Raw genomic sequence first — 56091 nt, 5'->3', positions numbered from 1 at the left:
ACCCGGACCGGCTGCGCGCCGTCGTCGCCGACCGCAGCCTGTGGGGGCAGAGCGGCGGCGTACCGATCCTCGCCTGCACGCTGGACCACAACAGCCTCGTAGGGGCGGCCGAATTGGCATGGCAGCCGGTGCTCGACGACCCGCCGGCGGCGCTGGCCGAGGTCTGAGGGGCTCAGGTACCGGTCAGACTCCACAGCGCCGCGACGAGCGGTCGGCGCGGATCGCCCCGGCGCACGCCGCGGGACATGATCGCCGAGATCTCCGACGAGGTCGCCGACGACACCGAGCTGCGCAGCCTGATTCTGGTCGAACGGCGGCTCGGCGCACGCCCGATGGAGATCTCGGTGGCCTAACGCCATGCGGCGGCGAAGGCGCGCCCGGGGTTCTCGATGAGGATGCGGTCCACCAGCTCCTTGCCCAGGGCGATTTCGAGCCGCGGGCGCACCCGGCGGAGCAGATACGGCATCCCGGGGCCGCCGTTGACCGAGCGGGCCGCGGCGGTCGTCGTGTCGCCACCGAGGAGCAGCCGGTGGCCGAAACCGGCATCGGCGAGGGCGCGTACGGCGTCGGGCATGCGCCAGTCGGTGGCATGGTGGGCGCGCGAGGAGCCGTCGAAGGCGAGATGGGCGCCCGCCTCGGCGGCATCGCGCTGCACCACGAAGTCGGGTGAGCGGTTGAGGTGGCCCAGGACCACCCGGTGCGGGGGCACACCCAACTCGCCGCACAGCAGGTCGAGTACGTCGAGGGCGCCGGTGCCCAGCTCCAGGTGGACGGCGATCGGCGCTCCGGTGGCATGGTGGGCCTCGGCGGCGGCGGTCATCGTCCAGCGGGCATGCGCGTCCAAGGCATGGAAGCCGCCGGCGACCTTGATCAGTCCGGCTCGCACCCCGGATGTGCCGATCCCCGCCGTCAGCTCGGACACGAACACCTCGGTCAGCTTCCCGCGCAGCTCGGTGAGCAACTCCGGGGCGTAGTGCGCCGCTTGGTGCAGTCCGGTCGCGGCGATCACGTGGACGCCGGTCTCGCGGGCGAGTGTCGGCAGGTCCGCGGCTCGCCTGCCCAGGCCGTACGGCGTCCACTGCACCACACTGGTGCCGCCCTGGCCGCGGAAAGAGGCCAGCTCGGCGCGCGCGGCGGAGGCGTCGCGCAATTCCTGACCGGGGAGTTGGGGGCTGGCGAAGAACAGGTGGTCGTGCGCGTCGCACACCCCCAGCTCCTCGGGTGGGATGTCCCGCAGGACTGTACGAACCGTGTTCACCACTGCCGGCCTCGCGGCAGCCGGTCGCGTTCGGGTGCCGACATGTGCAGCACCCGGAAGACCTCACCCGAAGCCTTGGGGGAGTCGTGGTCCCAGAGCGAGAAGTGCACCAGCTCCCAGTGTCGCGGATCGACGGCGGCGGCCGCGCAGACCGCGCCGTCCAGCGCGGCCAGCCGCCCGGCCTCGCGCCCGGCCTCCCCCATCACCTCGGACAGCTCCACTCCTTCGGGAACGGGCTGCCGTCGCCGCACCGCGACCTTGGCGGGCGAGCCGGCGGCGCCGCCCTCCTCGTACCCGAGACCGGTCCAGTGCTGCACCACGGGGCGTCCGAAGTCGTTGACGAGGCCCTGGAACGCGCCGCCCCACAGGAAGGCGTTCATGCCCTGCGCCGTGTTCCACAGGTAGAACGGCGCGTACTGGTTGACCGGCGAACCGTCCACCCCGCGCTCACGCATCAGGTACGTCTTGAATCCGAGCCCGCCCCAGTCGTCGAGCAGGTGCCCGATCCGGGAGACTCGCGCGCGGATGATGTCCATGTCGTAGTCGGCGGGGAGGCTGAGCTCGTACTGCATGGCGTGCATATGGGTCCTTCCTCGGGCCTCGTCAGACTTGCGCAGGCGGAACACGTGTCGACGTGAGCAGCGAGAGCAGTCCGCGAACTCCTGTGTCGAAGGCGGCGGGTGATCCGGACGCGCGGGCCAGTACATAGCCGCCCTGGACGGTCGCGAGGATGGTCGCGGCGATCTCCTCCGCGTCGAGCGTGGGTGCGAACTCGCCCCGCTCCTTGCCCTCTTCGACGATTCCGGCGAGCCGCTCGCGCAGCCAGTCGAGTGTCTCGTCGACGGGCGCGCGCAGTTCGTCGCTCGCGATGACCTCCGGGTCCATCGTCAGCCGCCCCACGGGGCAGCCGCGCAGCACGTCGCGCTCACGGCGCAGGTACGCCTCGATGCGCTCGTACGGCGATCCGGGCGCGCTCAGTACGCCCTCGGCAGTAGCGCGCATCTCCTCGGCGGTGCGGCGGATCGCGGCGAGGGCCAGATCGGGCTTGCCCTTGAAGTGGTGGTACATGCTGCCCTGCCCCGCGCCTGCGTGCTGCTGGATCGCCTTGGGGCTGGTGCCCACGTAACCGCGCTCCCACAACAGCTCGCGGGTGGACTCGATCAGTCGGTCCGGAGTGCTCATGGATTCACTGTACATACCAGTAGGTACAGAAGTCGAGACATACCAGTAGGTACAGAAGTTGAGGCCTTCAAGGGAGCAGCCCGGGACGCCCCGCGTACTTCCGCGGAGGTATGCGTACAGCCGCTGGCCGTACGACGACTGAGACCCCCTCCCGGAGCCAGTCTCGAAGCATCGCAACAGATTCCACCGAGGAGATGACTCACCATGCAGACCCTGGCGAACTGGGACGGCGGCCCCGGCCCGTGGATCCTGTTCTTCCCACTGATCTGGGCCGCCGTCGTGATCGGCGTCGTGACGGTCCTGCGTCGTACCGGCCGGATCGGCCGCCGCGGTCCGTGGCGCGCGATGGGCGGGTTCGGCCCCGCCGGCGGGTACGGTCCGACGGGTGACTCGCCGATCGCCGTACTCGGTCGCCGCTTCGCCTCCGGAGAGATCGACGAGGACGAGTACTGGCGTCGGCTCTCCGTCCTGGACGAGCAGTTCGGGCGTACGGGCAAGGGGGGCGCGGCATGACCACCGCGACCACGACGCGTCATGCCGCGGGTGTCATCGACGCCGTCAAGGTGTACGGCAGCGCAGACACCGCCGTGAGGGCCCTGGACGGGGTGAGCGTCGGCTTTCCGGCCGGTCGCTTCACCGCGATCATGGGGCCCTCGGGCTCCGGCAAGTCCACCCTGATGCACTGCGCGGCGGGCCTGGACACGCTCACCTCCGGTGCCGCGTACATCGGCGACACCGAACTGGGCACGCTCGACGACCGCCGACTGACGCTGCTGCGCCGCGACCGCATCGGCTTCGTCTTCCAGGCGTTCAACCTGGTCCCGACGCTGACCGTCGCGGAGAACATCACGCTGCCGATGGACCTCGCCGGATCCAAGGGCTCACGCGTCTGGATCGACGCCCTGGTCGACGTCGTGGGCCTGCGCGACCGGCTCCACCACCGCCCCAGCGAGCTCTCCGGCGGACAGCAGCAACGCGTCGCCGTGGCACGGGCGTTCGCCGGACAGCCCGATGTCGTCTTCGCCGACGAACCCACCGGCAACCTCGACTCCCGCTCCGGCGAGGAGGTCCTGAACCTCCTCGGCCGGGCGGTGCGTCAGATGGACCGTACGGTCGTCATGCTCACCCACGACCCGGTGGCCGCAGCGCACGCCGACGAGGTCGTCTTCCTCGCAGACGGGCGCCTCGTGGACCGGATGGAATCCCCGACGGCCGACAAGGTCCTGGACCGGATGAAGGCCTTCGACGGCAAGGGGGCGCCGTCATGAACGCCTCGGTGCGCATCAGCGTCGCCTCCCTGCGCGCCCACAAACGACGCTTCGCCGGTACGTTCCTGGCGGTGCTCCTCGGCGTCTCCTTCCTGGCCGGAACGCTGGTCATGGGAGACACGCTGCGAGCCGGCTTCGACACGATGTTCGGCAATGCGACGGAGGGCACCGACGCCGTCGTCCGCAGCGCCGACACCATCACCACGCCCGGCGAGAGCCAGGGCGTGCGCCGGCCCGTCTCCACCGGCCTGCTGAGGACGATCGAGCAGACGCCCGGCGTCGCGGCGGCCGCGCCCGACATCCAGGGCGCGGGCCAGCTCGTCGGCTCCAACGGCAAGCCCATCGGCGGCCAGGGCCCGCCCACCCTCGCGGGCAACTGGATCGAGGATCCCCAGCTCAACGCCTACCGACTCGCCGAAGGGCGCGCCCCGTCGAAGTCCGGCGAGGTCGTCGTGAACAGGGGCGCCGCCAAGAAGGGCGACCTGAAGATCGGCGACACGACGACCCTGCGCACACCCGATCCCGTCAAGGTGACGATCGTGGGCCTCGCGACCTTCGGCGGCGAGGACGGCATGGCACAGGTGACGTTCACCGGAATGACGCAGGCCGACGCCGAGAAGTACCTCACCGCGAAGCCCGGCGAGGCCGCCGGCATCCGCGTGCGGGCCGGTCCCGGCGTCGGTCAGCAGCAGCTCGTCTCCGATCTGACTCCCGTCCTGCCCAAGGGAGTCGAGGCCATCACCGGTCAGGAGTCGGCGCAGGAGAACACCGACATGATCTCCAGTCAGTTCCTGACCGTCTTCACGACGTTCCTGCTCGTCTTCTCCGGCGTCGCGCTGCTCGTCGCGACCTTCTCCATCCACAACACCTTCGCGATCGTCGTCGCCCAACGCACCCGCGACAACGCCCTGTTGCGTGCCCTCGGCGCTTCCCGCCGCCAGCTCACCGTCTCGGCCCTCGTCGAGGCGAGCGTCGTCGCCGTGACCGCCTCGGCAGCGGGCCTCGCAGGCGGCATCGGTGTCGCGGCAGGACTGCAGGCGCTCTTCCCGGCCATCGGATTCCCGTTCCCCGAGGGCAACCTGGTGATCAGCGGCCTGTCCATGCTGCTGCCGCTCGCGGTCGGCGTCGTGGTCTGTCTCGGCTCCGCGCTGCTGCCCGCTGTGCGCGCCGGACGCACGGCACCGCTGGCCGCGCTCCGCGAGACGGCCGTCGACCAGTCCGGGGCCTCGCGCGAGCGTGCGATCATCGGCGGCGGCCTGGCCGCACTGGCGGTCGGCAGCACCCTGACCGGCGTACTGGCGAATCCGTCGCTGTGGCTCGCCGGGCTCGGCGCGGTACTCGCCCTCGCCGCCTTCGTGGTTCTCGGCCCCGTCGCGTCCTCGACAGTCGTACGCGTCCTGGGCGGCCCTCTCGACAGGCTGCGCGGTGTCACGGGCGGGCTCGCCCGGCGCAACGCGCTGCGCAGCCCGAAGCGGACCGCCGCCACCGCGAGCGCCCTGATGATCGGAGTGGCCGTCGTCTCGCTGTTCACGGTGTTCGGCGCCTCGCTCAAAGCCACCATGGACCAGACGGTCTCCCGGTCCTTCGCGGGCGACGTCGCCGTCAGCACCCCGTCGTTCGGCGCGGGCGGCAGCGGGCTCAGCCCGAAACTGGCCCCCGCGATCGCGCGGCAGCCGTCCGTCGAGAACGCCGTCGGCCTGGGCCGCGGCGTCGCCGAAGTCGACGGCGAGGGACGCGCGTTGACCGTCACCGACCCGGTGGCCCTCGGCAGGGTCTTCGATCTCGGCGACGTACAGGGCTCGCTGAACAACCTCGGTACCAACGGCATCGCCATCACCGAGAAGGAGGCCGACAAGCAGCACCTCAGGACCGGCGACACGACCCAACTCGCCTTCACCGACGGCAAGAAGCAGAACTTCATCGTCCGCGCGGTCTACGGCCAGTCGGAACTCGTCGGTGACTACGTCATCACCCGGGCCGCGTGGGACCCGCACCGCACCCAGGACTCCGACACGCTCGTCGCCGTCTCCTTCAAGGACGGTGTGAGCACGGCCGATGGCAAGGCCGCGGTACAGACGGTCGCGGAACAGTACGGCAACCCGCAGGTGCAGACCCGCGACGCATACGCGCAGTCCTCGGCCGACGGCATCGACATGATGCTGACCCTGGTCTACGCGCTGCTCGCCCTCGCCGTGCTCATCGCCCTGCTGGGCATCGCCAACACGCTCACGCTCGCGATCCACGAACGCACCCGTGAACTCGGTCTGTTGCGGGCCGTCGGACAGACCCGGGCGCAGCTGCGCGCCATGGTCCGCTGGGAGTCGGTCCTCGTGGCCGCCTTCGGTACGGCGGGCGGGCTCGCCCTGGGCGCCTTCCTCGGCTGGGTGCTCGTCAAGGCCTCCGACGGCGCGTCGGACAGCGCCTTCGCCTTCGCGGTGCCGCCCGCGCAGCTGGTCGTGGTGGCGCTGGTGGGCCTCGCGGCCGGGGCCCTCGCGGGACTGCGCCCGGCCCGGCGGGCGGCACGCCTGGATGTGCTGCGCGCCATCGCCACCGAGTGAGCCTCCGAGGGACGTACGCCCTTCGCCCTTGAGTGGCGTACGAGGTGGGGGTCACCGCCCGGTCAGCCGGCAACGGCGGACCGGGCGGGAGCGTGTTCGGGCCTCAGGCCATCGACGGTGTGTGTGCGGGGGGTCTCGTGGGCCGTGTCGTACGGCGGGAGGGCGGGCGTCGTCACCACGGGGGTCGTGGCCGGGAGCGTGAACCACACGACCTTGCCCGACTCGCCGTCGGGACGCACGCCCCAGCTCTCGCTCACCGCGGCGACCATCGCGAGGCCGCGTCCGCCGGTGGAGCCGGGGTCCGCTTCCCGGACCTCGGGAAGGCGGGGGTCGTGGTCGTGCACCGAGACCGTGAGCCGGTCGAGCAGCAGCTCGATCTCCACGGTGCACGTCTTGTCGGGCTGGGCGTGCCGGTGGACGTTGCTCAAAAGCTCGGTCACGCCGAGCGCGGCCCGGTCTATCAAGGGGTCCAGATGCCAGTAGCGCAACTGCGCAGAGACGATTCTGCGGACCTGGCCGATCCGCGACGGCAGGGCTTGGAGCTCCACCGTGCAATGCCTGCTTGGCTGGCTGATCACGGCTGCGACTCCCCGAATTGAGGTCCGGAAGAAGACGGAGATCGGATCCAGCAGAGTGGCTGAGTGGAACGGCCGCCTGCTGTCATGGCCGGCGGGCTGGTTCGCAGCGTTATCGCCGGTAAACCCAGAGTGACGTGAGACCAGCGTGACGCAGGGGGTGCGGTCCTGCAACTCGCGGCTCTTTCGCCGCTGCGACCGCGCTTTCGCCGTTCCGCCCCGCCGGCGTGGCGTACGGCTTCGCCGCTTGCGCCCCGCCGCCCGCCGTGCGGGCGTCAGCTGCTGTGTCCCGCCGCCTTGCGTACCGCCTCGATGAACCGGCGCGCCGAGGGTGGCCCCGGTTTACCGGGCGCGGGGTCGTGTTCGCCAAGAGTGAGGGAGTAGCGGGTGCCGTTGACATCCGCCAACGCCCGGTCCTCGTGGGCGAACCAGGGCTTCGACGCGCGCACCGCCTGCACCGGCGCGCTGTCGATCTCGCTGCCGTAACTGGTGAGCAACTGCAGCCTGCCGTCGCTGATCCGGACCTGGCCGGCCCGGGTGAGCGAGCGCAGCCTCTTTCCGATCCGCACGCCCGTGGCCGTGAACTCCGGCTCCGCCATGATGCCCCGCCCCCTTGTGCGCTTCGGCTGTGCTCCGTCTTGATCCCGCGTCGGGCCGTGAGCCAGTGTGCACCCGTTGCGACCACCCTCCCGCGTGATCGCGATGCGGTCGGCCCACGGGACATGTCCCGTGCGGTGCAGTCTGCCCGCAGGCAGCGAGGAACACCAGTGCGCATGACGAGGTGGCGGTCCCGGTGGGAGCACACTCCCGGATGCGCCCCCGGCGCCTCGCCGAGCCGTTCCCCAGGGCTGCCTTTGGGCCGCTCAAAGGAGTGTTTATGCAGGTGAGAAGCGTGTGGAAGGTGTTTATGATCGAAGCGTCCGACCAAGTGAACCGGCGTCGGCGTGATGCGTAAGGAGCCCCGCCGTGAGCACTCCCCAACAGACCCGGACCGGCGAAACCCTCGACGTCGACCACAGCGACGCGGACTACCGGAGCTGGCTCAAGGAAGCCGTCCGCAAGGTCCAGGCCGACGCCAACCGCTCGGCCGACACGCATCTGCTGCGTTTCCCGCTGCCCGAGAAGTGGGGCATCGACCTGTACCTGAAGGACGAGTCGACCCACCCCACCGGCAGCCTCAAGCACCGCCTTGCCCGCTCCCTCTTCCTGTACGGGCTGTGCAATGGCTGGATCCGGCCGGGCCGCCCCGTCATCGAGGCGTCCAGCGGCTCGACGGCCGTCTCCGAGGCCTACTTCGCGGGGCTCATCGGGGTGCCCTTCATCGCGGTCATGCCGCGCACGACGAGCGCCGAGAAGTGCCGCCTGATCGAGTTCCACGGCGGGCAGTGCCACTTCGTGGACGACTCGCGCAAGATGTACGAGGAGTCCGCCGCCCTCGCGGTGGAGACCGGCGGCCACTACATGGACCAGTTCACCTACGCGGAACGGGCCACGGACTGGCGCGGAAACAACAACATCGCCGAATCCATCTTCCGCCAGCTGGAGTTGGAGCGTTTCCCGGAGCCCGCGTGGATCGTCGCCACGGCCGGCACCGGCGGCACCTCGGCGACCCTCGCGCGCTACGTCCACTACATGCAGTACGACACCCGGATCTGCGTCGCCGACCCGGACAACTCCTGTTTCTTCGAGGGCTGGACCACCGGCGATCCGGACGTCACGTGCGACTGCGGCTCGCGCATCGAGGGCATCGGCCGACCGCGCATGGAGCCGAGCTTCGTGCCCGGTGCCATCGACCGGATGATGAAGGTGCCGGACGCGGCGAGTGTCGCCGCCGTACGCGCCCTGGAACAGGCCATCGGCCGCAAGGCGGGCGGCTCCACCGGCACCGGCCTGTGGAGCGCGTTGAAGATCGTCGCCGAGATGGTGGCCCAGGGGCGCACGGGAAGCGTGGTGACGCTGCTCTGCGACCCCGGGGACCGCTATCTCGACAAGTACTACTCGGACACGTGGCTGGCCGAACAGGGCCTGGACATCACGCCGTACACGGGGGCGATCACCTCGCTGCTGGAGACCGGGGTGTGGCCGGACTAGGGTCCTGCCTGTGCCCGGTGCCGGGCGAGCTCATGGCGCCGAAGTCCCGGCCGGGCTTCAGGCCGGGGTCGACGCCAGTCGTCGGTCCAGCGCCGTCACCGCGTCGCGGAAGGCGCGGCCCAGACCTGCCCGACCGAGTGTGAGGGCCGCCCGGAAGAGGGCGGTCCCGTCGGCGGCGAAGGTCCACTGCACCCGCGCGCCCGTCCCGTCGGGCGTGAGCCGCCACTCCTCGACCAGGGCCCGGGCTCCGGGCGCGTTCGTGACGTCCACCCGGTACGCGTACACCTCAAAAGCCCTGGCCACCAGGACTGTTTCCTCGAAACGCGTGCCGCCCCTGAGCCGGACCTCGCGCCCGGCGCCGTCCTGGGTCGGCCGGGCGAGCGCCACGGCTGAGAACCACTCGCTCCAGCCGGACACGTCCTCGGCGAGCGAGCGGAAGACCGCCTCGGGAGGGGCGGTCACCACCCGCGCGAAGACCAGACGCAGCGGAGCGCTCTCGACGAACTCGGCTCCCACCGGACGCAGACGGCGTGCCATGAACGAAACCCCCTTGCGGGAACGGAGTCCCGGGCGGCAGCGGGCGATGACCAGGGCGTGCCCGCGCCACGGGCGGCGCGAGGGGCGTCACCGGCGGCGCGAAGCAGCGTCACCATAGCTGGCGCGCCGTCAGATGTCTGTACCGTCTCCGGGCTCGCCGGCCACCACCAGGCGCCTGAGGTGTTCCGAGATCTCCACGCGTGCCTCGGCCGGCAGTCCGGCGTCAGTGACCAGCGTGTCGACCTGTTCGAGGGTGGCGAACGAACTCAGGCCCACCGTGCCCCACTTGGTGTGGTCCGCGACCACGACGACACGGCGCGCGGACTGCACGAGCCGCCGGTTGGTCTCGGCCTCCGCCAGGTTCGGCGTCGACAGGCCCGCCTCCACCGATATCCCGTGCACGCCGAGGAAGAGCACATCGAAGTGGAGCGCCGCGATGGCCTGATCGGCGACGGGCCCGACGAGGGAGTCGGACGGCGTGCGCACCCCACCGGTCAGGACGACCGTGGCGGCGCCCTGGCGCTGGCCCGAGGTGCGCTGCGCGGAGTGGAACACATCCGCCACGCGCACCGAGTTGGTGACCACGGTCAGGTCCGGGACGTCCAGCAGCTGATGGGCCAGCGCGTACGTCGTCGTACCGCCGGAGAGCGCGATCGCCGAGCCCGGAGCGACCAACTCGGCGGCGGCGCGCGCGATGTCCTCCTTGGCGGTCAGCTCCAGACCCGACTTGGCCTCGAAGCCCGGCTCGTGCGTACTAGCCTCGACCACCGGCACCGCGCCGCCGTGCACCTTCTCCACGGCACCCTGACGGGCGAGGGCGTCGAGGTCGCGGCGGACCGTCATGTCGGAGACGCCGAGCTTCCGGGTCAGTTCGTTCACGCGGACGCCACCGCGGCGGCGCACCTCGTCCAGGATCAGTGCGCGGCGCTGCTCCGCGAGGAGGTTCTGATTCTCACTCACGTCCGCTCCGGTCCCTTCGCCACTGGCTGCCCGACACTCCGTCCGAACCCACTCCCACGTGGACATTCTCCTTGTCCGAGGTCCTGAGGACCCCCCATCCTTGCACGGGTCACCGAGAGTCGTGTCACCGCACCGCACAGACACCGGGCCGCTCCCGCGCCGTCACTGCCACACGTATCGGGGAGATTCCGTGACTACGGGTGTGCACGTCCCTAGGAGTGGAGATCCTTGTGCCTGCACATGACACACGCCACACACGGCACGGGGGAAGTGCAGAAACAGTGGAACATGCCTCGACGGGGGAGCTCGGCAACTCCGCACAGCGGCCCGAAGGGGCCGAGACCGCCCTTGAACTCCTGGTCCACGGGGTCGGCGGGACCACACCGGAGGAGATGCTCAACGATCCACGGACGGTCCGGATCACCGGCGATGCGACGGCGGCCGTCTTCCGGCGCGCCGACGACGCCGACGCCGAGCAGCGTCCCGACGACTACCGGGGCAAACCGGTGCGTGAGGCCTACGTGTGGTGCAACCTCACCTCCGGCAACGGCGCCCGCGCCCTGTGGCTGTTACTCCTGCCCTTCATGGTGGTCAACCTCGCGCACTGGATGCGCCCCACCACCCGCGGCCGGAAACAGACGGTCCGCCTGTACGGCCTGCTCGTCCGCCTCGCCGGACTCACCCTGACCGTGCTGCTCGTCGCTGCCGCCTGTGAGGTCGCCCTCGACCTGACCGCCTGGCAGTGCGCGGGCACGCGCGCGTGCGCCCGGGAGCACTCATGGCTGGGGTTCCTCTCGCCGGAGGTGTCCGGCGGCGGCTGGTGGAGTCAGCCGGGCCGGCGCCTCGCCCTGGCCTGCCTGGTGCCCGCCGCGCTGACCGGCCTCCTGTGGTACCTGTCCCATCGCACCTGGAGCGCGTACGAGTCGCAGCAGCCGATGTCCCGCAGGGCCGAGCCCGACGAGGAGACCGGCCGCACCGGGCTCGGCCGGCCCGGGTTCTGGTACGGGCGCCGCCTGGTGGCCCGGCTGCGGGCGGCGCACACTGCCGCGGGCTTCCTGACGGTCGCCGCGGCGGTCGGCACCTCCGCGGCCCGCTACGACCGTGTGTCCGGCGGCCCCGCCGTACTCGGCACGCTGGGACGGCTCCTGGACGCAACCCTTGTCGTGGGCACAGCCGTTGTGCTGTGGGTGGTGAGCCGCCGTGGCCGTAGCGAGAACCGGCTGGACCAGGAACTGGACCAGACCCTCGTGCGCTGGCTGCCCGTGGGCTCGATCGCCGTGCTCGCCCTGACCCTGGTGTACGCCGGGTGGTCGCGCCCGGACTGGCACTCGACGGGGCGACTGCCCGGCGACATGACGTTCGGCGGCATCGCCCTCGTCCAGGGCCTGCTTGTCATCGTGCTCGGCGTGGTGGCCCGCATCCTGTACCGCACCCGTCCCGACACGCGCACCGCGATGCGCGGCCTCGCCGGTCCCGCCGTCGCAATGCTCGCCTGTGCGCTGGGCGGCGTGATGTCCGGCGGGGTGTCCCAGCGCGTCGCCGACTGGCTGGACGGCACCCGGGACTCGCTCCCGGGCCCGCCCGTCCTGCTGACCTGGCAGGCCTCCGTGATCCCCCCGCTGCTTGTCGTGCTGGCGGCCCTCGTCGGCTGGCTGGCCCGGCGCTCCTGGCAGCTGCGCAACCGGGAGATGCACAACGTGGAGCTCGACTACAAGGGAGAGCCCAAGGACACCGCCCGTACGCGCCGGATCGCGAGCACGCGAGCGATGGCGGCCCTCACCGACCGGGCACCTCGCATGGTCGGCGTCATTTCCTCCGTCACGCTGCTCCTGGGCGCCGGAGCCCTGGCGGGCTCCCTGGCGACCGAGGACCCCCCTGGCGAGGCCGCGCAGGGGGCGTACGCCGTCGTGCAGGGCGCCGCCGAGACCGCGCAGGCGCTCGGGTCCTGGCTGATCGGCTTCGGCTTCATACTGTTCGTCACCTGGGGCCGCCGCGCGTACAAGGACCCCGCCGCCCGTCGCACCATCGGCATCCTCTGGGACGTGGGCACGTTCTGGCCGCGCGCCGCCCACCCCTTCGCGCCTCCCTGCTACGCCGAGCGCGCCGTGCCCGACCTGACCTGGCGCATGGCCACCTGGATCCGTGCCACCGGCGGACGGCTCGTGCTGTCCGGGCACTCCCAGGGCAGTGTCCTCGCGGCCGCCGCGGCCTGGCAGTTGAAGCCGTCGGTACGCAAACGGATCGCACTGCTCACCTATGGCTCACCCCTGGAGCGCCTTTACGGGCGCTGGTTCCCTGCCCACTTCGGCCCGGCCGCTCTCACCTCGCTGCACCGCGAGGTCGCCTGCTGGCGCAATCTGTACCGCCCGACCGACCCCATCGGCGGACCCGTACGGCTGCCCGGCGACTGCGGCCCCCAGGTGGACCGCGAGCCCCTCAAGGATCCGCTCGCCTACGGCCGCACCGAGCGGCAGCCGCTGCCCGCGCCGATCCTCGGCCACTCCGACTACCAGGCGGACCCGGCCTTCGCGGACGAACGGGAACTGCTGCTGGCACGACTGAGGCCGGACGTCCCGGCCCCGCGCGCACAGGACGACGCCGGCGGTGTGCTCGAGAGCAGCTGACCCCTTGTGCGTGCGCCAGGTGGGCTGTCCCGGGGTGCGCCTCGGGACAGCTGCCCGGCGGCGCGTCTCAGGGCAGCTCCGGCAGGTCCTCCGCATAGAGCAGCGTGAGGTCGTCCGTGCTCGGCTCGGGCAGCTGAGCGACCCGTCCCGCGTGCCGCTCGACCATCGCCTCGAAGGTCTGCCGCGCGGTGCGGCCGTTGCCGAACGCGGGCCCCTTCGGGATCGCCGTGAAGTACTTCAGCAGCGCCTCGGCCGCGCCCTGGGCCAGCCGGTACTCGTGCTCCTCGGCCTGCTGCTCCACGATCCGCAGCAGCTCCTCGGGGGCGTAGTCGCTGAAGGTGATGGTCCGTGAGAAACGGGACGCCACACCGGGGTTCACCGAAAGGAACCGCTCCATCTCTGCCGTGTAGCCCGCGACGATGACGACCACCGCCTCCCGGTGGTCCTCCATCAGCTTCACCAGCGTGTCGATGGCCTCGCGCCCGAAATCGCGTCCCGAGTCCTCCGGCGACAACGCGTACGCCTCGTCGATGAACAGCACACCGCCACGCGCCCGGTCGAAGGCCTCCTGCGTGCGGATCGCGGTGGAACCGATGTGCTCGCCGACCAGGTCCACCCGGGACACCTCGACGAGATGGCCTTTCTCGAGGACGCCGAGCGAGGCGAGGATCTCGCCGTACAGCCGGGCGACCGTCGTCTTACCGGTGCCGGGGGAGCCCGTGAAGACCAGATGGCGCCGGACGGAAGCCGCCTTGAGGCCCGCCTGCTGGCGGCGGCGGCCCACCTCGATCATGTCGGTGAGGGCTCGCACCTCGCGTTTGACGCTCTCCAGGCCCACCAACGCGTCGAGTTCCCCGAGGACGGCCTTCGACGTGCGCGTCGGCTGCACCGGCTCCGTGGCGGCGACGAGGGGCTCCTGCTCGGTGGTGCGCTGACCCGGGATCGCACCCAGCAGGCTGGGCGACGGGCTCGACGTCTGCACGGCGGTCTCGTGCGCAGGGGAACGCAGTCCGGCGCTCTCGTCGCTCGTGCAGTCCTCGACGACCGGACCGCCGCTCGAGCCCTGCGCGCCGCCGTCGGCGAACTCGTAACCCCCGCGCGCACACCGCTCCGTACGGCACTTCTTCAGCGTCGCTCGACAGCCGTCGATCACATGGAAGCCGTAGCCCCCGCTGTCGTTCACCCGGCAGTTGAGAAAGCTGCCGCGGCCACCGGCCGACACGTAGAAGCCCGCCTCGGCCGGTGAAGTGACCGTGCAGCGCTCGATGGTGGGATCGGCGCCCTTGGTGACGATCACGCCGGTCTGCGTGCCGTCCACGGTGCAACCGGACAGGGTGCCGCCGCTGCCGTGGTCACGGAACCAGGCGCCGGTCGCGGCGTCCCGGATGCGACAGTCGTCCAGCTGCGCGGTCGCCCCGTCGCTCACCGAGACGGCCGTGTTGCGCACCTGGGAGAGATCGCTGTCGACGACGTCCGCGCGTGAACCGCGGTCGAGGACGAACAGGGCGTCCGGGACGTCGTGCACGCGGCAGGAATCGAGTACCGCGGTCGCCCCGTCGCTGACCCACACCGCGGGGTAGTCGCCGGTGCTGTCGAAGATCTCGCACTGGTTGGCGTCCACGCGCGTGCCGGGGTCCCAGACCGACAGACCGTTGCGCCCGAACTGCCTTACGCTCGTGCGCGTCAGCGTGAGCACCGAGCGCGAGCGCAGATCGACCGCGTTCTCCGGGATGTCGTGGATACGGCAGTCGGCGAGCGTGAGCACCGCGTCGGTGTCGAGCGTGACGCCGTCGGCCGTCGTACGGTGCACATCGCAGTCGGTGAGATGAGCCGTGGCCCGACCGGTGATCTGCACCCCGGAGCCCTTGACCTCGTACACCTCGCAGCCGACCGCCTCCAGCGACGAACCCTCCCCGGTCGCCGAGAGCCCCGCGCCGGAGGTGTGGTGCACCCGGCAGCGCTCCAGGCGCGGATGGGCGCCCCCGCGGACCGCGACGCCGGACTGACCGGCCGCGACGACCTCGCAGTCCTCGAACACCCCACCGCCGCCATCGAGTACGGCGATGCCGATGCCGGCCGGGTTGTCGACGGTGCAACGGCGCACGGTCGGCCGGGCGCCGCCGCGCACCTCGATCCCGGCCGCGGACCGCGTGACGATCCGCACGTCCAGCAGCTCCGCAGTGCCCTCCTCGATGAGCAGCGCTGGCGCCGCCGAGTCCTGGCCCTCCACGTGCAGGTCCTGGACCACGACCGAGGCGCGCACGGTCAGCGGCACCCCGTCCACCGGCGCGATACGCACGGAGCCGGGGGACCCCTCGGGGCCGCGCAGCGTCACCGCGCGCTGTACCACCAGGTTCTCCCGGTAGGTGCCGGGGGCGACGGTGAGCACATCGCCGTCTGCTGCGGCCTCCAGGGCGGCGGCCAGCGATGCGTACTCTCCCGTGCGGCGCCGCCACCGCGAGGTGCCGGTGTGCGTCACCTGGACCGTGCCCTGTGCCATGGCGCTGTTGTGCCCCCACCTCGTCGTACGCGGGTCTTGCGAGGCCGTACTGAAAGCCCGTCGGGATCAAGGACAGCCTCTCACGGCGGTGCCGAACACTTCGGCCGGTCCACCGTAGCGTGCGCGGGGACGCCGGGTTGACCGGAGCGGGAAGGCCGTCAACTGCCGGTGCCGGTCCTGCCCCAGTCGGGACCCGCCCTGTCCCAGGCCTGGTCCCAACGGGCGTACCGACGACGGATCATGCGCCAGACGATCAGCCGCCTGCCGCCCTCGACGAGCCCCGCGGACATCAGGGCTGCGCCGAATCCGGCCAGCACGGCGTGGGTCGTCGCGGTGGCGCTGTCCAGCGGGCGGCCGACTATTCGGCCGTGCAGGTCGGTCCAGATCGTGAAGTGATCCCCGTGGTGCGGTGACTTGAGGGCGGCTATCACCGTGCCGTGCCGCGCGGCGCCGTCCGGTGCCCTCCAGTCGGCGAGCACGCGGCTCTGGGCGTCCCGTGCGGAGGAGGTCTCGGGGTCCGGATCCAGCGGTCCGCGGGACAGCTTCCTGACGACGGTGGCCGCCACCTCGTGGCGGCTTTGCCGCTGGTCCCGCACGGACTGCTGCAACGCGTCCTGGGCCGCGGACCCGACGAGGGAGCCGATGACGGGAGCGGCGACGAGGACGAGCAGCACGGCCGCCAGGGCCAGCCAGGCCTCGACCAGATCGGTCGTGCGGCGCAGCGGATTGTGCCGCCAGCGCCAGAGTCCGCTGATAGCTCGCACCGTCCCGCACCCCCTTCCGCGTCCGTGATAACCCGCAGCGGAGCCGTTCACGCGAGAGGCCGGGGAAGAGAGAGCGAAATCACCCTTCCCCTGGACCTCTCATGAACTTCTCACGAAGTGTCAACGCTCGTGCCCGGGGCCCGGGTTCCCTCTCGGCGCGCACATTCACACATCTCGATCGCGCGGGCTATTCGAGGACGGTGACCGGGTCGCCGACGCGCACTGTGCCGGGTGACTCGGGCACCAGATTCTGCCCGAAGACCAACTGGCCGCCGAAGCGGCGGTGGCGCCCGAGGGTGCGCAGGGGCTCCTTGCCGCGCTCGGCGGTTGTCTGGTCGGTGGTGGTCACGACGCAGCGGCCGCACATCTTGGTGACGCGGAAGACGACCTCGCCGATGGCGATCCGGGACCAGTCGTCCTCGGCCCACGGGGCCGTGCCGGACACGACCGCGTTCGGCCGGAAACGGTTCATCGGGAGCGGACCCTCATGGGGATGGTCGCCCTGCGCGATCAAGGAGTTGAGGGCCCGCAGCGAGGCGAGTGTGGTGACGAGCAGCGGATAGCCGTCGGCGAAGCTGACGGTCTCGCCCGGACGCGCGAAGTCCGGGTCGACGGGCCGACGCGTGGCGGGATCGTCCATGTGGACGAGGCGTACCTCGGCGCCCAGATAGTCGCTGCACCAGTCGTGCGCGACGGTGCCGGCGAGGACGGCTTCCACCTTTTCCCCGAAGATGTCGAGCGTCGTCGTGCCGATCGGCTCGGGCACGGGCACGCTCAGCGGCTCACGGCCCGGTGCGGACAGCCGTATGCCGCCGCCGGGCAGCAGCTCGGCGGCGGCCACGGCCAGACGTGGCTGCTGGCGTTGCGTGACGACCTTTCCCCCGTCGTCGATCAGTACCCAGCGTCGGTCTCCGGCCAGCCCCCAGGGCTCCACGACGGCCTCCCGGGGCGACTGGCCCCGGAACGCCTTGACCGGATAAACATGGATCGAGTCCAGCTCCGCGTTCCCCATGACCGCCATGGTGCCAGCAGGCACCGACAATCCGGCGCGAATTACTCAGTAGCCGCGGTACTGCTGGCTGTTGTACGGGTCCTGGTACGGAGCCGGAGCCGGAGCGGGACGGGGCGCCGCGGGGCGCATCGCCTCGTAGCCCGTGCCGGCCCCCATCGGACGCTGCTGCTGCGGCTGTGCGCCCGGATATCCGCGCGGTCCCGCAGCCTGTTGAGGGATGTACGGCGCGGGGGCCTGCTGCAGCGGCGCGGGCTGCTGGGCCTGCGGGTAGCCGTACGAGGGAGCCTGGTGTGAGGGCCCGGCCGGGAGGGCCGGAAGTGCCGACGGGAGCGCGGGCAGATGGCTGCCCGTGTCGTAGGCGGCGGGAACCCGGATCGGAGCGATCTGGGGAGTGCCCCGTTCGGCGACGAGAGAGTCGTAGATCGGGGTGTCAGGAAAGAAGGACGGCGCGGAGTAGTAACCGCCGCCATAGGTGGAGCGGGGGGAGGTCATGGCACATAAGTTAAGCCCACGATGTGCTGGTTGGGGAGACCGATAAGAGGGTTGTTTTCCGTGTCGGCAGTGACGCGGGATCCCCAATGCGAGCGAACTCGGCAAAAAAGGACGCCAAACAGCGCTCGGATCGTGTAAAGGCCGAGTTCATGGTGGGTTACCGGCGGTTGACCACGGGTCTTCCTGTCCGGGTCATGGGAGTTCGGCGGGCCGAAGGATTAGGTTTGGCGGCAACGGAGCCGGCGGTCCGCCCGAGGTGCGGCCAGGCGCGGAGACACGTGATGGGGGCGTACATGTCAATGCCTAAGGGATCGAATGTTCCCGTGCCGACGACCGCACTGCGCGTCGAATTGGGCTGGCGTTCGGGACCGGGGGTGCCCGACGCGGATGCCTCGGCGCTGCTGCTGGTGTCCAGAAAGGTTCGCTCGGACGGCGACTTCGTCTTCTACAACCAGCCGGCGCACTCCTCCGGTGCCGTGCGGCACGAGGGCAAGCGGGACGCGGGCGGTCAGGTGACCGACGCGCTGCTCGTCGACCTCGCGCGCGTGGAGCCCGCCATCGAGACCGTGGTGCTGGCCGCCTCCGCGGACGGCGGCACCTTCGGGCGGGTTCCTGGGCTGTACATCCGGGTGCTCGACGCGCAGAAGGGCACGGAGGTCGCTCGCTTCGACAGCGCCGACGCGACCGTAGAGACCGCCTTCGTGCTCGGCGAGTTCTACCGGCGCCAGGGCGCCTGGAAGTTCCGCGCCGTCGGGCAGGGCTACAGCAGCGGACTCGAAGGGCTGGCCACGGACTACGGGATAACGGTGGACGAACCGCAGCACGCGGCGCCGCCCGCCGCCGTACCACCCGCGCCCGGCAGCCGTGTGCAGGGTCCGCCCCCGCCCGTCGCGCCGCCCGTGACCATGCCGCCCCCGGTCGCGCCGCCCGTGACCATGCCGCCGCCCCCGATGGCTCCGCCGCCCGCGGCTCCTACCGCTCCGGTCCGCCTCTCCAAGGTGACGCTCACCAAGGAGGCTCCCTCGGTCTCGCTCACCAAACAGGGCGGCACCTCGGGCACGATGCGTGTGAATCTCAACTGGCAGGTGCGCAAGCAGTTCTCCGGCTGGGGCAGCAAGCGGGGCCGGGCCGTCGCGATGCACGCGGACCTCGACCTCGATCTGTGCGCCCTGTACGAGCTGTCCGACGGCCGCAAGGGGGTCGTCCAGGCACTCGGCAACGCTTTCGGGGCGCTGCACCAGCCGCCGTACATCCATCTCGACGGTGACGACCGCACCGGCGCCGTGGCCAGTGGCGAGAACCTGTCCATCAACCTCGACCACAAACAGAGCTTCCGGCGCATTCTCATCTTTGTGACCATCTACGAAGGAGCGCGTTCCTTCGCCGACCTGCACGCGACGGTCACCCTCCAGCCACTGGGCGGCGCGCCGGTCGACTTCTCTCTCGACGAGTGCACGGTGCCCTCGACCGTCTGTGCCCTCGCCCTCATCACCAACAACGGCGGCGACCTGGTCGTCCAGCGCGAGGCCCGCTACCTCGTCCCCGAGCGCCGCGTGAGCCCGCAGCGCACCGTCGACTACGCCTACGGGTGGGGCATGAACTGGACCCCCGGCAGGAAGTGAGCGATCAGCTCTCGTCGAGGGCGGTGTCGGGGCGCGCGTAGGTGCGGCCCTTCCAGGCCGCGCCGCGCCCCCTGTAGTGCTGCACCGCCGAATCGACTGTCATGAGGAGGTACAAGAACGCGGTGACCGGCAGCAGCGGGGCCGGCCACAGTGGCTGCCGGTAGTAGCGGAGCATCGGCAGATACGTGGCCGTCATCAGCACCCACGCGAGCCCTCCGGCGGTCGCCGCCCAGACGTTCCCCGCGGCAAGGCCCACCGCGAGAGCGACCGGCGGAGCCAGGTACACCACGGTCAGGCCGGCGACCGTGCCGGCGAGCAGCAGCGGGTTGTGCCGCAGCTGGGCGTACGCGCTGCGCGAGACCATCCGCCACAGATCGTGGAGCCGTGGATACGGCCGCACGCTGTCCACCCGCTCGGCGAGCCCCAGCCAGATGTGGCCGCCGCCGCGCTTGACCGCCCGGGCGAGCGCCACGTCGTCGATCACGGCATGCCGGATCGCGTCCGGGATCCGCGCCCGCTCGGCGGCGTCGGTACGGAGCAGGACGCAGCCGCCCGCCGCGGCCGCCGTCCGCGAGCCCTGCACCGCGATCCACCGGAAGGGATAGAGCTGTGCGAAGAAGTAGACGAAGGCCGGCACGACGAGCCGCTCCCACACGCTCTCCACGCGCAGCCGGGCCATCTGGGAGACGAGGTCGAAGCCACCGGTGCGCGCGGCCGCCACCAACTCCCGCAGGCTGTCGGCGTCATGGGCGATGTCCGCGTCCGTCAGCAGCAGATATTCGGGTCCACGCGCGCGTGCCAGCCCGATTCCGTGGCGTACGGCCCAGAGCTTGCCCGTCCAGCCCGCGGGCGGCTCCCCGGGCGAGTCGACGGTGAGCGGCAGGCCGCCGTGGGTGCGAGCGAGCTCACGGGCCAGTTCCCCGGTGCCGTCCGAACTTCCGTCGTCGACGAGGAAGACCTCGGCCCGCCCCGGATAGTCCTGTGCCAGGAGCGACGGCAGGCTCGCGGGCAGAACGGCGGCCTCGTCCCGTGCCGGTACGACGACGCAGACGGACGGCCAGTCGTCCGGATCCCGACGCGGTGGCAGCCGCACATCCGTACGCCAGAAGAAGCCCTGGCCGAGCAGCAGCCACAGCCAAGCGGCCAGTGATCCCACAGCGGTCCACACAATGGCGCTCACCCGCCGCAGTCTGCCCCACCCCGGCCGACCGTTGGGGCGGATCGTCTATGGTGACCGGGTGAAGATCGCGCTCATGGACTCCGGAATCGGACTGCTCGCTGCTGCTGCCGCGGTACGTCGACTGCGGCCCGACGCCGATCTCGTGCTCTCCTCGGACCCCGGCAGCATGCCTTGGGGGCCGCGTACGCCGGAGGACGTCACCGCACGCGCCCTCGCCGTCGCCGAGGCCGCCGCGCAGCATCGGCCGGACGCGCTGATCGTCGCCTGCAACACCGCCTCCGTGCGCGCCCTGCCCGCGCTGCGCGCCCGTCTGGAGCCGGAGGTGCCCGTCATCGGCACCGTCCCGGCGATCAAGCCGGCCGCGGCGGGCGGCGGACCCGTGGCGATCTGGGCCACACCCGCCACCACCGGCAGCCCCTATCAGCGAGGACTCATCCGCGAGTTCGCGGACGGAGTGAGCGTCACCGAGGTGGCGTGCCCCGGGCTCGCCGACGCCGTGGAACACGCGGATCAGGCAGCCATCGACGCCGCGATCGCCGCGGCCGCCGAGCACACCCCGAAGGACGTAAGGGCCGTCGTCCTGGGCTGCACCCATTACGAACTGGTCGCCGAGCGTATCCGCGCGGCCGTGCAGCAGCCCGGCCTTCCGCCGCTCGTCCTGCACGGGTCCGCCGGCGCCGTGGCCGCCCAGGCGCTGCGCAGGATCGGCGAGCTCCCGGACGCCGAGGCTCCCGCCGACTCCGCCGTCACGGTGCTCCTCAGCGGCCGCGAGGGCGCGCTGCCCGCGACCGCGCTGCAGTACGAGGAAGGCCGCCTCCTGTCGGCGGTCAGCCCCGCCCGCTGACCGACGGTCACCGCTGGTCAGCACACGGACGCCCTCCGTACAGCCGTCGACCACCCGGGGGAGTAACGCTCCGCGACCCGGTGCCCGCGGTGCGGAACCTGAGTAGTCTCATTGATATGAGGGACCACCCCCACGGCGAAAGCACGCCCCCGGAGATCTGGACCGGGCGTGCGACCAACCGCGTCCAATGGCTGCCCGCACTCGGCGGTGCCGCCTGCCTGGCGCTCGGTATCGAGCTGGCCGTCGACTCCGTGTGGACATCGGGCACGGCTCCGCTCGTCATGTCCGTGGTCGGCTGCATCGCGGCCGGACTGCTGATCCTGTTCGGCACGCTCGCGTTCGTGCACGTCGCCGTGAAGGTCGACAAGGACTGCGTCGAGGTGCGCTGCGGCCACATCGGTCTGCCGCGCCGCCGTATTCCGCTCTCCAGCGTCGTGGGCGCCGACTTCGAGCCACGCGTCACTCCCCGCCAGTGGGGCGGGTGGGGCTACCGCTGGCGGCCCGAGAAGGGGACCGCCGTCATCGTCCGGCGCGGCGAGGGCGTGGTGCTGCGTCTTGGCGACGGCCATACGTTCACGATCACGGTGGACAACGCCGAGGCGGCGGTACGCATCATCCGCGACCGTCTGCGCCCGGCCACTCCCGGCACCGTGATCTGACCCGGGCCGGCCCGCCCGGCCTGCCGTGCTTCACGGCTCCATGCGGTTGCCGCGGCGATGCTCCGCGGTGTCCATGACGTTCTCCGGCCCCTCGTCGGCCAGCGGCCGCGCCGTGGCGAGCCCGGCGAGCAGGCCCGCCCCGGCTGTCACCGTGGTGAAACTCAGCGCATTGCCGATCGACGCGATGGCGGCCAGCGCCGCCAGGGCCGCGCCCGCCGTCAGCGCGATCGGTGTGGGGCGCGGAGCGCGCCACAGCGCGTACAGGACCCAGCAGAACGCCGCCGCGAGCAGTGCCACGCCGATCAAGCCCTGCTCGGCCGCCTGCTGCAGGGGCGCGGAGTGGGGCTTGCCGTCGGGCAGCAGTGAGTGCGCGACCGTCGGGCTGAGTTCTCCGTAGCGTCCGGGACCGACACCCAGCGCCGGATCCTGGCGGGCCAGATGGAGTGCGTCGTGCCAGAGCAGGACCCGGTGCCGGGTCAGCTGTCCCTCCAAGGAGGTGGTCAGGCCGTCGGGCAGCGAGTCCTCGGCGATCGCCCAGGTCGTTCCTGCGACCAGCGCCGCGGTGAGCGCCAGTCCCGCGAGCCCCAGGGCGCGGTGACGCATACGGGCCGCGGCCGTCGAACACAGCAGGACCCCGGCGCAGGTGACGAACCCCGTGGTCGACCCCAGCACCGCCGCGGTCACCGTGACCCCGGTGGCGAGCAGCCGCAGCGTGAGGCGCAGCGCGGGTGGGTCGGCTGCCCAGGCCGCGCAGCACGCGGCGCCGGTGGAGAGTGTCAGCAGTGCTGCCGTGGCGCCCGTGTGACCGAGCTGCGAGGTGATCTGTGGTCCGGGAGTGGCGATCGCGAGGCCGAGTCCGGCAAGGGCCCCGGCGCAGGGTGCGGCGACCGGCAGGAGAGCCCCGAAGATCCGCCCCGAGGCGTAGCCGGCCGCCACCGCGAGCACCGCCAGCAGTACGCCCTCGGGCCTGCCGTCGTGTGCGGCCGCCGTGATCAAGGACCAGGTGGCGCAGGCCGCGAGCACGATCACGCCCGCGGCGTCCGAAGCGTTGCGTCTCTCGCCCGCGGCCGCCGTATCGGCCGTGGACGTCATCCCCGTGGACCCCACCCCGTCGCCCCCCGTGTATGACGGGCCCCGGTCGTCGTGGCCGCATCCGGCCGCACGTCAGAGGCTCGGGCACACCGTAACGGGTGATGCGCCGGTTTGTGGACAAGTTGCGCAGAAACGTTGCGGCAGACGCGCACGGGACGTCCTGCCCGCAGCCGTTCGCCCACCCGGGCCCACAAGACCGTGCTGTCGGCGCCGATGTCACGCGCCGTACACTCCCCGAGTGACCGCCACCGCAACCACCGTAGACGAGCCGGACCAGCTCGAACCCCAGGCCGCACCCGCCTCGCGCGCTGCCGGACTGGCTCGGCATCTCGTTCCGGCCGCCGCCGCGACGCTCTCCGGAGTGCTGCTGTACGTCAGCTTTCCGCCACGGACCGTGTCGTGGCTCGCCCTGCCGGCCTTCGCGGTCTTCGCCTGGGTCCTGCGTGACCGCACCTGGAAGGCGAGTCTCGGCCTCGGCTATCTGTTCGGCCTGGGATTCCTGCTCCCGCTGCTCGTGTGGACCGGTGTCGAGGTCGGCTCCGGGCCGTGGCTGGCTCTCGTCGCGGTGGAGGCGGTGTACATAGCGCTGGTCGGTGCGGGCATCACGCTCGTCTCCCGGCTACCCGCGTGGCCGCTGTGGGCGGCCGCGGTGTGGATCGCCGGTGAGGCGGCACGCGCGCGTGCGCCGTTCGGCGGCTTCCCCTGGGGAAAGATCGCCTTTGGACAGGCCGACGGCGTCTTCCTTCCGCTCGCCGCCGTGGGCGGCACCCCGGTGCTCGGCTTCGGGGTCGTGCTCTGCGGCTTCGGGCTGTACGAGATCGTGCGCCTGGTCGTCGAAGGCCGCCGTACGCGTGTCGTCCGGCGAGGCGCCGCCGCGGCGGCGCTGCTCAGCGTCGTCGTGCCCGTGGCGGGGGCGCTCGCCGCGCGGACGCTGGTGAGTGACAAGGCCGAGAACGGGACGGCGACCGTCGCGGTCATCCAGGGCAACGTGCCGCGTGCGGGGCTCGAGTTCAACGCCCAGCGGCGCGCGGTTCTCGACTACCACGCCCGGGAGACCGAGCGGCTGGCTGCCGAGGTCAAGGCGGGCAAGGTTGCTCAGCCCGACTTCGTGCTGTGGCCGGAGAACTCCTCCGACATCGACCCGTTCGCCAACGCCGACGCGCGCATCGTGATCGACACCGCGGCCAAGGCGATCGGCGCCCCCATCTCGGTGGGCGGTGTCGTCGAGCGGGACGGCAAGCTCTACAACGAGCAGATCCTGTGGGACCCGGTCAAGGGCGCGGTCGACACCTACGACAAGCGGCATGTCCAGCCCTTCGGCGAGTACCTTCCGATGCGTTCCCTCCTCGGGGCCATCAACAAGAACTGGACGACCATGGTGCGCCAGGACTTCAGCCGTGGCACCAAGGCGGGCGTGTTCACCATGGACGGCGCCAAGGTGGGTCTCGCCACCTGCTACGAGGCCGCCTTCGACTGGGCCGTGCGCAGCACCGTCACCGACGGGGCGCAGATGATCTCGGTGCCCAGCAACAACGCGACCTTCGACCGCAGCGAGATGACCTACCAGCAGCTCGCGATGTCCCGTGTCCGTGCCGTGGAGCACAGCCGCACCGTCACGGTGCCGGTGACGAGTGGCGTCAGCGCCGTGATCATGCCGGACGGGAAGATCACCCAGAAGACCGGGATGTTCGTGGCCGACTCGCTGGTCCAGAAGGTGCCGCTGCGCTCCTCGCAGACCCCTGCCACGAAGCTCGGGATCCTCCCCGAGATGGCCCTGCTGCTGGTCGCGGCGGGCGGCCTCGGCTGGGCGGTGGCGACGACGGTGCGTGGACGCCGGGACACCGGCAGGTAGGCGCGCAGGACGGGGCTGCCCGGACCGCCGGGGCGTTACCGGGCTGGGCCGTTAGGGTCGGGGCATGGCTATTCCTGACTTCATTCGCACGATCCGGGCCTCCGCGGGCCATCAGCTTCTCTGGCTCCCCGGCGTGAGCACGGTCGTCTTCGACGACGAGGGCAGAGTGCTGCTGGGCCAGCGCTCGGACAACGGTCGGTGGGCGCTGATCTCCGGTATCCCGGAACCCGGCGAGCAGCCCGCGGCCTGTGCCGTGCGCGAGGTGTACGAGGAGACCGCCGTACGCTGCGAAGTCGAGCGGGTCGTTCTGGTCGAAGCCGGCGAACAGGTCACCTTCGACAACGGTGACATCTGCCAGTTCATGGACACCACGTTCCGGTGCCGGGCCATCGGCGGCGAAGCCCGTGTCAACGACGACGAGTCGCTGCAGGTCGGCTGGTTCGACGTGGACGCCCTTCCCGAGCTGAGCGAGCACGCACTCTTCCGGATCAAGCAGGCGCTATCCGATGCACCCACATGGTTTGCACCCATGGCCAGAGGGTGAAGTGTGTGCGGCGACCACATCGGTTGGGACGTGGGCGCTGCTTAGGGTCGAGGCATGACCGCGCCCAGCGCCCTCCCGGGCCCCCACGCCTCCGCACTAGACCTCGGCGGCCGCACCGCCCTTGTCACCGGCGCCGCAGGCGGCATCGGCCGCGCCTGCGCGCTGCGGCTCGCCGCCGCCGGCGCCAAGGTGAGAGCGGTCGACCGGGACGCCACGGGCCTGCACGCGCTGGCCGAAGGAGCCCAGGGCCTGGCAGGCACGGTCGAGCCGTACGTCCTCGACCTCACCGACCTCGACGCGGCAGAGCAGGCAGCCGCGGGCACCGACGTCCTCGTGAACAATGCCGGGCTCCAAATGGTGCGCCCCATCGAGGAGTTTCCGCCCGATGTCTTCCACACCGTACTGACCGTGATGCTGGAGGCACCGTTCCGGCTCATCCGCGGAGCGCTGCCCCACATGTACGGGCAGGGCTGGGGCCGCATCGTCAATGTCTCATCGGTCCACGGGCTGCGAGCCTCGGCGTTCAAATCGGCGTATGTGGCCGCGAAACACGGCCTTGAGGGGCTCTCGAAAACCGCCGCCCTGGAAGGCGCACCCCATGGAGTCACCTCGAACTGTGTGAACCCCGCCTATGTGCGCACCCCACTGGTCGAGAAGCAGCTCGCGGACCAGGCGCAGGCGCACGGGATTCCCGAGGAGCGCGTCCTGGCCGAAGTGTTGCTGCAGGACAGCGCGGTCAAGCGGCTCATCGAGCCCACGGAGGTCGCGGAGGCGGTGGCCTATCTGTGCGGTCCGCAGGCGGCCTTCATCACCGGTACGTCCCTGGTGCTGGACGGGGGCTGGACCGCGCACTGAGCCGGAGCCGAACGGGAGCCCGGGCATGAGTTGTCCACAGGCCTTCCGGTGCCGGCCCGTCGATGCGTAATCCTGTGAGCATGTCCCGCGATCACGTGCAATCCGCCGAGCGCCCGGCCGACAGCGCCGAGGCGCCGTTTCTGGAACTCCTGGCCAGAGGCGCGTCCGCCGACGCCTACGAGCAGCCCGTGCTGCTCGCCCGCGCCGAGGGCCGGCCGCCCGAGCGCATCGCAGCGCTCGAACAGGCCAAGCTGCTCGCCCTGCGCGTGCGCTCGGAGATAGAGGGACGGCGCCGTCGTGAGGCCGAGCTCTCCGCGCTGTTCGAGACCGCGCACGACCTGGCAGGCCTGCGCGACCTCGACGCCGTACTCCAGGCGATCGTGCAGCGGGCCCGGTCACTGCTCGGCACGGACGTCGCATACCTGAGCCTGCACGACGAGGCCAGGGGCGACACCTATATGCGGGTCACTGAGGGCTCGGTCGCCGCGCGCTTCCAGCAGCTGCGGCTCGGCATGGGGGAGGGGCTGGGCGGACTCGTCGCACAGACCGCCCGCCCCTACGTCACCGACGACTACTTCAAGGACGAGCGCTTCCAGCACACCCGGACCATCGACTCGGGCGTCCGGGACGAAGGCCTCGTGGCGATTCTCGGGGTGCCGTTGATGATCGGGTCCCAGGTCATCGGGGTGCTGTTCGCGGCGGACCGCCGCGCGCGGGTCTTCGAGCGGGAGCAGATCGCCCTCCTCGGCTCGTTCGCGGCCCTGGCCGCGGCGGCCATCGACACGGCGAACTGGCTCACGGAGACCCGCTCGGCCCTCGACCGGCTGGGCCGTGCCAACGAGATCATCCGGGACCGCAGCGGGGTGATCGAGCGTGCGTCGGACGTCCACGACCGGCTCGCCGAGCTCGTGCTGCGCGGCGGCGGGGTGCACGACGTGGCCGCCGCCGTCTCCGAAGTCCTCGACGGCACTGTCGTGTTCGTCGAATCGGGCGACGCGCCGACTGCCGCTGTGGAGACATCCCGCACCGAGGGCCACGCCGTGCGACACCGGGACGACTGGGTCGCCGCGGTGGCCGCCGGAGGCGAACTGCTCGGCGCGCTGGTGCTGCGCGGGCATCCGGGCCTCGACCCCGTCGACCAGCGCACCCTGGAGCGGGCCGCGATGGTCACCTCACTGCTCCTGCTCGCAAGGCGATCGGCCGCCGAGGCCGAACAGCGCGTCCGCGGCGAGCTGCTGGACGACCTGCTGGACGCCCGCGACCGCGATCCACGCCTGCTGGGTGAGCGGGCCGCCCGTCTGCACGCCGACCTCGATGGCCCGCACGTGGTACTGGCCGCCCGGCTCGACGCTCCAGCCGCGGACGCCGACCAGGAGGCAGCTGCCCGCAGACGCCTGTGGTCCGCCGCCTCCCATCTCGCCACCACCCGGCATGGACTGGCCGCCGCCCGAGACGGCGGCACGGTCCTGCTGCTCCCCCTCGCGCCCGGCGACACCGCGACGAACCTGGCCCGTCGTACGGCCAGGCACCTCGGCACCGCGGTCCACGCGGGGGTCACCGTCGGCGCCTCCGCGCCCCTCGAGCAACTCGCCGCCCGCCCGGACGCGGTGGCCGCCGCGTACGCGGAGGGACAGCGCTGCCTGGACGCCCTGCGTCTGCTCGGACGCGCCGGAGACGGTGCGGCCGCCGAGGACTTCGGCTTCCTGGGGCTGCTGCTCGCAGGGGACCGGGACATCTCCGGCTTCGTCGAGCGCACCATCGGCCGCGTCGTGGCATACGACGAACGACGCGGGACGGATCTGCTGCGCACCCTCGACGCGTACTTCGCCTGCGGCATGAGCCCCGCGCGCACGAAGGACGACCTGCATGTGCATGTGAATACGGTGGCGCAGCGGCTGGAGCGGGTGGGACGGCTGCTCGGGGACGACTGGCAGAGTCCGGCCCGCGCGCTGGAGATCCAACTCGCCCTGCGACTGCACCACTTGTCGTCGGCCGCACCGCACTGACCCCCGTACGCGTCATCCGCGTACGGGGGCCATGAAGAGGGGACCAGAGCCTCAGACGGTGCGCGCGTCCGCGGCCGGGACCGCCGCCGGCCGGTCGTCGTTCGGGGGCTCGACCTCCGCCAGGTCGCGGTGGCGTGTCTCCTTGGCGGCTCCCACCGCGATCAGGGTCAGGACGGCCGCCGCGATCACGTACAGGGCGATCGGTGTGGAGCTGCCGTAGTCGGACAGCAGGGCGGTCGCGATGAGCGGTGCGGGCGCGCCCGCCGCGACCGAGGCGAACTGGGCCCCGATGGAGGCACCCGAGTAACGCATGCGCGTCGCGAACATCTCGGAGAAGAAGGCGGCTTGGGGCGCGTACATCGCGCCGTGCAGGACCAGGCCGACAGTGATGGCGAGCACCAGGTTTCCGAAGCCGCCGGTGTCGATGAGGGAGAAGAACGGGAACATCCACAGGCCGACTCCGGCGGCGCCCAGCAGATAGACGGGCCGGCGGCCGATCCGGTCCGAGAGCGCGCCCCAGGCCGGAATGACGACGAAGTGCACGGCGGACGCGATGAGCACCGCGTTGAGCGCCGTCTGCTTCGAGACGCCGGCCGACGTGGTCGCGTACACCAGGATGAAGGCGGTGATCACGTAGTAGCTGATGTTCTCCGCCATGCGGGCGCCCATCGCGATGAGTACGTCACGCCAGTGGTGACGCAGCACCGAGACCAGCGGCAACTTCTCGGGCTCCGTGTCCTGTGTCGCCCTACGAGCCTCGGCCTGCTCCAACGCCTGCTTGAACACGGGCGATTCATCGACAGACAGACGTATCCACAAACCGACCATCACCAGGACGCCCGAGAGCAGGAACGGAATGCGCCAGCCCCACGAGCCGAACGCGTCGTCCGACACGGTGGCCGTCAGCAGCGAGAGCACGCCGGTCGCCAGGAGCTGCCCCGCGGGCGCCCCGGTCTGCGGCCACGAGGCCCAGAACCCGCGCCGCTTGGCATCGCCGTGCTCGGACACCAGCAGGACGGCGCCGCCCCACTCGCCGCCCAGGGCGAAACCCTGCACCAGCCGCAGCGTGGTCAGCAGCACGGGGGCAGCCGCCCCGACGGTCGCGTACGTGGGGAGCAGGCCGATCGCGAACGTCGCCCCGCCCATCAGCAGCAGGCTCAGCACCAGCAACTTCTTGCGGCCCAGCCGGTCGCCGTAGTGCCCGAAGACGAGCGCGCCCAGAGGCCGGGCCGCGAATCCCACCGCGTACGTCAGGAACGACAGCAACGTGCCGACGAGCGGGTCGGATTCCGGGAAGAACAGCTTGTTGAACACGAGGGCGGCGGCCGAGCCGTAGAGGAAGAAGTCGTACCACTCGATGGTGGTGCCGATGAGGCTGGCGGCGACGATGCGCTTGAGGCTGGCGGGTGGTGGGGGAGCGGTTGCTGCGGAGGCCATGTGCGCCACTTCCTCGTGGTCGGTGGGGACGGGTAGGTGTCGGCACACCGTAGAAACACGCAGGTCGGACGCACATGTGGCGGGGCAACATAGTTTGGGGGTTGGCTATGCGTGCAGCCAACATGCCCGCCGGGGGAAGGGTGGCTCAGCGGCTCGAACCGGGTTGAAACGAGTGCCGTCCGGGTGGTGGAGTCCGGGGTGATTTGACGGTGCCGTGCTGACTCCCCAACCCCCCGTCGCCCAGGCGCGTGCGACAGGTCAGGATGCCGCTATGAGAATGCCTGTCGGTCATGCGAGCCTGCGTCCGTATCTGCCGTACCAGCAGCCGCTCATGACGAGCGATGACGGGCTGGTCGCACATTTTCTGGGCACCAGTTCCGTCCTCCTGTCGGACGGCGAGACCTCCGTGCTCAGCGACGGTTTCGTCACCCGGCCGGGGTTGCTGCGCGTCGCCTTGGGCAGGATCGCGCCCGACCGCTCTGTCGTGCGCGCGGCCATCGATCGACTGCGGGTGAAGAATCTGGCCGCGGTGGTCTGCGCCCACTCCCATTACGATCACGCCCTCGATGCGCCGGTGTGGGCACTGGAGACCGGCGCGGATTTGGTCGGATCGCCCTCTACCGCGAACATCGGCCGCGGCCTGGGAGTGCCGGCGTCGTCCTTGCGGCTGGTCGCTGACGGGGAGACCGTCTCTTACGGCCGTTTCGACCTGACCTTCCTGGACTCCGTGCACAGCCCCGGCGACCACTATCCCGGCACTGTCGACGAGCCCCTCGTACCACCGGCCCGGGCCGCAGCATGGAAGACCGGCACCGCCTACAGTGTCCTCGTCACCCATCCCGCAGGCCGCATCCTGCTGCACGCCAGTGCCAACTTCCGCCCTGGCGCCCTGCGAGGCCGGGCCGCCGACGTCATCTATCTGGGCATCGGCAACCTGGGCAAGCAGTCGACCGAGTTCCTGCGCACCTACTGGGACGAGGTCGTTGTTTCGACCGGGGCCCGCCGGGTCGTCCTGGTGCACTGGGACGACTTCTTCCTTGGTCTGCACCGGCCCCTGAGGCCGATGCCCTACTTCCTGGACGACATGGACGCCACGATGAGTCGGCTGTTGCCCTTGGCCCGCCGCGACGGTGTCGACGTCGTCCTACCCGTCGCCTGGCAACCGAGCGCTCCTCTCGCCGACCTCTCGTGAACCGTTCCCGCATGTGCCGAGTGACGTCGGCATGGACGACGGGCCCTCACCTCGAGACTGATGACGGCAGCGACCTGGTCGTCGTAGCGGGCGACGAGGCCGGTGCGCCCGTTGACGGAGTGGGCGGTCAAGGTGGTGCGCGGACGGCGGGCCAGGAGTGTCAGCAGGCTGTGGGCGACCCGCCGGCTGCCGTGTACGGGCCTGATCCGTGCCCGGATCTTGCCGCCGCCGTCGAAGAACGCCGTGGCGTCCGGACACAGCAGCGAGGCGAGCAGCTCCGTGTCTTCGCTTGCGCAGGCCTGCCGGACGGCGCGGGCGAGGGCATCGTGCCCTTCCGGCGTCGTGGGGCGTGAGCGCTGCATCCGCAGGCAATGGCGGGCCCGGTCGGCTAGTGCCGCGTCAGCCAAGGTTTGCCCGTTGAGGAGCGGCGTCCGGTGCGTGCTCTGGGTGTCGCCCCCGGCCGAAGGCTGGGGGACTGCCGGCCGGAAGTCCTCGTACTGGATGTACTTGGGCTTTCGGCCGGCGCGGCGAGTGGGGGCACCTCCCACGCCCTTAAGGCAGTGGGGGAGCGTGCCGGGCGTCGCGACGGGGCGAACCTTGGCTGACGCGGCACTAGCTAGTTCGATGCACTCCGGCTCTGGGCGTCCCACGATGTCGGCGACCATGTCGGGCACCAGACCGAAGGCGTCATTGAGTACGAACGCCGCCCGCTGGGCAGGCGACAGAGAGTCCAGCGCGTCCAACAGCACCTGGCTGACCTCCTCGGCCAACCTCGCCTGCGTCTCCTCGGCGTCTCCCGTCTCCGTGCGATGACCCTGCCTCTGGCCCGTCGCACTCCGTTCGGGGTGGGTGAGCCTGCTCAGACAGATCTCGCTCGCGATCTTCGCGAGCCAGGTCCGGGGTGCTGTGATCTGTCGGCGCTCCGCGTCGGACAACCCGTACCACCGGCGGTAGGTCTCATCGACGACGCTTTCTGCCTCACGGGGGCTGCCCAGCATCCAGTAGGCGACATCCAGCAGATACCGACGCTCTTCCAGCAGCTCAGCGATCGGCACCGCGTCAGCAGGGTCCATACGGCATCCTCCCACTCGCACGGAATCTTTGGCCGTGCGCATCAACCCGTCGACGTTGGGGAGGGACTCAGGGGTATCGGCGTCCCGATGGCTGGGTGCCACTCCGCGGCACCTGCGTCCTGCAAACGGGCTGCAGCAGCCGATGGCTGAATCCTCGCGAGGTCATTCGGCAAGCTTTCCCTCGGTCGAGACTTCTTCCATCAGGGAGGAAATCTCGTCCGGGATGGCCGGGATGCTCTCGCGGCTGATACCGGCCGTGGGGGACCACACAAGGTTGACCTGCAGATCGGGGTCGAGGTCGGGGTGGTCGCTGCGGTTGTGACAGCCGCGGGTCTCGCGCCGCTCCAGTGCTGCTTCGAGGGTGGCCCGGGCTGACAGGGCGGCGGACTTGAGATCAAAGGCGTGCGCGAGATCCTGGAAGCCTGCGATGTCCGGGTGTATGCCTACGTCCTCCATCCTCTTCTCGATCACCGCGAGCTCCGCCAGCCCGGCGCGAAGGCCTTCTTCGTCGCGTACGACTCCCGCATGCTCGGTCATCGTGTTGCGGATGGCGCGTTGCAGGGCGCGGACGTTCTCCCGTCCGTCGGCCGCGAGAAGATCGTCGATCTCCGCGCGGGCCTGCCCGGTGGCCGACGCCGACCGTAGCTGCGCGGTCAGGGACTGCGAGTAGGCGGCGGCCGCCTGGCCTGTGATGCGACCGAAGACCAGCAGTTCGATGAGACTGTTCCCGCCGAGGCGGTTGGCGCCGTGCAGCCCGCTCGACGCTTCGCCGATGGCGTACAGGCCCCGAACATCGGTGCTGTGGTCCTCGGGACGCACCCACACCCCGCCCATCGAGTAGTGCGCCGTGGGCGCGATCTCGATCGGATCGCGGGTGATGTCCAGCATCTGGAGGTCCAGAAGGGTCTGGTAGACGCGAGGGAGCCTCGTCATGATCGTCTGCCGTGGCAGGTGTGAGACATCGAGCCACACTCCGCCCTTGGGAGTCCCGCGTCCTTCCTTGATTTCCGTGTAGGAGGCCAGGGCCACGCGGTCGCGGGTGGACAGTTCCATGCGCGCAGGGTCGTAGCGGGTCATGAACCGTTCCCCGAGCGCGTTACGCAGGATGCCGCCCTCACCCCGCGCCGCCTCGCTGACCAGGGTGCCGGCCGCGTTCTCCGGCTCGATGATTCCGGAGGGATGGAACTGCACCAGCTCGGGGTCGCGCAGGCGGGCTCCGGCCTCCACGGCCAGGCGGAAGGAGTCGCCCGTGTTCTCGTCGCGTCGTGAGGACGTACGCCGCCAGATACGGGTGTGGCCCCCCGCCGCCAGAATGACGGCGTCGGCATGGATCAGATACCGCGTTCCGTGGGTCAGGTCGAAGCCGTAAGCGCCGAAAACGGCCCCATCGTGCACCAGAAGCCGGGTGATGTAGACGCCGTCGAGCACGGGAATGTTGAGCTGGGCCGCGCGCCTGATGAGTGTGCGCTGGATCTCCAGGCCGGTGTAGTCGCCGGCGAAGGCGGTGCGCCGGAATTTGTGCGCGCCGAAGAAGCGCTGGGAGATCCGTCCGTCCTCTTCCCTGGCGAAGGCCATGCCATAACGTTCCAGGTCGTCGATACCTCGGATGGCGCCCTGGGTGACGATCTGGACGGTGCGGGGATCGGCCAGCAGATAACTCTCCTTGAGAGTGTCGGCTGCGTGCTGCTGCCAGCTGTCCTCGGCATCCATGGTGCCGAGGGCCGCGTTGATTCCTCCGGCAGCGAGTGCCGTATGGGCGTCCTCCTTGGGGCGCTTGCCGACCGTGAGGACGTCGACACCGGCCTCGGCCAGTTCGATCGCTGCGCGCAGCCCGGCACCTCCGGTGCCGATCACCAGCACCATGGTGGAAAGACGCTGTTCGGTGATAGCCACGGTCTGCTCCGATCGCCGAGGGGTTGCCACTCACTACGACCGGACCGCCCCGGGATATGTGACACCTTTCGCTACTGCGACTCCCGTGGTGGGTGGCGTCCACTGATTGTCAGGATGTCGTTGGCGCCGCCAAAGATGCCTGACCCGCCATCTGACCGACGCATGCTGTCCTGTTGATGATGTGTCGGCCGTTTCGAGCGGTGCGGCTCAGCCCAGCACTCCGGTGCCGATGCGCGCGGCCGGTCGGGCGTTTGTGACCTCATGGGAGCCCGGCCAAAGGTCTCATCACAGTCTTCCCCTTCCGCCCGACTGGCGCATGCCTGCCGAAACGGCCTGGAAACGGCATACGGTCGGACAGGCCGCCGATGTCGCGGCTACGAAGCCTCACCGAGGGGCCCATCGCCAGGACCAGGTACGACCTCCCACCGCATAACCCAGCTGTTGAGTGTCTGTGGTCGGGTTAGATCACTCGTTTATGCGATGCGCCTCAGTCCGGTCCCGATCCAACCTGGCCAGGTAGGAATGCATCGATCGGAAGCGATGGGAGCAGCCGTGACTTTCAGTGACCAGAGATTGTGTGGCATCTGAACAAGCCGTGTGCTCCCTGCCCGGCGGCACGTCGGTCTGCAGGAGGGTGACCTGGACTGGGGGCGGAACCGTCCGTGAACGAGGTAGCCGGTGGTCCCGCCAGTAGGCGGCCGTGACCGGGGGAAGGGAGACCGCAGGATTATGGATCTCAGATCGTCCTCCCCGGCGGAGGACCTTGAAGAGGCAGTCTCTGTGTTTGTTCGGTACCGGGGTCGCCTGTTCGGCATCGCCTACCGTGTGCTCGGCAGCGTGGTCGAGGCCGAGGACGTGGTCCAGGAGGTGTGGCTGCGCTGGCAGAACACCGATCGCTCCGCGGTGGTGAGCCCGGTGGCCTTCCTCTCGAGCGCGACGACCCGTATGGCCATCAACGTTGCGCAATCGGCGCGTGTGCGTCGGGAGACGTATATCGGGCCGTGGCTGCCCGAACCGGTCGACACCAGTTCGGATCCGGAAGTGGGCGCGCAGCGTGCGGAGGCACTGGAGCTGGCTCTGCTGCTGGTGCTGGAAAAGCTCAGCCCGGTCGAACGTGCCGCATACGTGTTGCGTGAGGCGTTCGACTATGGCTACCCCGAGATCGCTGAAATACTTCAGCTCAGCCTTGTCAACGTGCGGAAGATCGTCAGCCGTGCTCGCAGGCATTTGTCGGACGAGCAGCGGGAGAGCGTGGACACGGCGGAGCACCGACGCCTCCTGAATGCCTTCGTCTCAGCGGCTCGAACGGGGGATGTGGCTTCACTGGAGGCCCTTCTCACCCCGGATGCCGTCAGTCTGTCCGACGGCAACGGTCTCCGGTCCTGCGCTCGTATACCCGTGCTGGGCCGTGCGCGGGTGGCCAAGCTGTCGACCTATCCGCGGTTCTGGCGGGAGGCGGAGCCCAGGTTGGTCGACGCCAACGGCTGTCCAGGCGTGATGGTCTACCGAAATGACCAACCCATCGCGTTCATGACGGTAGCCGCCTCGCAGGGAGGCATCTACAACGTGATGTGGGTGTTCACCCCGAGCAAGATCACCGCGTTCCTCGATTCTTGGCCCCGCTGTGCACCCCCCGTTGCTGCGTAGGGTGATGTGTGCCTGCCCCAGGTGTGACGTGGGAGTCGTCATGCGATGAACGCAGGCACCCGACGGACCCTCCGTTCCCGTCCATCTTGTGTGGAACGACCTCGTGTCCGGCCGTGTCCAGCTTCTTCGCCACCTGCGTCCGGACCAGTCCCATACCACCGATCACGGCGAACTACATGGGCCACCTCCCCGACCGCACCGAGCAGTTATGCGGGCTGCGCGCTGACGGCACAGGAAATACGCCCCTGATCTCTGCCGGACCGTGCGTCGGCAACATCCATCCAGGCCATCGCGGCCATGCCGACCGCGTACCGCAGCCTCTGTGCGGTTGCGGTCAGTACCGATTTCTCGCAGCGGCTGACAGCGCTCAGCGGAAACCACAATGCGGCGGCTGCGAAGAAGGCTGTCAGCGGCGCCTCCGGCAGCATGCGCCCCCAGTTCCAAGGCATCACCGCCATGGCCAGCGCCATGGCGGTGCGCAGGAAATGGTCGACTCGACTGCGCTACCCGGCACTCCGTGACAGGACGTCATACCGCAGCGCTCGGATGGCCGCCGCCGCGAACAGCGCGGTCAGCATGCCGTACACGACATCAGTGGCGCTCATGCCTCATCGTGCCCTCCCCCGGAGGAGACGAGCTCCGTTCGAACCCGGGCTGTGCGAGCAGGCGGCAGGTCAGTCGGTGGGCCGCGGGGCGCGCAGGTGAGCCCGCTTCTCGAGCTCCTCCTCGTTGACCAGCGTGAGCATCGGCCGGCCCGGCGCACAGAGCATGAACACGACGTACTTGGCCGGCGCGTCCGACAGGGCATTGCCGTTCTGGTAGTGGATCACGTCACCGCCCGGCTCCCAGAACGTCTCACCGGCCTTGATCACGCGCTCCGGCTCACCCTCGAGCTCCCACCGGACCGCGCCCTCGGTGACGTAGCCGAAACACGGCCCCGAGTGGCGGTGAGGAGGAGTGCCGGGGTGACCGGGAGGCCACTCGACAAGGACGGTCATCCCCGAAGCACCCTCGGGAATGAAGGGCGGCTTGACGTCCGCCAGCATCTCGGGTCCGACCCCGTCCACTGAATCCATCTCGTGCACTGTGCAACACCTCCGTAGGGCTGCCCGGAATGGACGTTCTCGCGTCGGCGATTCCGGGCTCACAAACAACTTGCTTCATAGTGAAGACAAAGCGCGGCACGCATCTGTGACACACCGTCTGCCGTCTGTCTTCTGTCTCGACAGAGAGTCCCGAGACCACCCAGCCTCTTGTCGTGCGGCTTCCACAGTCCGGGAGACCGCGGCATCGAGTACCCGGCCCGCACTCGCCCTTGACGGCCGCCTCGGGGAGAACACGGTCGATCCGCGAGGAGTACCGTCCTTCAGACTTTTCAAAGCTGTGTCGTGAAGGAGGTGGCGCAGTGTCGGGCTGCCAAGAAACGGGCGCAGCCGACCGCGTGGTTCAGTGCGGATGGCCGGCGCCCGAAGTCGGTCTCTCCGCCGGAGGCCGGGGCGACGCGGAGACGGATCATGCGCGTCCGGCCGGGCCGGACGTCCTGGCTCAGCCGAACTGGCCCACCTGATAGCTGCCTGCCGGCTGCTGGTTGATGATGTTGATGCGGTTGTAGCTGTTGATGACGGCGATGAGGGAGATCAGCGCGACGAGCTGGTCCTCATCGAAGTGCTTGACGGCGTTCGCCCAGGCCTCGTCCGTGACCCCACCGGCTGCGTCCGCGATCCGGGTGCCCTGCTCGGCCAGCTCCAGTGCGGCGCGCTCGGCCTCGGTGAAGACCGTCGCCTCCCGCCAGGCGGCGACCAGGTTGAGCCTCACCGAGGTCTCCCCGGCGTGGGCCGCGTCCTTGGTGTGCATGTCGGTGCAGAAGCCGCAGCCGTTGATCTGGCTGGCGCGGATCTCCACCAGACGCTGAATGGCGGCCGGCAGCGTCGAGTCCGACAACACCTTGCTGGCCGAGTAGAAGTGCTTCAGCAGCTTGGTCGCGAGGTCATTGCCGTAGTAGTTGAGACGCGCATCCATGGGTCCTCCTAGCAGAGTTGGCGTTACGCACTACTGACCGGACAGCCCGGCAAGGTGTGACACCAAGACGCTGTGTGATGTGAGTCTCAGCGACCATGCCATCGCCGTACGGACGGCACCCTTGACACCGTCGGCATGTTCGCCTGGACGGCGCCCAGTGAGCTGCAGTCGGGAAACCATGCCAAACCACTCTTCAGTCGGAAGGCGAGCCGAGTGTGTGACCAAGGCTGGGGGAGACGTTCTGGAGCCATGCGGGCTTCGACGAGAACCGCTACAAGAAACGCAACACCGTCGAGCGGGCCGTCAACAAACTCAAGAACTCCCGGGCCGTAGCCACCCGCTGCGACTGTGCGGATGGCGGTGCCGTCTCGGCGGTGGTCCGACCCGACCGGCCGACCACACTTGGGGCAAGCGCAGGGAGCTGACCGACCGCCGCGAGCAGTTCGAGCGGCAGTTCCTTGTCTCCCTGGCCGATGGTGAGCGCGAGCCAACTGCCGGAATCCCCGTGTGGCCATGCCTGCATGCTTCCGGCCAGCTGGCCAAGGAAGTTGATCGGCTCGGACACGGCCTCCCCTCGAAGCCAGCCCTCAGATACGGCCACAGGTCGACGACGAGTGGCTCGCCCCAGCGTGCCTTGAGCGCTGCGACCAGCGCGTCGAGGTTGGCCCGCAGGACTGCGTCGGCCTCGCGCGCCGCCTGGCCGTCGCCGTCATCCCAGAAGTCCTGACTGGCCCGCAGGATGCGCACACGATGCTCGGGGCCACCGCACCCGGTGTCGTCATGAAAGGTCGTCTCCGGGAAGGGCTGTTCGAGCAGCTCGTCGATCAAGGAGAGGTGCTTCTCAAGAGCCGCACCCGCAATGGCTCCGGACTCATCGGTGGTCATGAGCGCAGACTAGGGGACTGCACGGCCAATCCAACCCGGGCCTTGCAGCCCGAACCGTGATCGCCCGGACAGCTCCTGGCGGTCGACCCCAGAGGCGGCTTGCCCTGAGACATTCGCGCAGTTCACTGGCGCTTACCCCGCTCGCAGTGGCAGGGGAAAGCCACTCGTCGGCGCAGGGGCATCGTCGAGGAAGAGTTGGAGCGCAAGTATCAGAAGTGGTCGGCCGGCGGCGGGGACTCGACGGCCATGACTGTGGCGGATGTCGAGGAGCACGAGTTGGTGTGGATCGTCTGCCGGCAGTCCGAGGAGTTCGTGCGCACCGGGCACCCCGGCGCCATGCTGGTCGGCAATGGACCGTATCTGGTCGATCGCGTCGACGGAGGGCTGTACCAGATCGGAGTCATCTCCGCGGTGGGCGGGGAGTCGGAGGCCGACTACCGCTTTCGCATCCGTGGGCTGGCCGTCCGGACCGCGGCAGGCGATCTACACGATGAGATACGCGAAGTCGCCGCCGCAGGCGGGCGCATGCAGTTGTCGCACCCTACGTCACAGGCTGTCGGTGCTGTCCCCGGCGCAGGCCCCTCGAGTACGTGAGCGCGGTGCTGGGCGGTGATGCCCCAGCGCACCTCGTGTCGGTCGCCGTCGAGCAACTCGTTGAACCCATCAACCCGGTGCTCGCCGTGCAGACCACCTGTCAGGGAAACCCAGCCGGCCGATGTGACTCACGAGCGTTGACTTCCCCATGGGGAAGCCATCCGTAATCACAGTTGGACACTCACGAGGTTGTGATGTTGCTTCCGTGAACCTACTGCCGCTGCACAGTCGGGCTGTAGCCCATTGAGTCCGAGGAGCCGGGGTTTGCGACCCAGGACAAGGCCATCGGGTGTTTGACGGAGATCCACAACGAGAGGAGCTGGGCCACTGGCTCACGATGACGGCGGATTCACAGGCGTGGCGGAGACCTCGACCGAAGGCTCCGTCAGCTGAAGTGGACGTCGCTGAGGTCGATGGAAACCATGACCTGATCCATGAGCGGGCGACCGTCGATGTCGCGGCGGTAGGCCCGGCGTTTGGTGGGCAGCACGATGCCGTCCGCTTCTGCGTAGTCGTGGACGTACTGTGCGGCGGTGAATCCGCCGGCCACGTCGACGTGGTAGTCGTGGCGCCGTAGCAGCCGGTCAGGGCCGAAGTAGAAGTCCTGGTGGGTGCTGTGGCTTGCGATCCGGAGCGGGAAGGCGGCGCGCAGACCCGGCCAGACCTCGTCTCTTTCCCGCCACGGCTCGATGTCGGTGACCGTGAAGCCGGGCATGGCGAGCAGGAAGGGCGTGGTGAGGTAGGTCCACAACGCGTAGCCGTTGAAGTAGGCGCGGTCCAGCGGGTCCCAGGGGGTCTCCAGTGTGTGTCCGGAGAATGACGCCCGAGGGTCCGTGCGTTCGGCCACCACCTGCCCGTCGAGTTTTTCGATGCTCACTCGTCCGGGCGTGAAGTCGGTCCGCTGGTCGGGAGCACCGAAGGGCCGTACCGAGGCGTGCTCCTCGTGCAGCCTGACGGTCATCGTGCGAGGCGTCGCATCCTGCGTCAGGCCCTTGATGGCGAACAGGTCGCCACCACTGACAAGGGTGGCTTGTGCTTGGGTCAGTTCCTGCCAGCGTGCCATCCCGCCATGGGCCTCGATGACTTCGATGAGGAGATCATTCACGTTGAATTCCTACCGTGCTTTCCGCCCGTCGCCCCGGGAGGAGAGCCGATGATTCGGCCGGATGGGTTGGGGCCATGCCGGGCCGGCGGTGCGCCCCCGTGGGCGTGTTCGCCTGTCATGTGAGGTGCTCACTGAACCGGGCAAGGGCGGTGGAGCTCGACTTGGAGGTGCCGGGCCAGCGCAGGAGCTCCACGCTGACGCGTTCGGCGAGCGTGTTGATGAGCTCCCTCGGCCTGCGGTGCACCCCGGTATGAACGCCCACGAACATGGAGCTGCGTTCCGGCCGGGTCGCCTCGCGCAGCCCGCACGGAATGGAATTGACTTGTTCCAGCACGTCCCGCGCGAGCGGCAGCAGCGCCTCGCGGGGGTGAGCGTGACGCCGTGGGTCGCGCTCGAACAGCCGGTTGTCGAGCTCCCGCTCCTGGTCCCTTATCCGCTGGCTCAGCGGTGAAGCGGCCATGTGCAGTCGCCGGGCCGCCGCCGTAAAGTTCAACTCCTCAGCAGCTGCGACAAAATAGCGCAAATGCAACATCGCCACGTTGTCACGTCAACCGCGATCCACCAACCTCCGAGCTGTCGAGCGTCGGAACGGCGGCTCATGCCGTGCCGGCTCTCCCGGGGCGCCAGAGACGCGAGGAATACGTCGGGGTGCAGCCGGGACTGCACCTCGGACTTCGGGGCGGCTGCTGCGAAGGAGGGTGACTCGACCCCGGTAGGCAGGCCACGAGCCGCTGATTGGCTCTCGCGCCCGCACGGCGCGCCAGGGAAACTGCGGATCCGATGCCGTACTTGGAGGAGTTGTGATGCAGGTAGCCGTGGTCACCTTCGACGGGTTCAATGAGCTCGACAGTTTCATCGCTTCCGCGCTGATCAACCGGTGCCGTAGGGACGGCTTGGAAGCATTCATTACGACGCCGACGCCCGTGGTCACGTCGATGAACGGCGTCGAGGTGACCGGGCAGCGCCCGATGGAGTTCGTGACCGAAGCCGATGTCGTGCTGATCGGTAGCGGGGTGAAGACGCGAGACGTGGTCGCCGACGACCGGCTGATCTCCAGGCTGCTGCTCGACCCTTCGCGACAGCTGATCGGTGCCCAGTGCTCCGGCGCGCTGGTGCTGGCCCGGCTCGGGTTGCTGGATGGCATGCCGGCGTGCACGGACATGAAGACCCGGCCCTTTGTCGAAGCCTGCGATGTCACCGTGCTGGATGCGCCGTTCTACGCCGAGGGGAACATCGCTACGGCGGGCGGTTGCCTGGCGTCCCAGTATCTCGCCACGTGGGTGATTACCCGAATGCTCGGGGAGGACGCCGCGCGCGACGTCATCGGCTACGTGGCCCCGGTCGGCGAAATCCAGGAGACGGTCGAGCGCGCCATGCGTGCCGTCCATGCGGGCGAGGTTGCACTGCACTGACGCGCCGTTATCCGCCTTGCGAGCCGGCCCGCAGTTACGGCGACGACTGAGCGCATTGAGGGTCTGGCGCTGTTGTCCCTCAACAACTGGCCGAGGTGATAACGGAGTTGTGCGCTTCCAGTTGCCGCATCAGGCGAATGCCGAGCTGTACGCGCCTACGCCGAGGGTCTACGCCGAGGCCAGAGGGTCACGCTGCACCTCGACGGCACCGAGGTGCAGGTCCGGTCATCGCATCTCGGGTGTCCTCCCGTACTGCGCGGTCCCACTCGATCTGAAGGACCACAAGAGCGGGGTGAACGCTCGGGGCTCGGCGCGTGGGATGTGTTCATTGTGGCCACGGTGACATTGTCGAGGATCACATGTGGTCGGCTCAGAGGCTGCCTGGGCGTACCAGACCGGTCCGCTTGACCCCGGTCAGGATGGGGGTGACCTCGAGGGTGGAGATGTGCTTGAGGGCGCCGATGGTGTCGCTCATGAAGTGGTAGAGCGCGTTGAGGTCGGCTGCCGCGACGGCCACGAGGAGATTGGCCGGGCCGGTGGTGGCCTAGGCGAACCGGACCTGTGGGTGGCGGCTGAGCCACTGGCCCGTCTCCTCCAGTCCGCCAGGTGCGACGGTGATCCACAGGAGTGCCTCGGCGCGGATGCCCAGCCGGGCGAGATCGACTTCGGTCGCGAGCCTGAGGACCTGGCCGCCCACCAGTGCCTCCAGACGGCGACGGGCGGTGAGGGCGGTGGTGTCGGCGCGGCGCGCGAGGTCGGTGTAGGAGGCTCGTCCGTCCTCGATCAGCGCGGCGGTCAGCTGGTCGTCGACTGACAGGAGGGCGGTGCGGGTGGGTACCACGCGGCGGGCGGCAATGCGACCTATGTCTACCAGTTCGACTACCGGCCAGCCGAGGACGAGCACGCCTTGGGCGCCACCCACTGCGGCGAACTGCCCTTCCTCTTCAACACCTTCGACGCCTACCCGGACAGCCCGATGCTGGGCAAGCCCCAAGACGCCCAGCGCGCCCTGGGGCACCTCTTCGCGGGCGCGGTCGCCGAGTTCGTCACGACCAGATCGGTGCACGACTGGCTGCCGTACGCGCCCGCGGCGGGCGCACGCATCCGGCACTTCGCCTGAGTTGATGATGTTCCGGATGTCAGTCATCTCCTCCGGAGATGGCCACGGGGACCGGCGACTGCGGCCTTACCGGATGCTTGCTCATGACCGAGACCCGGTTGAACGCGTTCATGGTGACCGCCACCCAGATCACTGCCGAGATCTGGTCATCGGTAAGCACCTCGCGGGCCGCGTCGTACGCGGTCTCCTGCAGTGCTGCGTCACCGGGATCAGTGGTCGCCTCCGCGAGCGCGAGCGCAGCGCGCTCGTCGGCGGTGAAGAGTTCGGTGTCCCGCCAGGCTGCCAGCACACCGAGCCGCTGCGTGGTCTCGCCCGCCCGCACGGCCGCCTTGGTGTGTACGTTGAGGCAGTAGGCGCAGCCGTTGATCTGCGACACGCGCAGGTTGACCAGTTCCACGAGCGCCGGGGCGAGCCCCGCCTCCAAGGCGACCGCGCGGACCGCCTCCGAGGTCTGCACCAGAGCGTCGTAGGCGGCGGGGCTCTGCTTGTCGATGAAGATCCGCTGGGCCGCGGATCCGGTCGCTTGGGTGCTCAACCTCGGACTCCTCCGGGGCCTGTGCAGCCCCTTGTCGTGTGCTGTGGACCTGCTGGTGCCACTGCCTACCATCCGGCATGATGGTTGAATATAGAACAAATTTCGGGCTGGGAGGCGATCCTCGGTGAGCAATGTCGAAACCAGAGCCATGGAACTGCGATGCGGCGCGGCGGTCGACGGCGAGCGGCCGACCGAGGCGTCACGGGTCGACGTACTGGCTGCACGTGATGTGCCCCTCGGAGGCCCCCGGGCGATGACCGTGCGGCGAACACTGCCGCAGCGCGCACGTACCCTGATCGGCGCTTGGTGCTTCGCTGATCACTACGGCCCCGACGACGTGTCGCTGACGGGCGGCATGGATGTCGCCCCGCATCCGCACACCGGGCTGCAGACGGTGAGCTGGCTGTTCAGCGGGGAGATCGAGCACCGTGACAGCCTGGGCAGCCATGCCTACATTCGGCCAGGCGAACTGAACCTCATGACGGGCGGGTTCGGCATTTGCCACTCCGAGGCGTCCACCCCGCGGACCACCATCCTGCACGGTGTCCAGCTGTGGGTGGCGCTGCCGGAGGAGCACCGCGATGCCGAGAGGGACTTCCAGCACTACGCACCCGAGGCCGTGCGGATCGAGGGGGCCGAGATCAGGGTCTTCCTGGGTTCCCTGGCCGGCGACGTCTCCCCGGTGCGAACCTTCACCCCCCTGATCGGCGCCGAGATCCTCCTCCAGCCGCGCGCCGCCGTCACGCTCGCCGTGGACCCCGGTTTTGAGCACGGCCTCCTGGTCGACCAGGGCCATGTACATCTGGGCGACACCCTGGTCGGCCCCGCGGAGTTGGGCTACGTCCACCCGGGCAGCGACGTCCTGACGCTGACGAACGGGTCGGACGACATCGCACGGACGGTCCTGCTCGGCGGAGCCCCGTTCGAGGAGGAAATCGTCATGTGGTGGAACTTCGTCGGGCGCAGTCACGAAGACATTGCGCAGGCCCGGGAGGATTGGCAGAACTCTTCCGATCGCTTCGGCGCTGTCGAAGGGTATCCGGGTGACCGCCTTGCCGCCCCAGCACTGCCGAACGCCGTCATCACGCCACGCAGGAATCCACCGCGCCACTGACCCGTCCGACGCGTCACCGACCTCCTTCTGAAAGGCGCCGATGAGCCGGCCTCACACCGCTCCGAGACCGTAGAGCGGGTGGACGCCAAGAACCGCTATGAATCCATGTCGACGGGAAGCGCGCCGGACTGACCGCCTACCGCGACCTCGGGGAGCAGCGCGTCTTCTGTCATACCGAGGTCGACGACGCCTTCGCCGGGCAGGGCCTGGCCTCCCAGCTGGTCCAGGAGGCGCTCACCGACGTGCGTGACTCCGGGAAGCGGATCGTGCCCGTCTGCCCGTACGTGGCCAAGTTCCTGAAGACACGAGGAGTTCGCCGACTTCACCGATCCCCGTGACGCCCGACGTGAGCAAGCGCTTAGTATCTTTGTATGGGACAGTCCGAGCGACAGGGAAGGCCAGTTATGCCGACGTCGCAAGCCGAGGCCTTCTACGAGCGGGAGGCCCCCGATCGGTTCCTCCCTACCGCCTACACCCGCGGGCCCTGGGACGCCGACTCCCAGCACGCCGGTCCGCCGGCGGCGTTGCTCGGGCTGGCCGTGGAGCAACGGCCGGGTGGACGCGCGGAGATGCGGGTCGCCCGGCTCAGCTACGAGATCATGCGGCCTGTCCCGATACGGCCGCTGACCGTGACCACGCGCGTGCTGCGCGCCGGACGCAGCGTCGAGCTCGTGGAGGTCGGGCTGACGCCCGACGGCGGCGATGAAGTGATGCGGGCGACGGCCTTGCTGATGAAGACGGCGCCGGACTCGGTACCGGAGGTGTCGCCCGGGCGGCAGGTTCCCGGGCCCGGGGACGCGCCGTCGAAAGCGTTTTTCCCGGTTCCGTGGGACCAGGGCTACCACACCGCCATGGACGTGCGCTTCGCCGCCGGTTCGTTCCTCGAGTCCGGTCCGGCCACGGCGTGGATGCGCATGAGGGTCCCCTTGGTCGCGGGCGAGGAGATCACGCCGCTGAGCCGGGTGCTGACGGCTGCCGACTCGGGCAACGGTGTCAGTGCCGAGCTGGATTTCCACCATTACGTCTTCATCAACGCCGACCTCACCGTCGGCCTGCACCGCCACCCCGAGGGCGAGTGGGTCTGCTTGGACGCCCGGTCGATGGTGGACGGTGCGGGCATCGGACTCGCCGAGTCCGCCCTGCACGACGAGAAGGGCCCGCTCGGTCGAAGCACCCAGACCCTGTACGTCGCCGCGCGCGGCTGAGGCAGCCTGCACGGCGCGCCCTCGACGACCGCGACAAGTGGCAAGGTGGCGCCCGCCGGGCGACTGCGAGGGGGAAGGTGCTGCCAACGCCGGCTTTGGCGGCCAATTCGGGCCGGCTGCTCGTGTGTCCTCGCCAAACTCCCAACGCTGGAGTGGATCCGAGTCGCGGATCTCCGGCGCGGCTGACGACTCCCATTCAAGTCCGGCCCCGGCGCCACGCCTTGTAGGTGAAGTGGCCCCAGCCGTCATTCACATGGAGTGAGCTGACGAGCGGACAGTCCGGAGCCTCCATCGGACCCGGTGCGATTCACAGCTGGTTTCGTCCCATGGCTGTGACCATCGAGACGGCTGTCTGTCAGTGATCTGAACGTGGTTCAGGTAGTGCTGTCGGAGGGCGTTTCGGGTTTCGTGTGGAGGACTTCGCGGGCCTGGTCCGCGGCGCGGGTGATGCTCTCTGAGACGAAGTCGAGGAAGCGGGCGATGTTCTCGAGGCGGGTGGCGGCCGGGGTGTCGCGGCCGAGGATGTTGACGCCCTGTCGTGCGGTCTCGGCGACCTGAATGGTGCCGCGGGCGCTGGCGATCATGGACTGGTACCAGACGTCGTCGTCGGCGACGTAGCGCTCGCGGCGGCGTTCGTCGCGTTCCCGGCGCACAAGGCCCTGGCTTTCGAGGAACGCGATCGCTTTGGAGATGGACGCCGGGCTGACCTGGAGGCGCTGGACGAGTTCAGCCGCGGTGAGGCTGCCGGCGTCGCTGGTGTAGAGGCAGGTCAGCACCCGGGCCATCATCTTGGGTGTGCCCGCTTGCATGAGGACGGTGGTGAACGTCTCCTCGTACTCGCGTACGGCCTCGGCGTCGCGTCCGTGGGCCTGCGGGGGCGCCTGCTCCCCTCGGGTTGGGGCCTGCCGACGGCGGTGGGCGCGGCGCTCGGTGGCGCGGTGGGCCAGGTCGGCGCGGTAGGCAGTGGGACCGCCGTTGCGCATCACCTCGCGCGTGATCGTCGAGGTCGGGCGGTCGAGGCGTCTGGCGATCTCCGCGTAGGCGAGGCCGTCGGCCAGTCCCAGCGCGATCTGCTGACGTTCCTGCTGGGTGAGTCTGCCTCCGGGCATCGGCGGTCTCCTTCGTGCTCATTGGTGGCTCCACCATAGCGTTCACTTCCAATTGATTGCAACGAACGGACGGCTGTCGTTGCATTACTTTCAGGGTCGTTGCAACAAATTCTTACGTCTACCTGCATTGATGATGATTGTGCGCAACGAGCCTGTTGCTAGAACTGTGAATGCAACGTAGCTTTTCCGTCATCGGAAACAGCGACGAGCACAGGAGCGCATGATGCAGAAGTTCGACACCCCGGCCCCGATGACCATCGTCCTGGACATCCCCGCGGGGCGCGTCCGGTTCATCGCCGCCGACCGGGCCGACACCACGGTCGAGGTCCTGCCCGCGGACGCCTCCAAGGGCCGTGACGTGAAGGCGGCGGAGCAGACCACGGTCGTCTACGGCGACGGCGTCCTGCGGATCGAGGCCCCGGCGGCGAAGAACCAGTACCTCGGCCCCTCCGGATCCATCGAGGTGACGGTCCGGCTGCCCGCCGGCTCTCGCATCGAGGCGAAGGCGGCCAGCGCCGAGATCCGGGGTGTCGGACGCCTCGGCGACGTCGCCTTCGAGGGCGCGCAGGGCTTGGTCAAGCTCGACGAGGCCGCGAGCGCCCGCCTCACCCTCCTCGCCGGCGACGTCTCGGTCGGCCGACTGGGCGGCCCCGCGGAGATCAGCACTCAAAAGGGCGACATCCGGATCGCCGAGGCGGTGCGCGGCACGGTCGTGCTGACCACCCAGAGGGGCGAGGTGTCGGTCGGTGCCGCCCACGGAGTGTCCGCATCACTGGACGCCGGCACCGGATACGGCCGGATTCACAACGCGCTCAAGAACACCGACGGAGCCGCCGACCTGAACATCCGCGCGACCACCGCCCACGGCGACATCGCCGCCCGCAGCCTCTGAAGGAGCACCCTCATGACCAACTTGGCCATCGCGGCGAACGGGCTGCGCAAGTCCTACGGCGACAAGACCGTCCTCGACGGCGTCGACCTGGCCGTCCCGGAAGGAACGATCTTCTCCCTCCTCGGCCCGAACGGCGCCGGCAAGACCACCGCCGTGCAGATCCTCTCCACCCTGATCAGCGCAGACCCCGCCAGTGGCCGGATCCGCGTCGGCGGCCACGACCTCGCCACCGACCCGCAGGCCGTGCGTGCCGCGATCGGCGTCACCGGTCAGTTCTCCGCCGTCGACGGGTTGATCACCGGTGAGGAGAACATGCTCCTCATGGCGGACCTGCACCACCTGTCCAAGCGCGAGGGACGGCAGGTCGCCGCCGAGCTGCTGGAGCGGTTCGATCTCACCGAGGCCGCGAAGAAGCCCGCCTCCACCTACTCCGGCGGCATGAAGCGCCGCCTCGACATCGCCATGACCCTGGTCGGCAACCCGCGCATCATCTTCCTCGACGAACCGACCACCGGCCTCGACCCGCGCGCCCGCCACAACATGTGGCAGATCATCCGCGAACTCGTCACGGGCGGCGTCACCGTCTTCCTCACCACCCAGTACCTGGAGGAGGCCGACGAGCTCGCCGACCGCATCGCCGTGCTCCACGACGGCAAGATCGCCGCCCAGGGCACCGCCGACGAGCTCAAGCGGCTCATCCCCGGCGGACACGTCCGGCTCCGCTTCACCGACCCGGCCGCCTACCAGAGCGCCGCCTCCGCGCTGCGCGAGATGACCCTCCCCCACTCTCGGCTTCGCTCGAGCGGGGGGACCCCCATCGACGAGGCGCTGGCGCTGCAGATCCCCAGCGACGGCAGCCAGCGCGAGCTGCGCTCGATCCTCGACTGGCTGGACTCGATCGGCATCGAGGCCGACGAGCTGACCGTGCACACCCCCGACCTCGACGACGTCTTCTTCGCCCTGACCGGCGACGCCGGCATCCCCAACCAGCCCAAGGAGGCTGTCCGATGAGCTCCCCCCTGGCTCCCGCCCGCCCGACCCGGATCTCCCTCGCCGTGCGCGACTCGTCCACGATGCTGCGCCGCAACCTGCTGCACGCCCGGCGCTACCCCTCCCTCACCCTGAACCTGCTGCTCACCCCGATCATGCTGCTGCTGCTCTTCGTCTACATCTTCGGCGACACCATGAGCGCGGGCATCGGCGGCGGAGCTCCGGACCGCTCCCAGTACATCGCCTATATCGTCCCGGGCCTCCTGCTGATGACCATCGGCAGCACCACGATCGGCACCGCGGTCTCCGTCTCCAACGACATGACCGAGGGCATCATCGCCCGCTTCCGCACGATGGCGATCCACCGTGCTTCGGTGCTCGTCGGACACGTCATCGGCAGCGTGGTGCAGTCGATCGTGAGCGTGGTCCTCGTCGGCGCCGTCGCCGTGGCCATCGGCTTCCGCTCCACCGACGCCACCGTCCTGGAGTGGATCCTGGCGTTCGGACTGCTCGTGCTCTTCGCCATGGCGCTCACCTGGATCGCGGTCGGCATGGGCCTGGTCAGCCCGAATGCCGAGGCCGCCAGCAACAACGCAATGCCCCTGATCCTGCTGCCGCTCCTCTCCAGCGCCTTCGTCCCCCTCCACTCGATGCCGGGCTGGTTCCAGCCGATCGCCGAATACCAGCCCTTCACGCCCGCCATCGAGACCCTGCGCGGCCTGCTGCTCGGCACCGAGATCGGCCATAACGGATGGCTCGCCGTCGTCTGGTGCCTGGGCCTCGCGGTGCTCGGCTACCTCTGGTCGACCTCGAAGTTCAACCACGACCCGAAATAACCGCCATGACAACGCGGGCCACCTCCCGCAACTCGTCCCACCCGAGGGCGGCGCACACCGACACGCGTCGGCGTACGCCGCCCCGTTCGTGTGCAAGGAGGACATCATCCGGGCCGCTGCCGCTCCGTGGACCAAGCCCCTGACCTGGTTGCTCGCCGGGCGAGAGTTTCCTGGTCATCCCCGAGACGCTGGACCATCGAGCGCAGGATCCACTGACCTTCGCACCCACCCGTGACCAGCAAGACCCGAGACCCGCCCGCATTGCTCCGATAGCATGATCGCACTAATCACCCGCCCTTCACCGGAAAACCATGCCATCTAATACTATGAGTAACCTATTTGACCAATATGTAGCAAATCGGCCAAACAATTGATATCCATAGCATCGCGGGTATTTTCGCGAATTAACTGCAGAATTAGATTCACCGCGTGGCGTCAGCCGCGGGCGATCCTGGGGGCCACGGCGGGTGTGGTGGCCCTCGGATTCCTCATCACGCTGGAGATCGCCGCTCGTCGCTACGGCCTGCCGGGGCCGATCACCAACCAGGCGCGAGAGGTGATATTCGCCCCCAAATCGGGGCCACTGTTGTACGCCAGTATGGCGTTGATGATGGTGGTGCTCCCCTGGCGGCAACGGTTCATCGCGGCCGGCGCCGCGATCGGCATCGATGTCGCCTTCTGGCTCGTGCGGTGGGCGGTCGACGCCAAGATGATGTTCGGCAACGGCGCCTTGTGGGTGATTTTGGGCTGTGCGGTCATCGCTGTCACGCGCCGCACCGGCCGGGAACGCGTCCTGCTGCTGAAAGGCGTCGGACTGGCCCTGTTGCTGGTGACCGGCCGCAAAACTGGCGATACCTGGCTACTCATCACGTCGAAGACCCGCCCGGCGGTGCTCGACCAGTACGTGGCAACCGCCGATCACGCGCTGGGCAACCCGTCGTGGCTGGTAGGCCGTTTTGTCAGGGCCACCGGTCCGATCGGCGCCCATGTTCTCGACTACGTCTACATTCAGCTTGCGGTGGCCGCGGTCATCGTCACGCTCTACCAGTTGCGTAACGTGGCGGTCGAGCGCCGCTTCCCGCGCCATCATCTGGTGCGCACCTTTCTGGTGATCGGCCTCCTCGGGCCGGCCATCTACATGATCTTCCCGGTCGTCGGGCCGGTCTTCGCCTACGGCACCGGCGCCTTCGGCACCGGCGGCGGGCACTGGGCGGTGGCCAATCTGTGGCCGGACGCACCGCCGCCGATCAATACCCCGCACCACATGCCATTCGACGAGATCACCCCACGCAACTGCATGCCCAGCCTGCACACAGCGTGGGCTACCGCGATCTTCATTCATTCCCGCAGAGGCCCACGGATTCTGCAATTCGCAGGCGCGTTCTGGCTGATTGCCACGCTCGGCGCAACGCTGGGCTTCGGCTACCACTACGGCGCGGATATCGTTGCCGGCGTGGTGTTCACGCTCACGATCGAGGCAGCTCTGCGCTCGCTCGAACGTGGCTGGGATCGGTCAGGAATTCAGCTGGTCGCTTACGGGGCAACGGTCTTCGCTGCGCTCTTGGCGTCATATCGCTATCTGTCGATGGAAATGGCCAGACATCCATGGGTGTTTGGACCACTCATCATTCTGGCGATGGCCTCAGTGATCCACGGCTATATACGGACCACCAAACTGTGGGAACCGAAGGCCGCACCAGTGTGGCAGCCGGAACCGCAACCCGAACCGGTTTGAATCATGGTGCATCAGGTTGTGGGCTGAGCGGTTACCGAGTGGGGCCGGGATGATGAACGTGTGCGGGCGAAGACACACCGGAGACTGTCTCCGCCCGCCGGCGACATCGCGACCCGCCGTACACGGATCAGGGGAGAGAAGGGGCGGGATCCGTGCCCGCCGGGGTGCCAGTGACCTTCGAGTGCAGGATCATGCACGCTGTCACCGAGGAGGTCCGTCACCAAGGAGGTCACTGACCAGCTGACCGGGACAACCGCCCTCACCGGCGCCACAAGCAGCCGTCTGGAACGTAGCGTCTCGGTGGTTCTCGTTCGGAGGCCTTTGTGGTCGCGCCCAGGTGGCCTGCCACTGGGTGTTCCTTCTCCCGTACAGTCCGTGTTGCCGATGCTCCGCCACGGCCGAGCCCAGCGGTTGACCAGGAGAGGCACATGGACATCGAAGCCAGTCCCGGCTCCCTTCCGTACGTTCCCGGAACGGGCCGGCCGGTCCCCGAAGCCGAGCCTGGACTCGTGGAGAGCTGGCGTTCGGCGCGAGGCGAACTGGTCGAGCTGCTGTCCCAGGTGCACGAACGGCTCGGCGGCATCGCCGCGTTCCGCCTCGGGCCGGCCCCCACCGTTCTCGTCACCGACCCACAGGCCGTCCAGCACGTACTCGCCCGGCACCCGGAGCGGTACGTCAAGCGCTCCCACCGCGCCCGTGTGCTGATCGGCGACGGCGTCCTCGCCGCCACCGGTGCGGCCTGGAAGCGGCAACGCCGCTTGTTGCAGTCCCAGTTCACCGGCACGGGGATGCGCCGCTACGAACGGCGGATCACCGAGGCTGCCCGGACCACCGCAGGGCGCTGGCGCGAGTACGCCCGTACCGGGCAGAGCATCGATGTCGGGCAGGAGATGCGCCGCTTCGCCCTGGACGCCATCTGGCGCTCTCTCACCGGGCACCCCCTCGATGACGGGACCGAGCGCGAACTGGCCGCCGTGGCCGCCGTGGCGACTGCCCTTCCGACTCTGCCCGCTGACGTCACCGACGCGCAGGACGCCGTCGCCGCCGATCTCGCCCGGATCGACGCGGTCGCCCGGCGCGCCATCGACGCCGCCCGCAGCGGGGCGGCCGGCCCCGACGGCCCGGGCCTGCTGCACGTCCTGATCGACGCCGCCACCGAGCGCCCCGAGTACACCGACCGGCTGATCCGCGACGAACTGGTCACGCTGCTCGTGGCCGGGCACGAGACCACCGCCACCACCCTGACCTGGCTCTACCTGCTCCTCGACCAGTACCCCGCCGCCCGCGGACACGCTCTCGCCGCCGGCTGCGAGGGCTCACCGCAACGTCGCCAGGCCATCCAGGCCCTGGTCCACGAGACGCTCCGGCTCTACCCGTCCGCCTGGATCCTGCCCCGCCACGCCGCCGGGGACGACAACCTCGCCGGCTATGCCGTCGAGGCGGGCACCGACATCCTGGTCTGCCCGTACCTCACCCACCGCGATCCCGAACTGTGGCCGGACCCGGAGCACTTCGACCCCCGGCGCTTCATCGCCCCGGACGGCCGACCTGCCCACCCGGGCGCCTATTTCCCCTTCGGCATCGGTCCCCGTGCCTGCCTCGGTCTGCAGTTCGCGCTCCGCGAATCGACCGTCCTGCTCGAACACCTGCTGCCGGTCCACACCCTGGCCTTCCACTCCACCCCCGCGAAGGCGGTGTACGGCATCACCGTCCGCCCCGACGGCCCCACCCGCGCAACCTTGGACCCGCCACTCGCCTGAACGTGCCACGCTGGGGCGCAGCGCCCGGTCGGCCTAGCGTGTACGCCCGGCGGGCTTCCCGTCCACGACACGTCAGGGCCGCGGACGCACGGCCGAAAAGACCGAGCACCGCTTCCTTCGGCACCACCGGCGGACGAGCCGTCACCCGCCGCCGGGACCGCCGGAGCCTCAGGCCGGATTGCGGCCGATGAAGAACTCGCGGAACGGATCCATGCTCGGTTCGAGTCCGGCGTCGATCAGACCCTTGCGCAGGGCGTTCATCTGGGCGTCGTGGATCCGCTGCGTGGGCTGACGGAGTGGGCCGCCGTTGTAGCCCTGGAGCCGGTCCTGGAACTTCCACGCCTGCCGGTTGATGAACGCACCGCCGTGCAGGGCGGCGGCGAGACCCGACTTGACCTTACGGGCGGGATGAAGCTGCCAGTGGATGTCGGCGGCATCGTCGTCCTTGCCCTCCCGCAGGAGCTGGAAGGCGCGCGGGATCATCGGGCCGTAGCACTCGTGGTCACCGGTCGCGGAGAAAGAGCATCACCGCGAGGTTCGTCGCGTCGCAGACGGCCTTGGTGTAGTCATAGATCTCCTGCTCGGACTCCGGGTGGAAGTTCGGCGGGTACGACAGCAGTATCAGCTCGGCGCCGGCCTCCTCGGCCCCCCCCCGGACGGCTTCCATGTTCTGTTCCAGGGTGCTCCAGCCGGCGTGGTGCGTGAGCAGCAGCCGGTCGCCGGCCTCGTCCTTGACGATCCTCAGGAAGTGGCGCCACCCAAGGACCACGCGCACCCTTCGGCCGGGCGCGCAGGCCCGCCGTCCCTCAGTGACGGGCTGCCTCGGAGGCGCGCCGCACGCCGACCACGGCCAGCAGGGCGCCGACGAGGCACAGCGCACCGGCGACCAGCACGGAGGTGTGCACGCCGTTCATGAACGCCTGGTGGCTTCCCTCGGCGACGGCGGTCTTGAGCCGGGCGGGCATGTCGCCGGAGACCGGAGCGACACCCATGGCGACCGCATCCTTCCCCTCGGTCAGGCCCTTCGCCGCGGTCGCGGGCACGCCGGCGGAGGTCAGTTCGCCGGTGAGGGTGGAGCCGACGCGGCTGCTGATGAGTGACACGAGCACGGAGGTGCCGAGCGCGCCGCCGATCTGCAGGGCGGTCGCCTGCAGGCCGCCTGCCACGCCGCCGTCCTTGACCGGTGCGTTGCCGACGATGGCGTCGGAGGAGGACGACATCACCATGCCGACACCGAGACCGAGCGCGATGAACGGCGGCCACATCACGGTGTAGGAGGAGTCCGCGCTCCAGCCGAGCATCACGAAGCAGGCGACCGCCTGGAGCACCATGCCCAGCGGCATGGTGAGCCGCGGTCCGAACCGGTCGGTGAGCGCCGCGCCCAGCGGGGATGCCACGACGGACGCCAGACTCAGCGGCAGGGTGCGCACGCCCGCCTCCACGGGGGTGAAGCCGCGTACGTTCTGGAGGTAGAGCATCACGAAGAAGATCACGCCGAGCAGCACGAAGAAGTTCAGCGCGGTGATGACGGTACCTATGATCAGTGCCGGGCTGCGGAAGAGACGCATGGGCAGCAGGGGGGCCGCGACCCGGGTCTCGTAGAAGCCGAAGAGCAGCAGGACAGCGATGCCGGCCGCGATGGCGCCCAGGGTGCCGCCCGAAGTCCAGCCCCAGGTCTCGCCCTTGACTACGCCGAACACGAGGGCGAGCAGGCCGAGGGCGAGCAGGACGACTCCGACGATGTCGAACTTCTCGTCCGCGGCGGCCGTGTTCTTCCTCTGCGGGAGGACGGCGATGCTGAAGACGAGCGCGATGACGCCGACGGGGGCGTTGATGTAGAAGACGGACTCCCAGTCGACGTGCTGCACGAGCAGGCCGCCGACGATGGGGCCGAGGGCGGTGGAGACCGAGGAGACCATGGCCCAGATGCCCACCGCCATGCCGAACTTCTTCGGTGGGAAGACGGCGCGCAGCATGCCGAGGGTGTTGGGCATCAGCAGGGCGCCGAAGAAACCCTGCAGCGCTCGGAAAGTGATGACGGCCGCGATGGATCCGGACAGTCCGATGGCGACGGACGCGATGGTGAACCCGGTGACGCCGATCAGGTAGAAGGTACGGCGCCCGAACCGGTCGCCGAGCTTGCCGCCGAGGATCAGGGCGACGGCCAGGGCCAGCAGGTAGGCGTTGGTCACCCACTGGAGGTCGGCGGTGGACGCGTGCAGGTCCCGGCCGATCTCGGGGTTGGCGATGGAGACGACCGAGCCGTCGAGGCCGACCATGAAGAGGCCGAAAGCGACGGCAATCAGGGTGAGCCAGGGGTTGGCCCGCCTGCCGCGGGGGTGGTCCGCGGGCGGGGCGTGGGTCGGCAGGACGGAAGAAGTGACGGAGGGCATGCCTGTCTTTCGTAGGTCATGGAGGATGCGTGGATGCGTGCCACGGGGCGCCGAAAACCGAGAACCTGCCTGCGAATTCATAGAGAACGCGTCCGCATCCGGCGGAACGCTGAGAGGCGTGCCGCCCGACCGTGGTGGGCCCGTTGAAGTTCGGTCGGGGGTCAGGCCCTAGGCGACGCGAAGAACAACGCCGGCGACGCGAAGAACAACGCCGGCACTGCGAAGCTCGCCACTCCATCGTGTCCGAATACCGCGCCTCGAAGGCGACCAACCGGCACATACTCAATATTTCCGTGGCCCCGGAGGGTGGCGGCACCGGCACGGTCAGCGAATTCGGCGCCTACGCCCCCCTACACAGGTGTCCGTCATCGCCCATCCCGCTGCCGGCTTCCAGTTCGCGGGCTGGGGCGGCGACGGCGTCGAGCACACCGACACTGGTGCGGAGTACCGGATCACCATGGACGAAGACCGGAGCATCATTTGCGCGCTCCAACGAGGTGTGACCGCACATCCATCCCGTCCCTGACCGGCGGCTGACGTAGAACCGGGCGGGGGGGGGGGGGCGGCCCCCCCCCCCCCCCGCCCGGGGGGGGGGGGCCGCCCCCCCCCCCCCCCCCCCCCCCCCCACACACCGAAAAAACAAAATATTGATCGTGAGCCCCAAAACACA

Annotated in this window: 53 protein-coding genes and 3 pseudogenes (1 of these 56 only partly in view); 28 read left to right on the top strand and 28 right to left on the bottom strand. The window is 69.6% G+C overall.

Features of this window, described 5'->3' with window-relative positions; all coding sequences use genetic code 11:
* Positions 1–167 carry the 3' end of an ROK family protein gene (locus ACIBK0_RS33635; RefSeq protein WP_399088200.1) on the top strand. It extends 1075 nt beyond the left edge of the window, so only the last 167 of its 1242 coding nucleotides appear in the window; its start codon lies off the left edge, out of view; it ends in the stop codon at positions 165–167.
* A gap of 182 nt (positions 168–349) precedes the next feature.
* On the opposite strand, the gene ACIBK0_RS33630 is transcribed toward ACIBK0_RS33635, so the two are convergent.
* The 3 genes from ACIBK0_RS33630 to ACIBK0_RS33620 are packed head-to-tail and all read right to left on the bottom strand — an operon-like array spanning position 350 to position 2440.
* Positions 350–1258, bottom strand: coding sequence for a phosphotriesterase (locus ACIBK0_RS33630; RefSeq protein WP_399088198.1), 909 nt, complete (start codon positions 1256–1258; stop codon positions 350–352).
* Positions 1255–1839, bottom strand: coding sequence for a DUF4865 family protein (locus tag ACIBK0_RS33625; RefSeq protein WP_399088196.1), 585 nt, complete (start codon positions 1837–1839; stop codon positions 1255–1257). Before ACIBK0_RS33625 ends, ACIBK0_RS33630 begins: the two co-directional genes overlap by 4 nt.
* Positions 1840–1861: 22 nt before the next feature.
* Positions 1862–2440, bottom strand: coding sequence for a TetR/AcrR family transcriptional regulator (locus tag ACIBK0_RS33620; RefSeq protein WP_399088194.1), 579 nt, complete (start codon positions 2438–2440; stop codon positions 1862–1864).
* Positions 2441–2644: 204 nt separating this feature from the next.
* Here ACIBK0_RS33620 and ACIBK0_RS33615 point away from each other — a divergent pair, with 204 nt between their 5' ends.
* From ACIBK0_RS33615 to ACIBK0_RS33605, 3 genes are read left to right on the top strand one after another with little or no spacing between them, the layout of a single operon-like run.
* Complete coding sequence (locus ACIBK0_RS33615) at positions 2645–2953, top strand: SHOCT domain-containing protein (protein WP_399088192.1); 309 nt, start codon at positions 2645–2647, stop codon at positions 2951–2953.
* Positions 2950–3708 carry an ABC transporter ATP-binding protein gene (locus tag ACIBK0_RS33610; RefSeq protein WP_399088190.1) on the top strand — a complete coding sequence of 253 codons (759 nt, stop codon included), beginning with the start codon at positions 2950–2952 and terminating at the stop codon, positions 3706–3708. Before ACIBK0_RS33615 ends, ACIBK0_RS33610 begins: the two co-directional genes overlap by 4 nt.
* Positions 3705–6266 (top strand): ABC transporter permease, encoded by a 2562-nt coding sequence (locus ACIBK0_RS33605; protein ID WP_399088188.1) that lies wholly within the window; start codon positions 3705–3707, stop codon positions 6264–6266. Before ACIBK0_RS33610 ends, ACIBK0_RS33605 begins: the two co-directional genes overlap by 4 nt.
* Positions 6267–6328: 62 nt before the next feature.
* Here the strand turns inward: ACIBK0_RS33605 and ACIBK0_RS33600 are convergent, their stop codons facing one another.
* Together ACIBK0_RS33600 and ACIBK0_RS33595 are read right to left on the bottom strand one after the other, a co-directional pair.
* Complete coding sequence (locus ACIBK0_RS33600; RefSeq protein WP_399088186.1) at positions 6329–6844, bottom strand: ATP-binding protein; 516 nt, start codon at positions 6842–6844, stop codon at positions 6329–6331.
* A 272-nt stretch (positions 6845–7116) separates the two neighbouring features.
* A complete protein-coding gene (locus ACIBK0_RS33595) occupies positions 7117–7440 on the bottom strand; it encodes a hypothetical protein (protein WP_399088185.1) in 324 nt (107 codons plus the stop codon).
* A gap of 367 nt (positions 7441–7807) precedes the next feature.
* Between ACIBK0_RS33595 and ACIBK0_RS33590 the strand changes: the two genes are divergently transcribed.
* Positions 7808–8932 carry a PLP-dependent cysteine synthase family protein gene (locus ACIBK0_RS33590; protein WP_399088183.1) on the top strand — a complete coding sequence of 375 codons (1125 nt, stop codon included), beginning with the start codon at positions 7808–7810 and terminating at the stop codon, positions 8930–8932.
* A gap of 57 nt (positions 8933–8989) precedes the next feature.
* Here ACIBK0_RS33590 and ACIBK0_RS33585 read toward each other — a convergent pair whose 3' ends face one another.
* Positions 8990–9469: an SRPBCC family protein gene (locus tag ACIBK0_RS33585; protein ID WP_399088180.1), complete on the bottom strand. Its 480-nt coding sequence runs from the start codon at positions 9467–9469 to the stop codon at positions 8990–8992.
* Between the two features lie 129 nt (positions 9470–9598).
* Entirely contained in the window at positions 9599–10429 is an 831-nt protein-coding gene (locus ACIBK0_RS33580; protein WP_399088178.1) for a DeoR/GlpR family DNA-binding transcription regulator, read from the bottom strand.
* A gap of 281 nt (positions 10430–10710) precedes the next feature.
* On the opposite strand from ACIBK0_RS33580, the gene ACIBK0_RS33575 reads away from it, so the two are divergent.
* Positions 10711–13053, top strand: a complete 2343-nt coding sequence (locus ACIBK0_RS33575; protein WP_399088176.1) for a hypothetical protein — start codon at positions 10711–10713, stop codon at positions 13051–13053.
* A gap of 67 nt (positions 13054–13120) precedes the next feature.
* Here ACIBK0_RS33575 and ACIBK0_RS33570 read toward each other — a convergent pair whose 3' ends face one another.
* The 4 genes from ACIBK0_RS33570 to ACIBK0_RS33555 form a co-directional block, all read right to left on the bottom strand.
* Positions 13121–15553, bottom strand: a complete 2433-nt coding sequence (locus ACIBK0_RS33570; RefSeq protein WP_399088174.1) for a right-handed parallel beta-helix repeat-containing protein — start codon at positions 15551–15553, stop codon at positions 13121–13123.
* A gap of 158 nt (positions 15554–15711) precedes the next feature.
* Positions 15712–16317 carry a hypothetical protein gene (locus tag ACIBK0_RS33565; protein WP_399088172.1) on the bottom strand — a complete coding sequence of 202 codons (606 nt, stop codon included), beginning with the start codon at positions 16315–16317 and terminating at the stop codon, positions 15712–15714.
* A gap of 187 nt (positions 16318–16504) precedes the next feature.
* Complete coding sequence (locus ACIBK0_RS33560; RefSeq protein ID WP_399088170.1) at positions 16505–17329, bottom strand: MOSC domain-containing protein; 825 nt, start codon at positions 17327–17329, stop codon at positions 16505–16507.
* A gap of 45 nt (positions 17330–17374) precedes the next feature.
* Positions 17375–17821 carry a DUF6643 family protein gene (locus ACIBK0_RS33555; RefSeq protein ID WP_399088168.1) on the bottom strand — a complete coding sequence of 149 codons (447 nt, stop codon included), beginning with the start codon at positions 17819–17821 and terminating at the stop codon, positions 17375–17377.
* Positions 17822–18114: 293 nt separating this feature from the next.
* Here ACIBK0_RS33555 and ACIBK0_RS33550 point away from each other — a divergent pair, with 293 nt between their 5' ends.
* The gene (locus tag ACIBK0_RS33550) at positions 18115–19443 is read left to right on the top strand and encodes a TerD family protein (RefSeq protein ID WP_399088166.1); all 1329 of its coding nucleotides are present in this window, start codon (positions 18115–18117) and stop codon (positions 19441–19443) included.
* Positions 19444–19447: 4 nt separating this feature from the next.
* Here ACIBK0_RS33550 and ACIBK0_RS33545 read toward each other — a convergent pair whose 3' ends face one another.
* Complete coding sequence (locus tag ACIBK0_RS33545; protein ID WP_399088164.1) at positions 19448–20623, bottom strand: glycosyltransferase; 1176 nt, start codon at positions 20621–20623, stop codon at positions 19448–19450.
* 58 nt (positions 20624–20681) lie between these two features.
* On the opposite strand from ACIBK0_RS33545, the gene ACIBK0_RS33540 reads away from it, so the two are divergent.
* Positions 20682–21467 carry a glutamate racemase gene (locus tag ACIBK0_RS33540; RefSeq protein WP_399088162.1) on the top strand — a complete coding sequence of 262 codons (786 nt, stop codon included), beginning with the start codon at positions 20682–20684 and terminating at the stop codon, positions 21465–21467.
* A 116-nt stretch (positions 21468–21583) separates the two neighbouring features.
* Entirely contained in the window at positions 21584–22126 is a 543-nt protein-coding gene (locus tag ACIBK0_RS33535; RefSeq protein WP_399088160.1) for a hypothetical protein, read from the top strand.
* A gap of 30 nt (positions 22127–22156) precedes the next feature.
* Here the strand turns inward: ACIBK0_RS33535 and ACIBK0_RS33530 are convergent, their stop codons facing one another.
* A complete protein-coding gene (locus ACIBK0_RS33530; RefSeq protein WP_399088158.1) occupies positions 22157–23218 on the bottom strand; it encodes an O-antigen ligase family protein in 1062 nt (353 codons plus the stop codon).
* A 238-nt stretch (positions 23219–23456) separates the two neighbouring features.
* Between ACIBK0_RS33530 and lnt the strand changes: the two genes are divergently transcribed.
* The 4 genes from lnt (at position 23457) to ACIBK0_RS33510 (ending at position 28475) form a co-directional block, all read left to right on the top strand.
* Positions 23457–25070: an apolipoprotein N-acyltransferase gene (gene lnt, locus ACIBK0_RS33525; protein ID WP_399088156.1), complete on the top strand. Its 1614-nt coding sequence runs from the start codon at positions 23457–23459 to the stop codon at positions 25068–25070.
* A gap of 64 nt (positions 25071–25134) precedes the next feature.
* The gene (locus ACIBK0_RS33520) at positions 25135–25614 is read left to right on the top strand and encodes an NUDIX hydrolase (RefSeq protein ID WP_399088154.1); all 480 of its coding nucleotides are present in this window, start codon (positions 25135–25137) and stop codon (positions 25612–25614) included.
* A 54-nt stretch (positions 25615–25668) separates the two neighbouring features.
* Positions 25669–26469, top strand: coding sequence for a 3-hydroxybutyrate dehydrogenase (locus tag ACIBK0_RS33515; protein ID WP_399088152.1), 801 nt, complete (start codon positions 25669–25671; stop codon positions 26467–26469).
* An 80-nt stretch (positions 26470–26549) separates the two neighbouring features.
* Positions 26550–28475, top strand: a complete 1926-nt coding sequence (locus ACIBK0_RS33510; RefSeq protein ID WP_399088150.1) for a helix-turn-helix domain-containing protein — start codon at positions 26550–26552, stop codon at positions 28473–28475.
* A 51-nt stretch (positions 28476–28526) separates the two neighbouring features.
* Here the strand turns inward: ACIBK0_RS33510 and ACIBK0_RS33505 are convergent, their stop codons facing one another.
* The gene (locus ACIBK0_RS33505) at positions 28527–29912 is read right to left on the bottom strand and encodes an MFS transporter (RefSeq protein ID WP_399088147.1); all 1386 of its coding nucleotides are present in this window, start codon (positions 29910–29912) and stop codon (positions 28527–28529) included.
* A gap of 271 nt (positions 29913–30183) precedes the next feature.
* Between ACIBK0_RS33505 and ACIBK0_RS33500 the strand changes: the two are divergent.
* Positions 30184–30804, top strand: a pseudogene (locus ACIBK0_RS33500) (MBL fold metallo-hydrolase); the annotation flags it as partial.
* A gap of 176 nt (positions 30805–30980) precedes the next feature.
* Here ACIBK0_RS33500 and ACIBK0_RS33495 read toward each other — a convergent pair.
* Entirely contained in the window at positions 30981–32177 is a 1197-nt protein-coding gene (locus ACIBK0_RS33495) for a hypothetical protein (protein WP_399088145.1), read from the bottom strand.
* A 162-nt stretch (positions 32178–32339) separates the two neighbouring features.
* Positions 32340–34040: an L-aspartate oxidase gene (locus ACIBK0_RS33490; protein WP_399088374.1), complete on the bottom strand. Its 1701-nt coding sequence runs from the start codon at positions 34038–34040 to the stop codon at positions 32340–32342.
* A 759-nt stretch (positions 34041–34799) separates the two neighbouring features.
* On the opposite strand from ACIBK0_RS33490, the gene ACIBK0_RS33485 reads away from it, so the two are divergent.
* Positions 34800–35717: an RNA polymerase sigma-70 factor gene (locus ACIBK0_RS33485; RefSeq protein WP_399088143.1), complete on the top strand. Its 918-nt coding sequence runs from the start codon at positions 34800–34802 to the stop codon at positions 35715–35717.
* Between the two features lie 206 nt (positions 35718–35923).
* Here ACIBK0_RS33485 and ACIBK0_RS33480 read toward each other — a convergent pair.
* The 3 genes and pseudogenes from ACIBK0_RS33480 to ACIBK0_RS33470 all read right to left on the bottom strand — a co-directional run.
* A pseudogene (locus ACIBK0_RS33480) lies at positions 35924–36205 on the bottom strand (DUF5134 domain-containing protein); the annotation flags it as partial.
* A 186-nt stretch (positions 36206–36391) separates the two neighbouring features.
* Positions 36392–36793 carry a cupin domain-containing protein gene (locus tag ACIBK0_RS33475; protein WP_399088141.1) on the bottom strand — a complete coding sequence of 134 codons (402 nt, stop codon included), beginning with the start codon at positions 36791–36793 and terminating at the stop codon, positions 36392–36394.
* 469 nt (positions 36794–37262) lie between these two features.
* Positions 37263–37736, bottom strand: coding sequence for a carboxymuconolactone decarboxylase family protein (locus ACIBK0_RS33470; protein WP_399088139.1), 474 nt, complete (start codon positions 37734–37736; stop codon positions 37263–37265).
* Positions 37737–37987: 251 nt separating this feature from the next.
* Between ACIBK0_RS33470 and ACIBK0_RS33465 the strand changes: the two are divergent.
* Both ACIBK0_RS33465 and ACIBK0_RS33460 read left to right on the top strand, forming a co-directional pair.
* A pseudogene (locus tag ACIBK0_RS33465) lies at positions 37988–38083 on the top strand (IS5/IS1182 family transposase); the annotation flags it as partial.
* Positions 38084–38816: 733 nt separating this feature from the next.
* Positions 38817–39215 (top strand): YrhB domain-containing protein, encoded by a 399-nt coding sequence (locus ACIBK0_RS33460; protein WP_399088137.1) that lies wholly within the window; start codon positions 38817–38819, stop codon positions 39213–39215.
* A 385-nt stretch (positions 39216–39600) separates the two neighbouring features.
* On the opposite strand, the gene ACIBK0_RS33455 is transcribed toward ACIBK0_RS33460, so the two are convergent.
* Both ACIBK0_RS33455 and ACIBK0_RS33450 read right to left on the bottom strand, forming a co-directional pair.
* The gene (locus ACIBK0_RS33455) at positions 39601–40320 is read right to left on the bottom strand and encodes a hypothetical protein (RefSeq protein ID WP_399088135.1); all 720 of its coding nucleotides are present in this window, start codon (positions 40318–40320) and stop codon (positions 39601–39603) included.
* Positions 40321–40435: 115 nt separating this feature from the next.
* Positions 40436–40813: a LysR family transcriptional regulator gene (locus ACIBK0_RS33450; RefSeq protein ID WP_399088133.1), complete on the bottom strand. Its 378-nt coding sequence runs from the start codon at positions 40811–40813 to the stop codon at positions 40436–40438.
* A 310-nt stretch (positions 40814–41123) separates the two neighbouring features.
* Here ACIBK0_RS33450 and ACIBK0_RS33445 point away from each other — a divergent pair, with 310 nt between their 5' ends.
* Complete coding sequence (locus tag ACIBK0_RS33445) at positions 41124–41732, top strand: DJ-1/PfpI family protein (RefSeq protein ID WP_399088131.1); 609 nt, start codon at positions 41124–41126, stop codon at positions 41730–41732.
* Between the two features lie 370 nt (positions 41733–42102).
* Here ACIBK0_RS33445 and ACIBK0_RS33440 read toward each other — a convergent pair whose 3' ends face one another.
* Entirely contained in the window at positions 42103–42249 is a 147-nt protein-coding gene (locus ACIBK0_RS33440) for a hypothetical protein (protein ID WP_399088129.1), read from the bottom strand.
* Between the two features lie 27 nt (positions 42250–42276).
* Positions 42277–42573, bottom strand: a complete 297-nt coding sequence (locus ACIBK0_RS33435; protein ID WP_399088127.1) for an Lrp/AsnC family transcriptional regulator — start codon at positions 42571–42573, stop codon at positions 42277–42279.
* A gap of 66 nt (positions 42574–42639) precedes the next feature.
* Between ACIBK0_RS33435 and ACIBK0_RS33430 the strand changes: the two genes are divergently transcribed.
* Positions 42640–42852: a hypothetical protein gene (locus ACIBK0_RS33430; protein WP_399088125.1), complete on the top strand. Its 213-nt coding sequence runs from the start codon at positions 42640–42642 to the stop codon at positions 42850–42852.
* Between the two features lie 19 nt (positions 42853–42871).
* Here the strand turns inward: ACIBK0_RS33430 and ACIBK0_RS33425 are convergent, their stop codons facing one another.
* On the bottom strand, positions 42872–43387 hold the full coding sequence (locus ACIBK0_RS33425) for a carboxymuconolactone decarboxylase family protein (protein ID WP_399088123.1): 516 nt from the start codon (positions 43385–43387) through the stop codon (positions 42872–42874).
* 124 nt (positions 43388–43511) lie between these two features.
* Between ACIBK0_RS33425 and ACIBK0_RS33420 the strand changes: the two genes are divergently transcribed.
* The 3 genes from ACIBK0_RS33420 (at position 43512) to ACIBK0_RS33410 (ending at position 45706) form a co-directional block, all read left to right on the top strand.
* Positions 43512–44501: a pirin family protein gene (locus ACIBK0_RS33420; protein WP_399088121.1), complete on the top strand. Its 990-nt coding sequence runs from the start codon at positions 43512–43514 to the stop codon at positions 44499–44501.
* Positions 44502–44602: 101 nt separating this feature from the next.
* Positions 44603–44839, top strand: a complete 237-nt coding sequence (locus ACIBK0_RS33415; protein WP_399088372.1) for a GNAT family N-acetyltransferase — start codon at positions 44603–44605, stop codon at positions 44837–44839.
* Between the two features lie 66 nt (positions 44840–44905).
* Positions 44906–45706, top strand: a complete 801-nt coding sequence (locus ACIBK0_RS33410) for a thioesterase family protein (protein WP_399088119.1) — start codon at positions 44906–44908, stop codon at positions 45704–45706.
* Positions 45707–46080: 374 nt separating this feature from the next.
* On the opposite strand, the gene ACIBK0_RS33405 is transcribed toward ACIBK0_RS33410, so the two are convergent.
* Complete coding sequence (locus ACIBK0_RS33405) at positions 46081–46815, bottom strand: helix-turn-helix domain-containing protein (RefSeq protein ID WP_399088117.1); 735 nt, start codon at positions 46813–46815, stop codon at positions 46081–46083.
* A 223-nt stretch (positions 46816–47038) separates the two neighbouring features.
* Between ACIBK0_RS33405 and ACIBK0_RS33400 the strand changes: the two genes are divergently transcribed.
* The 5 genes from ACIBK0_RS33400 (at position 47039) to ACIBK0_RS33380 (ending at position 53028) form a co-directional block, all read left to right on the top strand.
* A complete protein-coding gene (locus tag ACIBK0_RS33400; RefSeq protein ID WP_399088370.1) occupies positions 47039–47707 on the top strand; it encodes a DUF4097 family beta strand repeat-containing protein in 669 nt (222 codons plus the stop codon).
* A gap of 12 nt (positions 47708–47719) precedes the next feature.
* Positions 47720–48718 carry an ATP-binding cassette domain-containing protein gene (locus ACIBK0_RS33395; protein WP_399088115.1) on the top strand — a complete coding sequence of 333 codons (999 nt, stop codon included), beginning with the start codon at positions 47720–47722 and terminating at the stop codon, positions 48716–48718.
* A complete protein-coding gene (locus tag ACIBK0_RS33390; protein ID WP_399088113.1) occupies positions 48715–49533 on the top strand; it encodes an ABC transporter permease in 819 nt (272 codons plus the stop codon). The genes ACIBK0_RS33395 and ACIBK0_RS33390 overlap by 4 nt, the downstream gene beginning before the upstream one ends.
* Before the next feature lie 415 nt (positions 49534–49948).
* Positions 49949–51268, top strand: coding sequence for a phosphatase PAP2 family protein (locus ACIBK0_RS33385; protein ID WP_399088368.1), 1320 nt, complete (start codon positions 49949–49951; stop codon positions 51266–51268).
* 428 nt (positions 51269–51696) lie between these two features.
* A complete protein-coding gene (locus ACIBK0_RS33380; protein WP_399088111.1) occupies positions 51697–53028 on the top strand; it encodes a cytochrome P450 in 1332 nt (443 codons plus the stop codon).
* 168 nt (positions 53029–53196) lie between these two features.
* On the opposite strand, the gene ACIBK0_RS33375 is transcribed toward ACIBK0_RS33380, so the two are convergent.
* Genes ACIBK0_RS33375 through ACIBK0_RS33365 form a run of 3 tightly spaced genes read right to left on the bottom strand, consistent with a single transcriptional unit; the run spans position 53197 to position 55421 of the window.
* Positions 53197–53511, bottom strand: coding sequence for a hypothetical protein (locus ACIBK0_RS33375; protein WP_399088108.1), 315 nt, complete (start codon positions 53509–53511; stop codon positions 53197–53199).
* Positions 53512–53530: 19 nt separating this feature from the next.
* Positions 53531–53797 (bottom strand): hypothetical protein, encoded by a 267-nt coding sequence (locus ACIBK0_RS33370; RefSeq protein WP_399088106.1) that lies wholly within the window; start codon positions 53795–53797, stop codon positions 53531–53533.
* A 37-nt stretch (positions 53798–53834) separates the two neighbouring features.
* A complete protein-coding gene (locus ACIBK0_RS33365) occupies positions 53835–55421 on the bottom strand; it encodes an MFS transporter (RefSeq protein ID WP_399088104.1) in 1587 nt (528 codons plus the stop codon).
* Positions 55422–55779: 358 nt separating this feature from the next.
* Between ACIBK0_RS33365 and ACIBK0_RS33360 the strand changes: the two genes are divergently transcribed.
* The gene (locus ACIBK0_RS33360; RefSeq protein WP_399088102.1) at positions 55780–55947 is read left to right on the top strand and encodes a hypothetical protein; all 168 of its coding nucleotides are present in this window, start codon (positions 55780–55782) and stop codon (positions 55945–55947) included.
* Positions 55948–56091 lie beyond the last annotated feature (144 nt).

The organism is Streptomyces sp. NPDC050564 (assembly GCF_044457265.1).
In the GTDB taxonomy this organism is placed as follows: domain Bacteria; phylum Actinomycetota; class Actinomycetes; order Streptomycetales; family Streptomycetaceae; genus Streptomyces.
The sequence above is the reverse complement of the archived record's forward strand: the minus strand, read 5'-3'. Positions and strand labels throughout refer to the sequence as shown.

What these genes read in the sequence shown, in the direction of transcription:
- ACIBK0_RS33625 (WP_399088196.1), bottom strand. Translation starts at nt 1,839, where the DNA reads ATGCACGCCATGCAGTACGAGCTCAGCCTCCCCGCCGACTACGACATG.
- ACIBK0_RS33620 (WP_399088194.1), bottom strand. Translation starts at nt 2,440, where the DNA reads ATGAGCACTCCGGACCGACTGATCGAGTCCACCCGCGAGCTGTTGTGG.
- ACIBK0_RS33615 (WP_399088192.1), top strand. Translation starts at nt 2,645, where the DNA reads ATGCAGACCCTGGCGAACTGGGACGGCGGCCCCGGCCCGTGGATCCTG.
- ACIBK0_RS33610 (WP_399088190.1), top strand. Translation starts at nt 2,950, where the DNA reads ATGACCACCGCGACCACGACGCGTCATGCCGCGGGTGTCATCGACGCC.
- ACIBK0_RS33605 (WP_399088188.1), top strand. Translation starts at nt 3,705, where the DNA reads ATGAACGCCTCGGTGCGCATCAGCGTCGCCTCCCTGCGCGCCCACAAA.
- ACIBK0_RS33595 (WP_399088185.1), bottom strand. Translation starts at nt 7,440, where the DNA reads ATGGCGGAGCCGGAGTTCACGGCCACGGGCGTGCGGATCGGAAAGAGG.
- ACIBK0_RS33585 (WP_399088180.1), bottom strand. Translation starts at nt 9,469, where the DNA reads ATGGCACGCCGTCTGCGTCCGGTGGGAGCCGAGTTCGTCGAGAGCGCT.
- ACIBK0_RS33570 (WP_399088174.1), bottom strand. Translation starts at nt 15,553, where the DNA reads ATGGCACAGGGCACGGTCCAGGTGACGCACACCGGCACCTCGCGGTGG.
- ACIBK0_RS33560 (WP_399088170.1), bottom strand. Translation starts at nt 17,329, where the DNA reads ATGGGGAACGCGGAGCTGGACTCGATCCATGTTTATCCGGTCAAGGCG.
- ACIBK0_RS33555 (WP_399088168.1), bottom strand. Translation starts at nt 17,821, where the DNA reads ATGACCTCCCCCCGCTCCACCTATGGCGGCGGTTACTACTCCGCGCCG.
- ACIBK0_RS33550 (WP_399088166.1), top strand. Translation starts at nt 18,115, where the DNA reads ATGTCAATGCCTAAGGGATCGAATGTTCCCGTGCCGACGACCGCACTG.
- ACIBK0_RS33535 (WP_399088160.1), top strand. Translation starts at nt 21,584, where the DNA reads ATGAGGGACCACCCCCACGGCGAAAGCACGCCCCCGGAGATCTGGACC.
- ACIBK0_RS33530 (WP_399088158.1), bottom strand. Translation starts at nt 23,218, where the DNA reads ATGACGTCCACGGCCGATACGGCGGCCGCGGGCGAGAGACGCAACGCT.
- ACIBK0_RS33520 (WP_399088154.1), top strand. Translation starts at nt 25,135, where the DNA reads ATGGCTATTCCTGACTTCATTCGCACGATCCGGGCCTCCGCGGGCCAT.
- ACIBK0_RS33515 (WP_399088152.1), top strand. Translation starts at nt 25,669, where the DNA reads ATGACCGCGCCCAGCGCCCTCCCGGGCCCCCACGCCTCCGCACTAGAC.
- ACIBK0_RS33510 (WP_399088150.1), top strand. Translation starts at nt 26,550, where the DNA reads ATGTCCCGCGATCACGTGCAATCCGCCGAGCGCCCGGCCGACAGCGCC.
- ACIBK0_RS33505 (WP_399088147.1), bottom strand. Translation starts at nt 29,912, where the DNA reads ATGGCCTCCGCAGCAACCGCTCCCCCACCACCCGCCAGCCTCAAGCGC.
- ACIBK0_RS33495 (WP_399088145.1), bottom strand. Translation starts at nt 32,177, where the DNA reads ATGGACCCTGCTGACGCGGTGCCGATCGCTGAGCTGCTGGAAGAGCGT.
- ACIBK0_RS33490 (WP_399088374.1), bottom strand. Translation starts at nt 34,040, where the DNA reads ATGGTGCTGGTGATCGGCACCGGAGGTGCCGGGCTGCGCGCAGCGATC.
- ACIBK0_RS33485 (WP_399088143.1), top strand. Translation starts at nt 34,800, where the DNA reads ATGGATCTCAGATCGTCCTCCCCGGCGGAGGACCTTGAAGAGGCAGTC.
- ACIBK0_RS33475 (WP_399088141.1), bottom strand. Translation starts at nt 36,793, where the DNA reads ATGGATTCAGTGGACGGGGTCGGACCCGAGATGCTGGCGGACGTCAAG.
- ACIBK0_RS33470 (WP_399088139.1), bottom strand. Translation starts at nt 37,736, where the DNA reads ATGGATGCGCGTCTCAACTACTACGGCAATGACCTCGCGACCAAGCTG.
- ACIBK0_RS33445 (WP_399088131.1), top strand. Translation starts at nt 41,124, where the DNA reads ATGCAGGTAGCCGTGGTCACCTTCGACGGGTTCAATGAGCTCGACAGT.
- ACIBK0_RS33410 (WP_399088119.1), top strand. Translation starts at nt 44,906, where the DNA reads ATGCCGACGTCGCAAGCCGAGGCCTTCTACGAGCGGGAGGCCCCCGAT.
- ACIBK0_RS33405 (WP_399088117.1), bottom strand. Translation starts at nt 46,815, where the DNA reads ATGCCCGGAGGCAGACTCACCCAGCAGGAACGTCAGCAGATCGCGCTG.
- ACIBK0_RS33400 (WP_399088370.1), top strand. Translation starts at nt 47,039, where the DNA reads ATGCAGAAGTTCGACACCCCGGCCCCGATGACCATCGTCCTGGACATC.
- ACIBK0_RS33395 (WP_399088115.1), top strand. Translation starts at nt 47,720, where the DNA reads ATGACCAACTTGGCCATCGCGGCGAACGGGCTGCGCAAGTCCTACGGC.
- ACIBK0_RS33390 (WP_399088113.1), top strand. Translation starts at nt 48,715, where the DNA reads ATGAGCTCCCCCCTGGCTCCCGCCCGCCCGACCCGGATCTCCCTCGCC.
- ACIBK0_RS33380 (WP_399088111.1), top strand. Translation starts at nt 51,697, where the DNA reads ATGGACATCGAAGCCAGTCCCGGCTCCCTTCCGTACGTTCCCGGAACG.
- ACIBK0_RS33375 (WP_399088108.1), bottom strand. Translation starts at nt 53,511, where the DNA reads ATGATCCCGCGCGCCTTCCAGCTCCTGCGGGAGGGCAAGGACGACGAT.
- ACIBK0_RS33365 (WP_399088104.1), bottom strand. Translation starts at nt 55,421, where the DNA reads ATGCCCTCCGTCACTTCTTCCGTCCTGCCGACCCACGCCCCGCCCGCG.